This is a genomic window from Dysgonomonas reticulitermitis, from assembly GCF_054601275.1.
The window spans coordinates 230,685-275,144 of the sequence record NZ_BAAHWU010000002.1 but is presented as its reverse complement, the minus strand read 5'-3'; the positions used below and the strand labels follow the sequence as shown (position 1 = coordinate 275,144).

Here is a 44,460-nt window from a genome sequence, read left to right as displayed (position 1 = left end):
TAATCTTTAAAGCACCCGTACCACAAACGGACACACGTAGTCGGGTAGAATATACTAAGGCGCTCGAGCGATTCACAGTTAAGGAATTAGGCAAAATGACCCTGTAACTTCGGGATAAAGGGTGCCGGTTGAAAGGCCGGCCGCAGAGAATAGAAGAAGGCAACTGTTTATCAAAAACACATGGCTATGCAAATTTGGAAGAAGAAGTATATAGCCTGACACCTGCCCGGTGCTGGAAGGTTAAGAGGAGATGTCATCGCAAGAGAAGCATTGAATTGAAGCCCCAGTAAACGGCGGCCGTAACTATAACGGTCCTAAGGTAGCGAAATTCCTTGTCGGGTAAGTTCCGACCTGCACGAATGGTGTAATGATCTTCTTACTGTCTCAACTGTGATCTCGGTGAAATTGTAGTATCGGTGAAGATGCCGATTACCCGCGATGGGACGAAAAGACCCCGTGAACCTTTACTATAGCTTTACATTGACGTTGGGCACTTGATGTGTAGGATAGGCCGGAGGCAATGAAGCGGGTACGCCAGTACTCGTGGAGTCACCCTTGAAATACGGCCCTTTGATTGTTTGACGTCTAACTCGCTGAAGCGAGGACATTGTATGGTGGGTAGTTTGACTGGGGTGGTCGCCTCCAAAAGAGTAACGGAGGCTTCTAAAGGTGTGCTCAGGACGATTGGTAACCGTTCGCAGAGTGTAATGGTATAAGCACGCTTGACTGGGAGACCTACAAGTCGATCAGGTAGGAAACTAGAGCATAGTGATCCGGTGGTTTCAGTATGGAATGGCCATCGCTCAAAGGATAAAAGGTACTCCGGGGATAACAGGCTGATCATTCCCAAGAGCTCATATCGACGGAATGGTTTGGCACCTCGATGTCGGCTCGTCACATCCTGGGGCTGGAGTAGGTCCCAAGGGTTGGGCTGTTCGCCCATTAAAGTGGCACGCGAGCTGGGTTCAGAACGTCGTGAGACAGTTCGGTCTCTATCTATCGTGGGCGCGGGATATTTGCGGAGAACTGACACTAGTACGAGAGGACCGTGTCGGACGGACCCCTGGTCAACCGGTTGTTCCGCCAGGAGCATAGCCGGGTAGCTAAGTCCGGATCGGATAAGTGCTGAAAGCATCTAAGTACGAAGCCGGCTTCAAGATAAGATATCCTCACAAGGGTCGTTGTAGACTACAACGTCGATAGGCTGCAGGTGTAAAGGCGGTAACGTCATAGCCGAGCAGTACTAATTGCCCGAACGCTTTCAGGAGAAGTAGTAAGTAGTAAGTTGAAAGTAAAAAGTTAGCAGTATTTATACTCATAACTTTGGACTTATAACTTATAACTGAAAAAGAAAGAGGTTTGCTAGATTAGGTAAACGTAACCAATAATTGCTCTTTTACATCGTGTCTAACATATAAAGTAGTAAGTAGGCAGGAGTAAGTAGTAAGTAGGTAAATACATACCGACTACCGACTACCAACTACGAAATTAAGAATTAAGAATTAAGAATTAAGAATGAACACTAATCTTCATTATTCATTCTTCATTCAAAAGATATTCAGGTGGTTATAACACCGGGGTTCCACCTCTTCCCATTCCGAACAGAGAAGTTAAGCCCGGTCGTGCCGATGGTACTGCGTATAAGTGGGAGAGTAGGTTACCGCCGTTTTAAAAGGGAAGTCCCCGTACAGATAATGTATGGGGACTTCTTGCGTTGGGGGGTATCTTCCCGGAATTGAATTATTTGAATAGAGAGAAGATTAAGTTGTTCTGTTAAAATACTTTGAAACAAAATGTCATCTAAAAACGTTTCCTATCAAAGAACCAACTATCTTTGTCCTATATTTCGGATAGAAATACATTTGTATGATTGAAAAAATAAAAGCTTTTGTAAACAGAATTATCCGCTTCCTCACTTATGATATTTGGCGGATAAACAAGAAAGACCGCTCTTCCCGGAAGATTGGTTTTTATAATATTGTAAAGGCTTTTATCCTTGCTATACGAAGTATTGATGGGGGGCAGCTTTTTACACGTGCTTCAGCTCTTACATATAGTACCTTATTGTCTATTGTCCCTGGGTTAGCCGTATTGTTCGCTATTGCCAGAGGCTTCGGGTTTCAGAATATTGTGAAGAGTCAGTTGTTCAGCTATTTTGCCGGACAGGAAGAAATATTGAATAAGGCAACGGCTTTTATCGATAAATCTATTGAATATGCGCAGGGTGGAATTTTTCTGGGTATAGGTATTATCTTGTTACTTTATACTGTTATTAATCTATTATCGAATATTGAAGATAATTTCAATAAAATATGGCAGATAAAAGCCGGACGAACATATTTTCGCATGTTTACCGATTATCTGGCTTTGATAATTATCGCACCTGTATTCCTGATATGTAACGCAGGGGTGAATCTTTTACTGAGTACAACCGCCGAACAACAATATTTGCTGGGATTGGTCTTAGGCCCTTTCATGGAAGTTGTGCCTTTCCTGATAACAATTCTTTTATTTACTATCCTCTATGTATACATCCCGAATACAAAAGTACGATTTAGCAGTGCCCTGTTAGGCGGCATTTTTACGGGTGTCTGTTTTCAGGTATTTCAGATGCTATATATTGGTGGACAGATATGGATTTCGAAATATAATGCTATTTACGGTAGCTTCGCCGCCCTCCCGTTATTGCTCTTATGGTTACAGCTGACATGGTTTTTCGTTCTTTTCGGAGTGCAATTGTCGTTTGCCTTCCAGAATGTGAATAAATTTAGCTTCGAACAAGAAACTTCGAATATAAGCCGTCGTTACAAAGATTTTGTAACACTGATGATAATGACACTTATCGTGAAACGGTTCGAAAAAGGATATATTCCTTATACTGCCGATGAACTGTCGGAGCATTATAAGATACCTACCAAGCTGACAAGTGATACCCTCTTTTTCTTAGAAGAGGTTGGTTTATTGGTCGAAACCCCTTCCGAAAATACATTGGTACCTGCATACATACCCTCTCTCGATATTGGTCATATAACAGTAGCCTACATGTTTGAGAAAATAGACCGGCATGGCTCGGAAGATTTTATGATCGATACTGATATTGAATTTAACAGTGAGTGGGATACAATTCTGAAAATCAAAAATTTCAGCGAGCTGGAAAGCGGGAGAAAATTATTAAAAGATTTATAACCCGATGTATCTTAGCCTTCAACAAAAATAATGAAACAAGGTATACATAATCTTACGGAAGGGAATATATTCTCAACCCTTATAAAACTTGCGCTTCCTCTGATGGGAACCAGCTTCCTGCAAATGGCATATACACTGATGGCTATGTCGTGGGTGGGTAGGCTGGGCACAGCATCTCATCCCGAAATAGCAACCAAATCGGAAGCTGCCATCGGAGCTATCGGTATGCTTTTATGGCTGACTTCTTCGGTGGCATATCTGGCCATGATAGGCGCGGAAGTTGCCGTAGGGCAGTCGATCGGTGCAAAGAAGATGAAACGCGCGGCGATCTATGCCTCACATTCCACTACAATATCAATGATCCTGGCTGTGGCGTGGGTCTCCATATTATTTATTTTTGCCAATCAGATACTTTCATTTTTTAAACTTGAAGCCGGTATAACTGCCGATGCTGTTTTATATCTGCGGATACTTACTATCAGCCTGCCTTTTCAGTTCCTGTCTTATAACTTTACCGGAATATATAATGGGGGAGGACGTAGTATGGTTCCTTTCAAAAACAATGCTGCCGGATTGGTGTTGAACATGATTCTCGATCCGATATTGATGTTTACTATGGGATTAGGATTGCATGGAGCGGCGATAGGAACCGTCGTAGCGCAGTTATTTGTATTCCTGCTGTTCTTCTATCAGATCAAATATGGAAGTCGCATATTGGGTAATTTCTCGTTTTTTATAAAGCCAAAGGCTATATATCTCAAACGCATTTTCTTCTTGGGTGCTCCCGTTTCGCTGATGAATTCCTTATATGCCGTCATCAATATGAATCTGGCTCGTGTAGCGTCAATTCATGGCGGGCATCTGGGGCTTATGTCTCAGACTACAGGGGGACAGATAGAGGCTGTTACGTGGAATACTTCGCAAGGATTTTCTACAGCTCTCAGTGCATTTGTAGCGCAGAATTATGCTGCTAATAAGCTGGAAAGAGGGAAGAAGGCATATTTCTATACTATCAGGGTGATGCTTACTTTGGGCGTAATTGTCAGTATCAGTTTTATCCTGTTTGGCGCGCAGATATTCGGTATTATTGTTCCCGAAGAAAACGCGATGAAGGCAGGAGCCCAATATCTTTTTGTGATGGGGCTTGTACAAATATTTATGATGTTCGAGCTGACGACACAGGGTATGTTCAATGGTATAGGGCGAACGATAGAACCGGCTATCATCAGTATTACATTTAATGCCTTGCGTATCCCGTTGGCATACTTCCTTGCTTCACACATGGGCATAGTAGGTGTATGGTGGGCTATCGCTATTTCTACGGTGTGTAAAGGAATTATTTTGCCTCTGTGGTTCTCAGTAGTGTATCGACGGGTAAAAAAGCAAAGGCCGAAAATAGGGTAGGTCGGTAAACAGTAAACAGTGAACAGTTAGCAGTGAACAGTGAACAGTGAACAGTGAACAGTTAGCAGACTATTGGTTTGCCCCATCATATATTCGCATATCTTATAAAGTTTGTTTTTCAAGTAATGATAAAAAGTCTCAGATATGACATTTGCCATATCTGAAACTATATAATTTCTATTTTTTGTCGCCCATCACGCCTTGTATATCTTCCATCGTGAACGTCCCTACAATACGGATTATAGTACATTCGTTAGGATCGTTTATAACCATTATGAGATCCTTAAAACTGTCTCCTTTGTTTCTTTTGGCATAGAAAGTGATATGATCGTCTTTATCCTTTACGGTCATCAGCTCCTCGAACGACTTATCTGCTGAAATCTTCCCTGCTTCGGCTTTCATTAGCGTCGTCGCATTTTTGTTTTCACTGGAGTATATTTCCATTCTTTCCAGTTTGTTAGACAAGCTTTTGATATTGGCTCCGCCCATATTCATATTCCCGGCCATAGAAAGGAGTGCCTTAGAAATAAAGACCGTAGATATATCATTGTTCTTCGAAAACTTATCGAACATCTGATCTTGAGCCTGAACGGTGATTGCACCGATTATAATGGCCATTGCTATTAGTAATGCTTTTATTTTCATGATTCTTTATCTTTTTTCCGATTGAAAGCTTTATTTAGTATTTCATTAGTTTTTTCGATATTGGATGAAACAACAGCCAGTTGATTCACTCCCTTGTTAAATTTACTGGACAGCAGGATAAGAGCTTCCTCTGCTTCCTTTACCGCCTGTTTGTCTGCTTCCGACATATCTGCCTCGTCCGGTTGTTGCCGCGCCGCCACAGGCTCATCGGGAATTACTGTCGCCGGTTTATTGAAAAATATTCCCGCCGATATCAATATGGCCACACCCGCTACAGCACTGGCGACCCATGTCCACATTATTCTGCGATTATCCTGAGGTTTCAGTTTTACTTTCGATGCCTCTTTACTCTCTTCTCCGGCTAGCTCATCTACCAAGTTGTTCAGCTCCGATTCCAAAGATAAAGGCACATCCACCGGCTCTGCCTCATACATGGCCAGAAATATTGTTTGTTCATCCTTCAGCTCTTCTGCTACGTCTTCTCCTTTGAAGTAATCCGTCAAAATACGGTCTTCACCGGCACTGGTCTCCCCGTTGTAGAAGGCTTCGAGTAATATTTTTATATCATTTGTTTTCATCGCTGTCCGATTTTAATATATTGTTCCCGAATAGTTTTCCGGGCTCTTGATAATATAACTCTTATGTTTCCCGCGCTCAGGCCTGTTGCCTGCTCGATCTCCTCGTCCGAATAATCGTCCCAATGTTTCATCATCATCACCTGCCGTTGCTGATCGGGCAGTTTGTTTATCAGATACTTTATTTTTTCGGCTTCGTCCTGCAGTTCTATTTGTTTCGACAAGGAAGCCGTTTCGGGCATATCCGTGTCATAGTCCGTGTAACGGTCGTTCTTTGTTTTCCGCAAATGGTCGAGGCTCGTGTTTCGCAAGATGATAATAGCGAAAGCTTCGGTATTATCTACGTTTTCCATCTCGTCACGCTTGTTCCAAAGTTTAATAAATGTATCTTGCACTATGTCTTCGGCACTGGCAGCATCCTGCACTATCCGGTAAGCAATTCTGTATAATTTCTGATGATATGGGATGAATACTTTTTTAAAAGTTTCCGCATCCATCAGTTATCATTATCTTTTTGCTGCTCCTTAACGATATTTGCTAAATCATCTATCGTAAATTTGCCGCTCAACTTCACAAAAACCACAGCATTGCCGCCGGCTACGCAGATGTAAACATCTTTATTCTCATCTTCGCCCTTACCCGACAAGATGGAAACCCTGTTGTTTTCCTTTTTCACTGTTACCAACGGTTCGTAAATACCGCTCGTTTCAGCTCCGGTTATCCCTTCCTGTATTTTGTCATTTACATCTTGAGGGCAATTTTGTACGATAACGGCTATTACAGAATCTGCTTTGCTCATGAAATCAGGCATCTTATCTTTTTGCGATTCGGGTATTGAGTTACTCAACATAGCCTTATCCATCACTTGCCTTTGTGCACCTTCTATCTTGGCCAAATCGGCCATCAATTTATCTAAATCCTGAGCCATAGCCACTTGCCCAAAGGCTAATACTAGTACTAGAGAGAGAATAATTCTTTTCATAATGTCTGATTGTGATTGTGTTTACTTATAATATTTTAATTAATTGTATTTGTCTACCAGCCCGGAGACATCTTTCTCCTTAATTTCCCCCGAAAGCTTCACGATTGCAGGTTCCTTATCGTCCATACATAATATCACCAAATCGCTGATTACGTCTTTCTTCTTTTTCATCATGATACGCACATTGTCTCCTTTATCTTTAACCATGATCAATGTTTCGTATCCGTCGCCATCTTTCAGGCTGTTTATTTGATTTACAAAATCCTGTTTTACTCTCGCGTCACAGTCCGAAAGATCATAAACCTCCAATGAATGAATACCTCGTGCAACCGGTGTATTACCCACGCCTCCAAACATTTTACCCAGACTCATCATAAAGCGGCCGATTTTCACCTTATCGATATTTTCTGTATTCGAAACATTTTTCAAAAACCTTTCCACACTTTGGGCATAACTCATTTGCCCGATGGCTAATGCTAAAATTAAGCAAAGTAAATATTTTTTCATAGCTGTATTTTTTGTCTTAATTAATAATTTAAAATCGTCCGATGTGCGCTATCATCTTGCGTTCAATTATTAAGACGGAACAGCCTGAATGTTTGTTACAACTTTCTTATATAAATTATGTGAATCAGTAGTTGAACGTTTTCATTCAACAGGAATAGCATTAACTACTGATTGGCATAAATTATATTTCAAGATCGAATAAGGGGGGGAGTTCTTCTTTTTGTGCCTCCGGACGAAGTGTCTTCCGGCGGCCTTCTGCCAAAACCGGATCTTTCGACTGCTTCTTCTCCTGCGTTGGAGGTTCGTATATGTATACGTGCCCGCTCTTATAGGATTTTATATAATCACCGGTATATGTTTTCTTATACGAGATATTCGAATAGTTTTGCCCCATAGCTTTAGTTTTAATATGCTAAAGATATGGAAATTTTGAAGAAATAAGGTAGAGAATAAGAATGTCTTTACAGCAGACTGAAAGTATAACCCTGTCCCAAAAGCCAATCGATACTACGGGGTAAAGCTTCTTTCATATTTGTTTCGGCCTTCAACGAGTCGTGAAAGACTATAACCGAGCCATCTCGTGCATATTTCTTCACGTTGTTGAATACTTCATCCGGATTCATCAACTTACTATAGTCACGGGTCACGACATCCCACATAACTATTTTATAATAACGGCTCAGCACCCAAAACTGAGAAACGCGCATATGTCCGTGAGGCGGACGAAACAGGTCTGAATCGATATATTCCGAAGCAAGTTTGGTGTTTGCCAAATATCTTTTCGAAAAAGTTCGTATTCCCTGTATATGGTTGAAAGTATGATTACCTACACGATGCCCTCTGTCGAGTAGCATTTGGTATATATCGGGATGCTTGCGTACATTATCGCCTACGCAAAAGAAAGTAGCCTTAATGTCATATTTATCCAATAAATCTAACACCCAAGGGGTTATCTCGGGGATAGGGCCATCATCAAATGTCAGATAGATTGTTTTCTTGCCTTTAACAGGTCGCCGCCAAAGGGCTCCGGGAAAGAGCCAGCGGTATAGTTTAGGGGGTCGTTCTATTAGCATAACAACATGAGAAGCAGGCGAATAATAGAGAAATCCGCCTGCCCGTATGTTTTAATTTGGTTGTGAATATCTTCTTAAAAGTTCAGGTGCATATTTTTGCATCAATTCGCCTATACGTTCAGCATTTGCATGCTCTTCTTTTTCAATAACAGAATCTTCTCCGGCCAGATAAAATCCTCTCATCGAAATACGCATCAGGTAATCGAGAGGATGGTTTCTAGGATTGAAGCTAACACCGTTACGTAAGAATGTCTCGGCACGCAATGTCAACGTATTAAGAAGTTCTTTATATTTAGCTCTATCGTAGCGCTGATAGGTATCCAAGACTTGTACTTCCGTATCGAAGTAGCCCCTGATATCTGCACTCGAATTTACCATATCATTCTGTTTCATACTCAAGTACCAATTCAGGGCACCTTCTGTACGGTACATAATTTCATCTATTATCTTCTGTGCTTTCTCAGGGTGTCCCAGCTGATAATATGCATCCGCATATCCGACCGACTCGCCACTACGCGGAATCGTATTTCCGGGAAGCACTTCTATACATCTGTCGAGAGCAATCAATGCCTTATCATTCTTGCCTTCGCGTAAAAGAGCTGTGATAAGATCACCGAATATCACGCGGAAAGTGCGGCACATTTTCAGGTTGTTTTCATCCAGATATACTTTAGGATTCTCTACTCCACCCCACTTGTATTTGTTGACCAGATTATCGAACATAACATCAGTGTTTACACCTGTACTGTCTATTTTACCCGGAGTAATGCGATATATAATACCTTCCTGAGTAGAATGATTATCCAGTTTCAACGGTGGCTCGCCAATGGTCAGAGCGTAATAGATAGGACGTTTCCAGTCATCCTTATTGATATTGTTCAACATTTCCAGAATCATAATCTCCTGTCGGTATATACCGCCCGATTTGTTAGCGCTCAGGTCGAACAATAGTTCAGAAGCCGGACTTGTACCCAATGCTTTCCAATCTACTTTCGATTGATCGATAGGCATTTTCAATACATTTCCCGGAAGAATAACACCTTTCTCTATTCCGAACGGATTGTGAGGCGCATAATTATCTTTTGTTTTCAGTATTTCCAATGCATCGTCCAACATCAATGTATCTTTATACACAGCCGTGTCGTAAAAATCCGAGAAGTTGATCCGATTGAGGAAAGAAGCTCCATCTTTAGAGTTTTGATACTCTCTTTTTACAGCATTTTCTATATCGCTCTTCGACAATACGTATGCCGATTGACCTTTTGATCCCTGATAACGGTCTTCTGTCCACGAAATAGGCAGAGGCGATGAGTCATATGCCTGACGGCGCATCTGATCTACATACCAGTCTGTTTGCAGGTAGCTTAGGTTGCTCACGCGCACATCTGTACGGAAACCCTCTACTTCCTGGGAATACCATAACGGGAATGTATCGTTGTCGCCCATTGTAAACAGAATACTGTTAGGCTCGCAACCCCGCAGGTAATTCTCTCCAAAGTCGCGCATAGTATATCTGTCCGAGCGATCGTGATCGTCCCAGTTCTGGCTAGCCATTTGCACAGGGATTATCAAAGCCAGTCCTGTAGCAAGAGCCGCAGATACAGTGCTTGGCAATTTCTTGCTGAACAGGTTCCACAAGAATGCCACACCGAAGCCTATCCATATACAGAACGCGTAGAACGACCCGGCATAGGCGTAGTCACGCTCGCGCGGCTCGAACGGTTGCTGATTCAGATATATAATAATGGCAAGACCTGTCATAAAGAATAGCATGAAGGTGACAAGGAACTGCTGTTCACCTTTTTTCCCTCTTGTCAACTGGTACACAATGCCGAGAATACCAAGTATCAGCGGTAACATATAATACACATTATGCCCTTTATTTTCAAGAATGTCCGGCGGAAGATTATTCTGAGGACCGCGTCCAAGCAATTCGTCTACAAATCCGATTCCGGTAATCCAGTTGCCGTTGCTAAGGCCTCCGTTCGCCTGTACATCGTTTTGGCGACCCGAAAAGTTCCACATAAAGTAGCGGAAGTACATAAAGTCCAGCTGATAGCTAAAGAAGAATTTCAGGTTCTCAAACATTGTAGGGGGCACTGATGTATCTTTAATATCTGCCCATATCTGATAGCCCAGCAGATGCCTTTGTTCGGTAGAATACATACGGGGAAGCAACATGGTGTTGTTCACTCCGTATGTAGGGATAGTGCTAACCACTACATATTTGTCTTTTTCGTCCGGCGATTTTTTTACCACCTTGTCGTAGCTTAGCTTTTCGCTTTCAGGAGGGGCTAAACGTCCTGTCGAAGGGTCTCTCTTCTCCGTTGAAGCATATGTCCTGCCATAGAATAATGGTCTGTCGCCATACTGTTCACGGTTGAGGTAACTGCCCAGCGTAAATACATTTTCAGGCGAATTCTGATCCATCGGCGTATTGGCTATGGAACGGATAGGAATAAGAGCAAAAGATGAGTACCCTATCAAAATAACCATCAGACACAAAACGATTGTATTCAACAGTCTCGGCGTAATACCTTTATATTTGAATAAAAATACGAAGAGACCTGCAATAAGCAACACCCACAAGAAGGCATTCGAACTAATAATAGCCGCGCCACTTAAAACAAGAGATACAGCAGTCGCTATTTTGGCACGGGTCATATTTCCTTTTTTCGACAAGGTTTCATATAATGCCCATACGATAGATATAACCATTATTAATATATAGGTCAATGCTCCCGAATTGTAAGAGAAGCCTAAGCTATTCACAAAGAACATTTCGAACCAGCCTCCCACTTGTGTAAAGCCCGGAATGATACCGTACATCAATACCACGATCAGGAAAACAGATCCGGCTAAAGCAAGCAATAAGCCTTTCCATGTTACGTCTTTTGCTTTTTTGAAGTAATAGACCAAGACAATTGCCGGTATACAAAGCAAGTTAAGCAAATGGACACCGATAGACAAGCCCATGGCATAAGCTATCAGCACCAACCATTTGTCAGAACCCGGCTGACCGGCGCGGTTTTCCCATTTCAGTATCAACCAGAATACTAAGGCCGTAAACATAGAAGAGTAGGCGTAAACCTCACCTTCGACAGCCGAAAACCAGAACGTATCGGTAAATGTATAAGTAAGGGCTCCTACCAAACCGCTACCCATGATAGCGATAAGTTGTCCCATTGTCATTTCTTTAGAAGAATCGGTATATATCAGCTTCTTTGCCAGATGGGTTATTGTCCAGAAGAGGAACAGGATAGTCAGGGCGCTGAGCAAAGCCGACATACTGTTGACCATCGATGCAACTTGCGTAGGATCGGAGGCAAACAGCGTGAAAAACTTTCCTGTAATCATAAAAAACGGAGCGCCGGGCGGATGTCCTACCTCCAATTTATATGCTGACGAAATGAACTCTCCACAATCCCAGAAACTGGCTGTCGGTTCAATTGTCATAAGGTAAACAACCGCGGCTACTGCAAAACTAAACCAGCCTAGAGTATTGTTTATCAGGTTGTATTTTTTCATAATGAAACAGGTAATTGAATTAATTCTGTTTGAATGACAAGTTATCTCTTTGAAATATTTGGGTGCAAAGATAGTTAAAACACTGAGATATTTGTTTCACGATGCTTTGTTTTTGCCTGTCAAATTCAAAAACTTCTTAAAATTCAAGGAAGTACCTTCCATTTCTTGATTGAGGTGATGCAAGATACCTCCTGCGTCAGGGTGACAAACAACACTTGATAAAGCTTGCAACAATGATAAATTCCATAACCGAAACCGCCAAACTTTTCGTATTTTTGTATAAAATTACTTACAATGATTATTTTCAATACCACCTTTCATGTAGAAGATGATGTGCTCAACGATTACATCAATTTCATGAAAGAGACATATATCGTAAGAGCTGCAAGCAGCGGCTTCCTCCACGAGCCCCGTTTTGCCCGCATACACGCGCGGCATGAAGAAAGCGGCAGCAGTTACTCACTTCAGTTCAGCGTAAAAAATGTGGAAACACTCAACCATTGGTTTTCCTCCGAAGGAGAAATTTTGCAAGGAGAGCTGGCTTCACGATTCGGCGACAAGGCTCTTGGTTTTGTAACCCTGCTCGAAGAAATAGAATTATAGAATGCTGGAAAAAGAAAGGATCATACTTGGCATAGACCCTGGTACACAGGTGATGGGGTACGGCGTATTGCGAGTAGTCAACAATAAACCCGAATTGCTGGCAATGGGTATATTGCAACTAAGCAAATATGACGATCACTATCTGAAACTTCGCCGGATTTTTGAACGCATCATCAGCCTGATCGATGAATATCTTCCCGACGAATTGGCTATCGAAGCGCCCTTTTTCGGAAAGAATGTGCAAAGTATGCTCAAGTTGGGACGTGCGCAAGGGGTAGCTATGGCGGCTGCTTTGTCGCGCGATATTCCCATTTTTGAATACGCTCCGCTGAAAATAAAGATGTCGATTACCGGAAACGGACGCGCGGCTAAAGAGCAGGTCGCCTATATGTTGCAACATTTCCTGAAGATACCGGACGAGAATATGCTTCCCCAGATGGATGCAACCGATGGACTGGCAGCTGCGGTTTGCCATTACTTTCAAACGAACAACCCGTCTGCCGGCAAAAAGTTTACCGGTTGGAAAGATTATATCAATAAAAATCCGGGAAAAGTCAAATGAAAATTCGGAAATTCGGAAATTTGAAAATTTGAAAATAAAAAATGCCAGTAAACCGGTAAGTTCTCATACTGCCAACTACTAACTACTAAAATTATGATATACGAAGATCTGAAAAACATAGAATACGGGCATGCCTGGGAATATCAGCAAAAGCTATTCACCGAAGCTCTGGATATGAAAGATAAAGGGCCGTATGCAAAAAACACGCTATTATTCTGCGAACATCCTCATGTTATCACCATCGGAAAACATGGTAAAGAGGAGAACCTTCTTTTTCAGGAAGCCCTGCTTAAAGAAAAGGGCGTTTCACTTTTCCAGATCGATCGTGGAGGCGATGTCACCTATCACGGTCCCGGGCAACTGGTGGGCTATCCGATCTTCGACCTCGAAACGTTCGGTATCGGGCTCAGGCAGTACATCTATAATTTAGAGGATATTATTATCCGTTTTTTAAAAGGATATACTATTCACGCCGAAAGGCTGGAGGGTGCAGCCGGTGTGTGGCTGGATACAGCCGTACCTTCGCGTACCCGGAAAATTGCGGCAATCGGCGTCCGCAGCAGCCGGTTTGTAACTATGCACGGCTTTGCGCTGAACCTGAATACTGATCTTTCTTATTTTTCCCTCATCAATCCTTGCGGTTTCATCGATAAAGGCGTAACTTCACTGCAACAAGAGTTAGGGCATCCCGTAGATATGGACGAAGCCAAACTGAAAATGAGAGAATTATTTGAAGAAGTTTTTATAGAGAATAAATAAGAAATTATGCAAACAGACATACAAGACAGAATCGTTTTTGTTACAGGTGGAGCCAACGGTATTGGCAGGTCCATTGTAACTACTTTTTGCCAACACGGGGCAGATGTCGTATTTTGCGATACAGACGAAGACGCAGGAGAACAGCTATGCAAAGAGCTACAAGATTACCGGTGTACATTCTATCGTATCGATGTCGCCGACAAAGCGGCTTTGGAAAAAGTTGTCACGGACATTTTCGTTAAGAAAGGAAATATCGATATCATTATCAACAATGTCGGTATCAGCCGGTTTGGAGATATTCTCGACATCTCGGTCGAAGATTTCGAAAATGTATTGGATATAAATCTGCGGTCGGTTTTCATCACCTCCAAGTTGCTGGCAAAGTTCCGTTCCGAAAACGAAGACCTGAACAAATACGGACGCATTATCAATATGGCATCGACCCGCCATCAGATGAGCGAGCCCGACTCGGAAGCATATGCAGCGTCTAAGGGTGGTATCGTTTCGCTAACACATGCTCTGGCTATCTCGCTAAGCAAATATAATATTACGGTAAATTGTATCAGTCCGGGTTGGATAGATACCGGGCACTACGAAATAAGAGAGGAAGATCACAAGCAGCACCCTTCGAACAGGGTTGGTGTGCCAAAAGATATTACACGTGCCTGCTTCTTCCTTTGCGATCCTGAAAACAATTTCATCAACGGACAAAACATCGTAATAGACGGTGGTATGACAAAGAAAATGATTTACGAAGAATAAATTCAGTTTGTATGGAACTAGTTACAGTTAAAACATCGCAAGATTACAATCATCTGGCTATCGCAATGACGTATTTAGAAGCCAATGGTATTTCATGTACCCTCAAAGATGAATATACAAGCCAGGTCTATTCATATACCTATGCCGTAGGAGGCATCAAATTGCAAGTACAGGAAGAAGATGCTCTACGAGCCATAGAGCTCCTGATAGAAGGAGGCTTTGCCACAAAAGAAGATTACGAAATATCCGAGTCTACCAAGCAGGTAGTCAGGGTTGTAGAGAAAATACAGTCATTCTTTGGAAAGAAAAAGTAACAAACCTCTACAGTCAACAGTCAACAGTAAGTTCGCGCCAACCATCGGTAACAGGAGCGCAGCGTATGTAATTGGCACATTTTCAAATTGGCACATTTTCAAATTTTCAAATTCGTATACGCATAATCGCATGATAGATCAGATAACCATAGATAAAATAATGGATGCCGCACAAATAGTGGATGTGGTATCCCAATATGTCACCCTCAAGCGGCGAGGAATAAACTATGTGGGATTGTGCCCTTTTCATAGCGACAAAACACCATCGTTTTACGTCTCTCCCGCCAAAAACATTTGCAAGTGCTTTGCCTGTGGCGAAGGAGGTACGGCTGTACACTTCATTATGAAGCACGAACAGTTGACATACTACGACGCACTAAAATTCCTTGCAAAAAAATACGGCATCGAAGTGCAAGAGCGCGAACTGACAGACGAACAGAAGAAAGCTCATAACGAACGCGAGAGCCTTTTTATTCTCAATGACTATGCCCGCGATTATTTTGTAAATACATTGCATGAACATCTCGAAGGGAAATCGGTCGGTTTGAGTTACTTCAGGGAAAGGGGTTTCAGGGAAGATATTATAAAAAAATTCCAACTCGGTTATAGCCTCGAACAATGGGATGCTTTTTCACAAAATGCATTAAAGGCAGGTTACAAGGAAGAATTTCTGACAAAAACCGGACTGTCTATCAAAAACGAGCACAACAACCAGCTGATCGACCGCTTTCGGGGACGCATCATGTTTCCGGTACATACCCTGTCGGGAAAAGTCATCGCTTTCGGCGGCCGCGTATTGAAGAAAGTAGAAAATACGGGTAAGTATGTAAATTCGCCGGAAAGCGAAATCTATCATAAAGGAAACGAACTATACGGCATATATTTCGCTAAGCAAGCCATAACCAAAGCTGATTGTTGTTATCTGGTAGAAGGTTATACCGATGTTATTTCGATGCATCAGGCCGGGATAGAAAATGTTGTGGCCTCGTCGGGAACGGCTCTTACAAATGGACAAATCAGGCTGATACACCGCTTTACTAACAATGTTACGGTAATCTACGACGGCGATGCCGCAGGTATAAAAGCCGCACTGAGAGGGATAGACTTGTTGCTGGAAGAGGGTATAAACATCAAAGTCATCCTGTTACCCGATGGTGAAGACCCCGATTCGTTCGCCCGTAAACAGAATGCCGAATCGCTGTCGAAATACATCAAAAACAATGAAGTCGATTTCATCCGCTTCAAGACAAAACTATTGCTCGACGAAGCCGGAAATGATCCTATAAAAAGGGCGTCGCTGATATCAGACATCGTAAACAGTATATCTGTTATACCCGACAATATTATACGTGCGGTATACATCAAAGATTGCAGTATCCTGCTCGATGTAGATGAACGCATATTGGTGCAGGAGGTGAACAAAAAACGTCTTGCCTATCTGGAAAAACAGCCCGTTCCGAAAATAGAACCGGAATTGTCGGCAGTAAATAACGATCTGTCGCAACCCACTGTAAGCAATACCAAAGCCGTTGTAAAAAAGACAGCGATCGATAAATTCGAACTTGCGATCCTGTACTACATAGTCCGCTTTGGAAAAGAGCCGCTGCTGGAAGAAGGACAGGAGGTAAGCAGTGATTCGATGACGGTTATAGACTATGTGAAGTTCGATTTGGAACGGGATGGCATGTGGTTCTCACACCCGCTTTATACTCAAATGCTAGAGGATGCAATAGCGCATGCCCATGAAGAGACCTTTATTCCGAGCCGTTTCTTTTTGGCACATCCCGATCAGCAAATAAGTAAAATAGCAGCGGAACTGCTCGGAGACAGGTATCAATTAAGTAAGGTTCATACGAAACAATTCGGTGAAAACGCCAAACAGGACGATACTCCTATGGCAGAAGGAAAACATCTGTTAAAGAATGTTCCCCGTGTACTGACAGAACTGAAAGACGCCCATATAACTAAACGCATAAAAGATATAAAGGAAGAGATGGAGCAAAAGCAAAAGGCCGGCGATTGGGACGCTGCCATCGACCTGATGCGCCGGATAAAAGATTTCGAAGATATAAAAAAGGCGTTGGCAAAAGCACTCGGAGAGCGCATTATCCTGAGATGGTAGATCGGATACTATTTACTTTATAACCCGGTATTTGGTATCGCAATATTTTTATTTTTATATTCCGGATACTTTGACAATTTAAATGATCTATCTACATTTGATGTGAATAAAATTATAAAGCCTATGAAAAAGTCGATAATTTACATTTTAAGTCTATTTTTATTTATGGCGTGTACAACAAACAATAAGAGCGTGTTCCAAAAAGCGACCGCTCCCATAGCTGAGAAAAAAGAGCATCTACGCATTATCCACGGAGATACTGTTGTCGATAACTACTACTGGATGTATGACTATTTTGGTAAAGGTCCCGATAGTACGCAAGTAGTGAACTACCTGAAAGCCGAAAATGCCTATCTTGATACAGTCATGGGTAACACTGTCGAATTCCAGAACAACCTGTTTTCAGAAATGAAAAACAGGATAAAAGAAAAAGATGAAAGCGTGCCTGTGTTCCGGAATGGGTATTTCTATTACTCACGTACCGATGAGGGTAAGGAATATTACAAATATTGCCGGAAAAAGGGTAGCCTCGAAGCTGCCGAAGAAATACTTCTCGATGTAGACAAAATGGCTGAAGGACATTCTTACTATAATATTGGGGGTGTGTCGTTCAGCGACGACAATAAACTGATGGCATATGGTGTAGATGAAGTGAGCCGCAGGCAATATACGATTTATTTTAAAAATCTGGAAACAGGTGAGATTTATAAAGAAACCATTCCAAATACAAGCGGAGGTTCGGTATGGGCTGGCGATAATAAAACTATATTTTATACTTCTAAAAATCCGGTTACGCTACTTGGCGAAAAGATCAAACGTCATGTGTTAGGTACAGATCCTGCATCGGATGTTACGGTGTATGAAGAAAAAGACAAAAGCAACTATATTGGCGTTGGCAAAACAAAGAATAAGAAATATATTTTCGTTCAGTCGCGAGCGACAATGTCTTCCGAAACCTTCTTTATCGAAGCCGATAAACCGGCATCTGCATTTAAGTCTTTCCAACCCCGTATGAAAGATGTATTGTATGATATAACTCCATTGGAAGATAAGTTCCTGATCCTTACAAATAAGGATGCTCAGAATTTCCGGATCATGGAATGTCCGTTGGATAAGACCGGAGTCGAAAACTGGAAAGAATACATTCCGCATCGAGCCGATGTTTTGATAGAAAGCATCGACGAGTTTAAAGACTTCATCGTTATCGAAGAACGTAAGGAAGGGTTGGTGCAATTACGCATTCGTCAGCTGAAAGACGGAAGCGAACATTATATCGATTTCGGTGAACCTACCTATATGGCATATACTTCTTCCAATCCGGAGTACGACACCAATATCGTGCGTTATGGCTATACCTCGATGACTACTCCGTCTTCGACATTCGATTACAACATGGTATCGCATGAAAAGACGTTGAAGAAGGAACAGGAAGTAGTCGGCGGCTACAATAAAGAGGATTATCAGACCGAAAGGCTTTACGCTACGGCAAAAGATGGTACACGGGTACCGATCTCGCTGGTGTATAAAAAAGGAATGAAAAAAGATGACGGCTCGTCTCCATTGCTTCTGTACGGTTATGGAAGTTATGGCGCCAGTATGGATGCAGGTTTCAGCAGCAATCGCCTTAGCTTGTTGAACAGAGGCTTTATTTTTGCGATTGCCCATATACGGGGCGGTCAGGAAATGGGACGTCAGTGGTATGAAGATGGAAAGCTGCAAAAGAAGATCAATACATTCACCGACTTTATCGATTGCGGCGAGTTCCTTGTCAAAGAAAAATATACCGGCAAAGAACACTTGTATGCTCAGGGCGGCAGTGCCGGAGGCTTGCTCGTAGGCGCAATAGTCAATATGCGACCCGATCTGTGGCATGGCGTTATAGCCGGCGTTCCGTTTGTGGATGTGGTAAATACCATGTTGGACGAAAGCATTCCGTTGACAACAAACGAGTTTGACGAATGGGGTAATCCGAAAGACAAGGACGCTTATTTCTATATGAAGAGCTATAGCCCTTACGAAAATGTAGAAAAGAAAGCCTACCCGAATATGTTGGTTTCGACAGGGCTTCACGATAGTCAGGTGCAGTATTTCGAACCTGCCAAATGGGTGGCTAAACTAAGGGATATGAAAACCGATGATAATATCCTTTTATTGAAAACCAATATGGAATTTGGTCACGGAGGAGCCAGCGGACGGTTCGACTATCTGAAGGACATTGCTCTCAACTATGTTTTCCTGCTTGGACTGGAAGGAATAGATAAATGATATATTGGCAAAGGAGGCTTATCCGACATTTGGGATAGCCCCTTTTGTTATTTCAATGACCTTCTCAGCTCCTCCACACCTTCCGATGCACCTTTTTGTATAAAGTGAATACCTTGCCTGTGAGCATTGACCTCTTTCGGATCGATGAGATAGACAGGGGTGTCCGGGTTGGCATAATTCAGGAGTCCTGCTGCCGGATATACATTTAGCGATGTGCCTATAATAACCAGTATGTCGGCAGTGTTTACTGTCTCTATCGCTTTCTCTATCATAGGTACCGCCTCGCCAAACCAGACTATATGCGGTCTGAGCTGTGAACCCTTTTCGCATTTGTCTCCTATATGAATCTCAGGCTTGTCGGGTGTAAGCGTATAGATCGACGACGGATCGGCAGTAGAGCGTACTTTGCTCAGTTCGCCGTGCAGATGCAATACATTGCTGCTGCCGGCCCTTTCGTGAAGATCATCCACATTCTGTGTTATAATAGAAACTTTAAAATCTTTTTCCATTTCAGCCAATCCAATATGTCCCTTGTTTGGTTTTGCCTCGAATGCCGCTTTGCGCCTGGCATTATAAAAATCGAGAACCAACTGGGGGTTACGTCTGAAACCTTCGGGAGTCGCCACATCCTCTATCGGGTATTGCTCCCACATTCCGCCCGAGTCTCTGAAAGTAGCTATGCCGCTTTCCGCACTCATTCCTGCTCCGCTTAGTACAACGAGATGTTTCATAAACTATTAAAAAATGTAAGTATCTTGTACAAATATAGTTTTTTAGACAGTAAAACTTATTGTTGTATCGTGAAAAGAGTTACTTTTGTTGGCAAATTAAATAAACGTATGGTTTTTGTCTATCGATCTGATTCACAAGACTAATAAAAAAACAGAATTGAATATGGATAAAGTAAGTTATGCTCTGGGATTAAGTATTGGTAATAATTTTATGAACTCAGGCATAAAAAACGTGAATTTCGAGTCTTTCCTGAAAGGAATGCAGGACGCAATAAACGGTGCGCCGGCAGAACTGTCTTACGAAGAAGCACAACAATTATTGAATGACTACTTTGGTAAATTACAAGACGAAAAGCTTGACTTGAACCTGAAAGCAGGAGAAGAATTTTTGGCGATCAATAAAAGCAAACCCGGAGTAGTGACTCTGCCTAGCGGTTTGCAATACGAAATATTGAAAAAAGGCGAAGGAGCTATTCCTACTGCTAGCGACCAGGTGAAATGCCACTATCATGGTACACTTATCGATGGAACAGTATTCGATAGCTCGGTAGAGCGCGGACAACCCGCGACATTTGGTGTAAATCAGGTGATTCCGGGATGGGTAGAAGCTTTACAGCTTATGCCTGTAGGGTCGAAATGGAAATTGTTTATCCCTTCAAACCTTGCTTATGGCAAGTCGGGAGCAGGACAGACTATCGAGCCAAATTCGACTTTAGTATTCGAAGTAGAAGTTTTAGATATTGTTTAATATAATTTTTTAGTCAAAACATGAAAAAAATTCAAGTTGTTGCCCTTGGAGCCTTTGTTGCTCTTGGCGCTTTATTTACATCTTGTGGCGGAAATGTTTCTACAAACGTTTCTTTGAAAACAGATATAGATACTATTTCTTATGCTTTTGGAGCCAGCATTTACGAACAAGGTTTGTCTATGCACCTTCAACAAATGGGTTTGGTAAGCGATACTTCAGCCATCAGAGGTTCTTATTTGAGACAAATAGAAGCTGAAAGCGATGCTACTAAAAAGACATCTTTGGAAAAAGAACTGAAACATAAATTAGATTCTGTTTCTAAAGCAAATGAAAGAAATACAAACGAATTCCTGGCAGGTCTTCAAGAAGCCGTTAACGCTCCTGAATCGAAGAAAGCTTATATGGTAGGTCTTTCTGTAGGTGGCTCTATCTCTAGCCAAATGTTCCCGGGTATTGTACAACAAGTATATGGTCCGGATTCGAAAGAAAAAATAAATTCTTCTGCATTTATGGCTGCTATTGCTGCTGCTTTCAAAAAAGATAAATTTGTAATTGAAAACCCGGCCGCTAAATTCCAGGTGAAAATGCAGGAGGCTCAGGTGAAAGCTCAGGCAAGACAAGAGGAAGAATTGAAAAAACAATACGAACCTCAAATCAAAGCCGGTGAAGCATTCCTGACCGAAAACAAAACAAAAGAAGGTGTTGTTACTTTGCCTAGCGGCGTACAGTACAAAATAGTAAAAGAAGCAAATGGCGCAAAACCACTTGCAACTGACATGGTAAAAGTAAACTATAAAGGTACACTTATCGACGGAACAGTATTCGATAGCAGTGAAGGCAAAGATCCGGCTGTATTCAATGTTGGCGGTGTAATTCCCGGATGGACTGAAGTGCTTCAGTTGATGCCTGCAGGTTCTACTTGGACAGTATATATTCCTTACGATAAGGCATATGGCGCTCAGGAAAGAGGCCAGTATATCAAACCGTTCTCAACTCTTATCTTCGACGTAGAATTGCTAGAGGTTAATCCTAAATAAAACTGTCTAAAAAACAGATTTTAGGAGAATATTTGCATTTTGTCGGGTAAACAAGATAGATATTGTGAAAAATGTCTTATATTTGAGATATAATAACATTAAATAGCTCAATTATGCAGAAAATAGACAAACTTGATAAGAAGATTTTGGAGATAATTTCCCAGAATGCCAGAATTCCTTTCAAGGATGTAGCCCTTGAATGTGGAGTGTCCCGTGCCGCTATTCATCAGCGTGTACAGCGTATGGTAGAAATGGATGTAATAGTAGGTTCAGGGTATTTCGTCAACCCTAAGGTATTGGGATACAATACTTGTACATATATAGGAGTGAAACTCGAAAGAGGCTCGATGTACAAGACCGTAATACCTGAGTTGGACAAAATTCCCGAAATAGTGGAGTCCCACTTTACTACTGGTCCTTATACTATTCTTATCAAACTCTATGCAAGAGATAATGAGCATTTGATGGACTTGTTGAACAACAAAATACAGGATATTCCCGGTGTTGTGGCCACAGAAACCATGATCTCGTTGAGTCAGGGAGTAAAACGCCAGATACCGATCTCAAAATCTGAATAACAGATAGATTTTTATATAATATAGAGAAGCTGTTCTTTTGGGGCAGCTTCTTTTGTTTTACCTATAAACTAATCAGTTTAGATTTTTCCTTTTTTGTTATATATCCCTAAATACGCTATAGTAAAACGGAATATATAAGCCAAAAGACGTGAAACAAACATTTTTTTTAATACTTTTGCACTAATATTCGTTCAGTATAACAGTACATGAAGAAACAAAATATTTTATCAAGGTTTTTGGCTAACGTCTATGTGAAGAACCTCCTGTTAATGGCTGCTGTAGCGGTGGCATTAATCATTGTTGTACTGATTGCGCTTAATTTCTACACCAAGCATAATGAATCTATCACAGTGCCGTCGGTAAAGGGATTGCAGGCAGAAGAAGCAATGAACATTCTCCGTTCGTCCAACTTGGGATACGAAATCAGCGATTCTGTCTATCAGGCCGAGGGCGTTCCCGGTTCGGTTATAGAACAGGTACCCATAGGGGAATCGAATGTAAAAAAAGGCCGTACCGTTTTCCTCATCGTCAAAGCAAGAGGCGTACAGATGGTAGCTATTCCCGAACTGAAAGATTTTTCGCGCCGTCAGGCCGAAGCACAATTAAATTCACTTGGATTTACACGAATCACAATAGAAGAAGTTCCGGCTACATACAAAGGATTGGTTATCTCGGTTTCTTATAGCGGAAAGAATATCGTTCCGGGACAAAAAATCCCCAAAGGAGCCTCATTAGTATTGACTGTAGGAGCCGGCGGCGATACCCCGCAAGAAGACAGTATAACAGAAGGTCAGCCTGTAGAAGAATCTTTTTTTGAGTAATGACAGACGATTCATTTGACGAAATAGAAGATTTTTCGGAAGATGATTTTGCGACCGGGCAAAACTCCGAATTATATGAACATTATCGGTTCGTCGCCGATAAAGGACAAGGGCAAATACGTGTGGATAAATACCTCGCCATGCATATTGTAGGTGTATCGCGCAACCGCATACAACAAGCCGCCGAAGCCAATTGCATCCTTGTAAACGATAATCCTGTAAAGTCGAACTATAAAATAAAACCATTGGATGTAATATCTGTGGTAATGGATCGTCCCCGCCGCGACCTGGAAATAATCCCTGAAGATATACCGCTCGACGTAGTCTACGAAGATGCCGACCTGATGGTGATAAACAAAGCGCCCGGCTTGGTAGTGCATCCCGGCTTTGGCAATTATCAGGGAACACTGGTCAACGCCATTGCCTACAGATTGAAAGATACGCCCGAATACGATGCCAAAGACCCTCGTCTGGGTATTGTTCACCGTATAGATAAAGATACCTCGGGACTTCTGCTTGTTGCCAAGACAGCATTTGCCAAGACTCATCTTTCGGCGCAGTTTTTCAATAAAACGACCAAGCGTCAGTACATAGCTTTGGTTTGGGGATTGGTCAATGAAGACGAAGGACGTATAGAGGGGAATATCGGGCGCGATCTCAAAGACCGTATGTTGATGACTGTATTTCCCGATGGTGAGCACGGCAAGCCGGCTGTTACACACTATCAGGTAATAGAACGATTGGGGTATGTCACGCTTGTCCGGTGCCGTTTGGAAACGGGTCGCACACATCAGATCCGTGTACATATGAAGCATATAGGCCATACACTTTTCAACGATGAAAGGTATGGCGGAAATCAGGTTCTCAAAGGAACCAACTTTGCTAAATACAAACAATTTGTTCAAAACTGTTTCACTATCTGCCCGCGTCAGGCATTGCATGCCCGGACATTGGGCTTTGTGCATCCCCGTACGGGTGAAGAGATGATGTTTGAGGCAGCCCTTCCGGAGGATATGAGCCGGCTTTTGGACAGATGGCGTACATATATAGGGAATAGGGAGAGGTAATTTTATAATTTGGAGATTAGCCAATTAGTAAATGAAATGCTAACAACTAATAAGTATAACTCGAAAAAATAATAAGCTATCAGCTAAGGGCTAATAGCTCCAGCTAATAAAAAATGAAACGCAATGTAGCTATAGTATGGGGTGGGTATACCTCAGAAATTGTAATATCAGCTAAAAGTATGGCTGGTATATATTCTTTTCTGGATAAAAATAAATACAACGTTTACAAAGTAAAAGTCGTAAAAGAAGGCTGGACGGTAGATGTGGACGGGAATATTTATACTGTCGATAAAAACGATTTCAGTTTTACAGATACATATACAGGTGAAAAAGTGGTATTCGATTTTGCTTACATAACCATCCACGGCACACCGGGCGAAGACGGACGGATGCAGGGATATCTGGATATGTTAGGCGTCCCTTATTCTACCTGCGGTATGATGGCTTCGTCGCTTACCATGAATAAATTCGTGTGTAATAACTATTTGAAAAACTTTGGAATAAACGTAGCCCAATCTGTTTATCTTAATAAAGAAACAAAATATAACACTAGCGATATTGCAAATAAGCTGGGATTTCCTATGTTTGTAAAACCAAACACCGGAGGTTCTAGTTTTGCTACTACGAAGGTAAAAACCATCGGCCAATTGCAAGAGGCTATTGATACAGCATTCGCAGAGACTCCGGATGTTATTGTCGAAAGTTTTATAAGCGGAAGGGAAGTAACATGTGGTTGCTATAAAGTAAAGGGTAGGGAGGTTGTCTTTCCTTTGACGGAAGTGGTTACAACCAACGAATTTTTTGATTATAAAGCCAAGTATGAAGGGCAAGTCGAAGAAATTACTCCTGCGCGCATATCGGAGGATATGACAATGCGGATACAAAAGCTTACCCGTGTGATATACGACTTAGTGGGGGCTAAAGGTATTATCCGGGCTGATTTTATTATTAGCGAAGATACTCCTTACCTCTTGGAAGTGAATACCACCCCGGGAATGACACAGACCAGTTTTATCCCGCAACAAGTAGCTGCTGCCGGATTGAATATAACTGAAGTTTTGGCGGAAATTATTGAAAACGAGTTTAACGAGAATTAAAATATACTATGAGTGACAAATTTGACGATATAGCGCCTTTGTACGATTATGAGGTGGAACAAGCAATTCAGGATATACTTGTTGATCCCGGATTTCAGCATGCAGTGAAATATATTCTTCCGGAAATAAACTGGGATGAATTTTCCGCTGAAATGTCGAAATATAAGACAAAGAAACAATTTCAGGCTGCAATGATCTACCCTGTGGTAAAAGCCATGGGGATGAGAGTGTCGTCCAGTATAAAAAGCGAGAATTGGGAAAATATAGACCGTTCGGTAGAACATCTGTTTTTGTCGAATCACAGAGATATAGTGCTCGATGCAGGATTATTCAATATCTTGCGCCACGAACAAGGCTTGGAAACAACAGAAATTGCCATCGGCGATAATCTGCTTATCCATCCGTGGATAGACAAGCTGGTAAGGCTCAATAAGAGCTTCCTGGTAAGGCGGGGACTATCTGTAAAAGAGCGCCTTTTGGCATCGAAGCATATGTCGGAATATATTCATTATGCCATCAACGAAAAGAAAGAATCTGTATGGATCGCCCAGCGTGAGGGTAGGGCTAAAAATTCTGACGACAGAACCCAAGATAGTTTATTGAAAATGTTGGCTCTGTACCCTGACAACAAATCATTCCTTGAAAGTTTGAGGGAAATGAACCTGATCCCGCTTTCAATTTCCTACGAATATGATCCGTGCGATTATCTGAAAGCAAAAGAGTTTCAGCAAAAACGCGATAATCCGGAATTCAAGAAAAGCCAGCGTGACGACCTGTTGAATATGGAGATCGGTATTTTGGGCAAAAAAGGAAATGTGATGTTCCGCCTGTGTAAATGTATCAATCCCGAATTGGACAAGATTACCGAACCCGACAAACGTATACAGGCAGAACTGGCTGCAAAGATCATCGATAAGGAGATACATAGCAATTACGAAATATACCCTTGTAACTACATTGCTTATAATCTGTTCTACAAAACAGACAGATTCAATGGCAAATATACGAAAGAGCAATCGGACAACTTCAATGCATACCTGGAGAAACAAATAACCAAAATAGACCTCGATTATATCGACCACGACTTTGTCTTGGAAAAGATGCTCGAAATGTATTCCTATACATTGAAGAATTATCTGGAGGCTACAAATCAATAAAAAATAAGGCGAAAGAAATAAAGAGACGGCGGGGACTGAATCCTCGCCAGGGCAACCGCGTCGAAAAAATGAAGAAAAATAAAAAATGAAGAATGGCGCGAAGCGACAATAACTTGTAACTAATTGTTGACTGATAACTACTCACTACTTACTACTCCTGATTCTCATTATTAATGAAAATTTTTATAAAGAAAATTAAACTTTTTAAATTGGAAACTGTCTAAGAATACAATCACAAACAATTGTGATAATTAAGAAAAATACAAACTAGAAATTTAAAAATTACAGGGATGAAAAAAGTAATTATGATTATCAGCATTGCCTCATTGTTTTTAATGAGCTGTTCTTCAACAAAAAAGACCGTTCAAACGTCCAACACGATTAATACGGTTGCGGTCAATGAGCTTTCAGGCGCTTCCTATTCACATGCCGATAGCGGCTTAAAAGTAGTATTTCTTGCTTCGGATGTTGTAGATATCTATACCGGACCGAATGCCTCTCCGCTGACCTGCTCATACACTTATGATGCTCGGCAAAAGAAAGGCGAAATCACAATGCCGGGCAATACAGGTAAATCGTTCGATTTTACGCTTAATTCCAACGGTGTATTGCTGTCGTTGAAACAGGTAGGGGAAACGACAGCCATTCCTATGAAAAAATTGTAATGAAATAGCGTTTGTTATTTCAAACAATGAGCAAGAAGACTAAAATAGAAAACAAATGAAAAAGATACTCATCCTTTTAGGCGCGATAATGCTACTCGCGGGCGGTTGCAAACAAACGGCGAACCCGCAGGCGGAAAATGAGAATAGCATTCCCGATAGTATTCAGGTGATAAACGAAACCTGCCTGATATTAATCTTCCCGGAAACGCGGCATTTTGAAGATGAAGACTCGGATGAAGCGCAGGAGTATTTTGCTGTTAACGATGATTTTGGCTGGTATGCGGCGGAAATAAGCGGTAATTTCGAAAAATTAGGTATCAGTACTAATCAGGCCGAAAAAAGGTATCTGTCTTTTGTCATCGATAATGGTGAGAATCAGATTATCGACACAAAAGCAAAGGATGTTTTTGGAGCACTTTTATACAAAAAAGGGAAAGCCCCCATATCGATATATCTTGTATTAAGTGACTGGAAAATAGTTGCAGATTATTTACAGATGGAGCAAAGCGAAATCATGAAGCTGATTGAAGCAGACGTAGATACGGATGCTCGTCTACTCAACGACTTGTCGCAGTTTGTGCCGGAAGGTTATGTCATTTTCGACACCATTTCGGGTGATCTAAACCTCGATCAATACGCGGACAGGCTTATGATTCTCAAGAAAAACGGAGGAGAAACAGATGAAGACAGGAGGCCGCTTTTAATCTTGCTGGGTCAGGAAGATAATACTTGTAGACTGGCGGTTCGTAACGATAATGTGGTTCTTGGCGCAAACTACGGAGGCGCGACGAGCGACCCTTATGTGAAAATGACCATCAACAAAGGTTCTTTTTCCGTCGAGTTCAATGGCGGCAGTTCTTCGCGATGGATAAGAATTATTACTTTCAAATATTCGCCGGACGACAATTACTGGTTCTTGCATGAAGACAGCGAAGAGGGTTACTCTACTTTCGATCCTGACAATAGAACCTCAGGTATCAAGACTGCGAAAGATTTTGGAAAAGTACGATTTGATGAATTTGATATATGGCAAACGCATCAAAATTCATTTCTTTTTCTGGATTGATTCACTATTGTTGGCTCCGCCGATTAGCATAGCTAATTACCAATGACAGATTTTTATATACTGTTGATAATGAGTGAAATAAAAATATATTCAACATGTCAAAAATGTAGCGATTTAGCATTCTGTCATATACACATTGTGCCCAAAAAATTGGGTTCCGACTCGCAATGACGTTCACAATAAAGCTCTCTCGTCATTGCGAGGGCTTGTCCCGAAGCAATCCAGCTTAATGTCTTATTTTTTAAGAAAACTGTATATGTCTAATTGATAGTTAATTAGCTCTCTAGTATTATTTTGATGCGTTTGCCCTAAATTTGATACGAAGAGATAAGTGATTTTACACAAAAAAACGGCGGGGACTGAATCCCCGCCGTCTCTGTTTTATTTGATTTTCTCCAGTGTTTTCACCAGATAGTCATAAAATGTCTCTACTGTATCCACCTCTACATACTCGTCGGGAGAGTGAGCGTTGAGGATTGTCGGCCCGAAGGAAACGATATCCAATCCCGGAGTGCTGGATAGGATAATACCACATTCCAGTCCGGCATGAACTACCACCACATGAGCATCTTCCTTATATGTATCCTTATAAAGCTTCGACATCATATTCAATGTTTCCGACTGGGCATTAGGCTGCCATCCCGGATAACCGTTTTCGATGGTTACTTTAGCGCCTGCCAACGAGAATACGCTTTCGAGGCTCGAACCGATCTTATCTTTGCGCGATTCGGACGAACTGCGTGCAAGCATTTGGGCGATAATGCGTCCCGGTTCCGATTTCACACGTGCAAGGTTTGTCGATGTTTCCACAATGCCTACGAAGTCTGTTAACATGCTGATAACACCATTCTGACAACCTATAACTGCATTGATCAGGCCATCCTGTATTTCTTCAGGGATAAGCGTCGCAGGCAAGTCTGTTTTCGCTGCTTTGAACGACAGGTTGTGCTCAACCGCTTTATATTCTTCTTTAAAAATCTTTTCGTATTCCTTTACCAATTTTGCGAAGTCTTTTTCGTCTTCTTCAGGCAGGGTAACTATCGCAAACGATTCGCGAGGGATAGCATTCCGAAGCGATCCTCCGTCGATGGAAGCCAGGCGCACTTCATAATTGCTTATGGCATCTTTCAGGAAGTAGGCCATCAACTTGTTGGCGTTGGCTCTGCCCAGATGTATCTCTGTGCCCGAATGCCCGCCTCTAAGTCCTTTCAGTGTTATTTTGTAAGCTATATCGTCTTTTGGGACTTCTACATCTTTAAATTCCCATTCTGCATTAACGTCTACACCTCCGGCACAACCTACGCAAAGCTCACCTATTTCCTCTGTATCCAGATTCAACAGGATGCTTCCCGATAGGAATCCTTTTTTCAGTCCTGATGCACCCACCATGCCCACTTCTTCGTCCACTGTAAAGAGAGCTTCTATTTTACCGTGTTTCAGCTTTGTATCTTCCAGTACAGCCATCATGGCAGCGGCTCCGATACCGTTGTCGGCACCAAGAGTGGTCGATTTGGCCTTCACCAGATTTCCTTCTATTTTGGTTTCTACCGGATCTTTAGTAAAATCATGTTTCACATCCGAGTTCTTTTGTGGAACCATATCCAAGTGTGATTGCAGGATCACAACCGGAGCTTTCTCCATCCCTTTCGTTGCGGGTTTGATGATAAGCACATTGCCTGTCTTATCTTGTTTTACTTCCAATCCTAACGATTTGCCAAAGTCAATCACATGCTTTGTTACTTCCTTCATCTGTCCTGTCGGACGAGGGATTTGAGTTAAATCGTAGAAATGTTTCCACAACTGTTTTGGTTTTAGATTAAGTATCTCTTTCGACATAATAATTATGTTTTAAAATTACGAATAGTAACAAAGATAGGAAAATATGGGCGGAATAGGGATGGATATATAATCTTTTTCAGGTGAAAATGTCTTAAAACAAAAAAGGCTACCATCTGTGAGGTAACCTTTTCTGTTTTATATAGGAATTGTTATAGTTTTACCCAGTAAGAGAATCTTCCGTTCTTAGTATCCGAATTGAATTTCAAAACTTTTAGATAATTCATCCAGAAAATAAAGTGTGCTTTTCCGGGTGTTTATTTTGTATTCTTGTAGCCCGTCTTCGATGGCAATGGCTTTGTCTGTAATAAAATCTTCGGCGCGCATCACTCTCGGTAATACTATGTTTTTCTTCGAATTTTCGTACAGATAAGATATTTCAGTTATTTCGAGTACGCATTTATCTTTAAACAGAAATCCGTTGATGCGGTATCGCATTATCATTTTTTCGCGTATACCTTTCGCATTAGCCGGTAACACGAGTTCGATCCGTGACTTAGCGATAAACTCTTGACTTGCTCCGTCATGACGCACGCTGGATATAAATGGGTCTCTTCCGTAACTGTCTGTAGCCCATTGTTTCAGTAGGTTGTAATTGTCGCTTGCCGAAATGCCGTCTTTCATCGGTATTTCCTTCATGAATGTTACTTTTTCTTCTATAACGGGTACTTTAGTAAACCGTTCACCAAGTTTCACCACTTGTGCGAAACCTAGGACGGGAAGCAGGCTACATGTGATGTAAAATATAATTTTCTTCATAGCTAGAGCCTTTTGTTTGGTACAAATATAGAAATAATTCTTCAACATGGAGATTCATTGACTATATTCCCTAGGGCAAACCCGAAAATAGTCAAAATGCATAGTATATGACAAAAAATATTACAAAATCTTATATTGCCCTTACAGGGCGCGGTTTCAGGGGATTTCGTTTTCCCACCCAAGGCGTTGCCATTGGGCTATATTATGTAGCCCCTTCAGGGCATCAAGGAAAGAAACAGGCTGAAAGCCTGATATATTCCAGCCCGGGGTAACACCCCGGGTAGATGACAACCGAAGGAACTGCGCCCTGTAAGGGCAATATAATAAGCCTTTTAAATATATATAAAATATTTTTTGACATGTACTATGTCAAAATGTTAGATTGTGTTGATTTTAATATTTAAAATTACCGGATTGCTTTGCTACACTACGTTTCGCTCGCAATAATGAAAATATAGTCAGATGCGACAATGATTACTTTAAATAAAAAAGCCCGTACATGAAGTACAGGCTTTTCAATATTTTAGTGGATACGGTTAGTATCCCCTGATAGCTTTGATTCCCGGAAGAACTTTACCTTCGATGAACTCAAGCAATGCTCCGCCACCGGTAGAAACATAAGATACCTGGTCGGCCAAACCGAATTTGTTAACGGCAGCAACAGAGTCTCCACCGCCTACAAGCGAGAATGCTCCGGCTTTAGTAGCAGCAGCAACAGCTTCGGCAGTAACTTTTGTTCCTTGTGCAAAGTTGTCGAATTCGAATACGCCTACAGGACCATTCCAAAGGATAGTTTTTGAAGCCATAAGTACGTCAGCGATTTCTTTTTCGCCTTTAGGGCCTACGTCTAATCCCATCCATCCGTCAGGAATTGCGTTAGCTTCCGAAATTTGAGTATTAGCGTCGTTGCTGAACGCATCGGCTATCTTAGCATCGCTTGCAATAACAAGGGCTACACCGTTTGCTTTAGCTTTAGCTACGATTTCGTTAGCCAAATCAAGTTTGTCGTCTTCTACTAATGAGTTACCGATCTTACCTCCTGCCGCTTTAAGGAATGTAAATGCCATACCTCCACCTATAACAAGGTTGTTTACCTTGTCCAGCAGGTTTTCGATAATGTCTATTTTCGAAGAAACTTTAGCGCCTCCGATAATAGCTGTAAACGGACGGGCTGTATCTTTCAATACTTTTTCTACTGCGTCTATTTCTTTTTGCATCAGATAACCGAACATTTTGTGTTCAGCATCGAACAGGTCAGCAATAAGAGCTGTAGATGCGTGTGCACGGTGAGCCGTACCGAATGCATCGTTTACATATACATCGGCATAGGAAGCCAATGTTTTTGTAAATTCTTTTTGACTTTCTTTAATTGCTTTTTTTGCTGCAGCTTTAACTTCATCGCTGGCGTCTTCTGCCAATCCGCGAGGTTTGCCTTCTTCTTCGGCATAGAAACGGAGATTTTCCAGCAAAAGAGCTTCTCCCGGTTGAAGGGCAGCAGCCTTTACTCCGGCTTCTTCGCCTACGCAGTCGTTAGCGAATTGTACATCTACGCCAAGAAGCTTAGATACGTGAGCCAGGATATGTTTTAGCGAGTATTTATCTTCTACGCCTTTCGGACGTCCAAGATGCGAAGCTATAATAGGACTACCGCCATCAGCTATGATTTTTTTCAATGTAGGCAATGCTGCACGGATACGTGTATCGTCTGTAATGTTGAATTGCGCATCCAAAGGTACGTTGAAGTCAACTCTGACGAAGACTTTCTTGCCTGAAAAGTTGAATTTGTCGATTGTAATCATAATTCGTTTAAATTAAATGTATTTAATGTTGTTGATTATCAATGTTTTGAAAGCTAAATTGGACTTTCTTAAAAAGAGATACAAATATACGAATTTAAGAGTTAAACAGCCACTAAAAAAGCTAAAATATCGCGAAATGCGCTAGTGTATATGTAATTGTATCTGATTTGTCAGATGGAGTTTGCAAAATCATATTTTTGAGAAAGAGGCTATCTCGATTTTTTATTTTTTGAAGCTGACAATTAAAATATTAAAAAGAGTTTATATTTAATGCCAATCAGTAGTTAATGCTATTCCTGTTGGATGAAAATGTTCGGTTATTTTCATCCTTTTAAGCAATGGCGTAAAATTAAAAATTTGATTCTTTTCTCAATTTGATTTCCTCAAATATATTTTATTTTTGAATTTAATAAAACTTCGAACAAATATTATAACTTTGTTTTGTTAGTCTGTAAATATACCTAAAAACAATAATTTTACCTGAAAGTGAGTTTTACAAAACACATAGAGGGATTAATGAAAGGTTCTCACCAGGATTTTAGAATTCTTTATGAAGAATATTCAGGTAGATTGTATGGCTTTGTATTCAGTCTGACTCGATCGAGATCTATGGCAAACGATATTACGCAGGAAACTTTTATTAAAGTATGGATAAACCGCGAGAATATAGATCCCTCTATGTCATTCAAATCCTATCTATTCAAAATTTCAAAAAATAAAATAATAGATGAATTCCGGAAGCAAATAAATAATCCCGTATTTGAGGATTATATGGCATACTGTGATGAATTGTATGCTGATGGCAATGATAATATCGAACAAACAATAGATTACGATTATTTTCTGCAACAATTGGACAATGCCAAGGCAAAACTAACACCCCGTCAGCGCGAAATATTTGAATTGAGTAAAGAACAAAGGCTTCCTTCATCCGAAATAGCCCAAAAACTTAATATTAGCGAACAAACCATCTATAATATATTATCATCGGCGATGAAAATATTGAGGAAAGAAATGGGGCAGGCAAGCTTGCTGTTCCTACTTTTTTTCGATTAAAGCAAAAAAAATCAAAAATCTCATAGTAGACTTTTTCATATGCTTCGTAATAACTTATAGAGCATGTTAACAAAAGAAGTTTCAAAAATGAGAAGCAAAATCGAAAAGTTAATAAATACCCATATTTGCGGAACGTTGAACACCGAGGAACGAGGATCTCTGAAGCAAAATCTTTCGATGTTGTCCGACTCCGAATTGAATGATATTTTGTCCGGTATATGGGATAACTTCGAAGGTGATGTGATTTCCGAAACCGACTTCGACCAATTAATTGGTAAACTGGCAATCGTACCTCGACAAAAGAAAAGGCAACACTTATTCTATAAAGTGGGAAGAATAGCCGCCGCCATACTAATTCCTTTTATCATAGGACTCAATATTTATTATTACACTGATAATAAGAAACTGACTGATTTTGTCGCCGGCTCAACTTCTGTAAATATAGCCAGTGGCGAAAAAGCTCAAATTACATTGCCCGATGGTACAGCCATTTTCCTTAATGCTGCAACCTCAATATCATATTCTTCAGACTTCGGGCTCAAAAACCGGGAAATTTTTCTGAGCGGAGAAGCATATCTTGATGTTGTTAAAAATGAGAAAATCCCTTTTTATGTGAATACCGACTTGATACGGATAAAAGTACTGGGAACAAAATTTAATGTAAATACATACGACGATTCGCCCATAATCGAAACTTCCCTGATAGAAGGTAGTATAGAACTTACGACTAAAGGGGCTAAGCCGCAAACGATAATACTGTCGCCACAGGAAAAAGCCACATATTATAAAGATCACGACATTTTATCGATATTTAAAACTACCACCCACTTCGAAACGGCATGGCTTCGAGGAGAATTGGTATTCAGGTCGGTCAAATTCTCCGATATTATGGAAAAACTGGAACGGCGCTATGGTGTTGATATAGAAATAACAGGAGCGGATTACAACAAGCACCTCTTTACAGGAAGCTTTAAAGAAGATTATATAGATGGCATATTGAAAATATTGCAGTTACACTATAACTTTGAATATACTAAAACAGGTGATAAAATATCGATCCGGTTCAATTAAAAAAATAACCGGACAAAAAAGCCTGTACTTTAGATCCTATTGTCAACCATAAATAAAAAAGCATGAAAGAAAAGGACTATTTCTAAAAAAGGAACTGTAAAATCCCACATTTTACAGTTCCCCTGACGGGTTAATACCTTCATGTAATTCTTTTAGTATCAACCTTAAAATTAAATTAGTATGGACAATTTACATTATCCAAGAAAAACTTATTGTCACAAATGTAATAAAAAAAATCTGTTTTTATTTGTTCTATTCATTGGCATTTTCTTTTTGCCGGATAGAGTTTTTGCTCAGCAACAAACGACTGTAACATTATCTGTTACGAATGAAAATTTGCAATCGGTTCTCGACAAAGTCGAAAAAAGCACAGTTTACCGTTTCACATACATGGATGTTATTCTGCCAACCGATAAGAACATAACCGTTTCGGCATCCAACATGATTATAGAAGACTTTATGAACAAAATACTGTCTTCAACAACTCTCGCATACAAACGCAACGGAAACACCTTTTCTTTAACACAGAAACCATCTCAGGCCGACAATCAGCCACAAACAAACGTGACCGGGACAGTGGTCGACGAAAATGGCGATCCCCTTATTGGAGTCGTTATTGCAGTAAAGAATACGAACAAGGCTGTGACCTCTGATGTTGACGGAAGATTTAGTCTCGATACCCCTCCCAACTCAGTACTTAAAGTATCCTATGTCGGATATATCTCTCAGGAAATAAAGGTAGACAGGAAAAAGGAAGTTGATATAAGGCTCGTCCAGAATGTACAGGCCTTGGAAGAGGTAGTGGTAATTGGATATGGAGTACAGAGAAAAAGCGACCTCACCGGCTCCATTGCATCTATCAAAGGCGATGAGTTGCCTAAGTTAGCCAATACAACATTGGCTCAGGCGCTCAAAGGCGCTGCGCCCGGCTTGTCGTTTACACAGACAAGTAGCCAGCCGGGAGCGGCCGTTTGGATGCAGATACGTGGCTCTGCAACCGGTTCATCTCCACTTATCGTTATAGACGGAGTGCCTGTAAGTACGATGTGGGAGCCTAGCACCGGTCTTAATTTTGGAAAAGGTGACAAAGAAAGCGTACTCGATAATATCAATCCGGATGATGTTCAGGATATACAAGTTCTAAAGGATGCCAGTGCCACTTCCATATACGGATCGAGGGCTGCCGGTGGCGTTATCCTTATTACTACAAAACGCGGAGCTGAAGGCAGTAAGCGCGTGGATGTTTTATTTAAAGCTTCGTATACGACCCAATGGATTGACCAAAAACCGGATGTAATGAAGCCAAAAGATTATATGCGCGCATCAAATGATTCTCAGCTGGAACGCTGGCTTAAGGATCAAGGCTATTATCCTTGGGGAAACAAGGCTTTACCGGGCAGTGGGGAAGAAATCCGCAGGCTTTATGAAGATGCCGGACAGAAATGGAATTACAAATGGGAATATATAGATCACTTCATTGGCGGTACTGACTGGTACGATGCAATCACACATAATGGAGAGATACAGCAATATGACCTTTCGGTAACAGGAGGAAACGCGAATAATAGCTATCTGATTTCATTGGGACATATGAGTAACGACGGTATTGTAAAAACAAACGATTATGCAAGAACTACCGGACGTATCAATATAGATCAGCGGTTCAGTAAGTATATTAAAGGGGGGATCAGCATAAGCTATTCACGTATCAATTCCAACGATGTGCCCATATCCGGCGCAGGAGGATCTACAACCCTGTTTCAGGCAGCACGCAAGTATGATCCTACAATACCTATCCGCGACGAGAATGGTAACTACGCGCTCGGTACCATTTACGGACTGTCGCAAAATCCGGTATCGTTGCTCGAAGTATCGATGCATACCAAAAAGGACAACTTGCTTTCGTCTGCCTTTGTCGACATTAACCCTATCAAAGAGTTGACATTAAAAACAACAGTAGGCTATGACCGTAAATTTGCTAAAACAGGCGCTTATTTCCCGATGACCACGCAAGAAGGAATTAATTCACAAGGTGTTGCAAGAATAGGTAGTAGCGAGTTAGACAACTATTATTTTAACATTACAGCTACTTATAATAAAACCTTTGCTCAAAATCACAAGTTGAACGCAATGGTGGGTTGGGAATATTACGAGCAACAAAACGAAAGCGTATCGGCCGAAAACAGGGGATTCCCGTACGATGCAGCCAAGTGGCATAATCTGGGGTTGGGTACTTACGAAAGGCCGGAAGTGGGGTCATCAAGATATACAGGTGAAAATGCATCTCTTATATCACGTGTAAACTATTCTTATAAAGACCGTTATCTGCTTACAGCCAATTTCCGTCGCGATGGTTCCTCAAATTTCGCTCCGAACAAACAATGGGGAAACTTTGGTGGGGTAGCGCTTGCCTGGCGTATCGAACAGGAGAAATTCTTGAAAGATATAAACTGGCTCTATAATCTGAAACTCAGAGCAGGATATGGTGTAACAGGAAATGCTGGTAGCCTTACAGGTATCAATACATATTATACAGCTGGGAAAGACTATTATTTCAACAATAAGCATACCAGCGGGGTTGCACTTGCCGCTCTGGGTAATCCAAATCTGTCGTGGGAATCGCAGGAGGATATCAACCTGGGGCTGGATTTCGGATTCTTCGATAACAAATTCGGAGGAAGTATAGACGTTTACGAGCGTACTATTAAAGACAGGATCGGAACAAAGAACCTTATGTCTTTCCATGAAATAAACACCATTAACTATAACACCCAGCGTCAGGATAAGACCCAGGGTATCGACCTTATGTTGTTCGGCACGGTTGCATTGCCTAATTCACTTATATGGCACACTCAGTTTACCCTCACATATTACAAAGACTTTGCTTCGAAACGTGATCCATCGGAAATATTGGATATCAATGACCGTTATCACAAACGCTGGGATGAAATGTGGTATTATGAAACCGGTGGTATCATACAGCCGGGAGAAACAGTAGCCCATATGCCGGGAGCTGTTGCCGGCGCCGTCAAAATAGTAGACCGCGACGGATATCTATATGATGCAAATGGAGAAATAGTAAGGGACGAAAACGGTAGGCCTCAGTATGCGGGCGAACCTGATGGCAAGATAGATAAGGCCGACCTTGTAATGATAGGCCACAACACCCCTATCCCTATCAGTTGGAACAATACGTTCAAATATAAAAACTTCGACCTGAACATTTATATTTACGGAAAACTTAACAACTGGAAAAATAATGACCGTAAAGCCCTTATCGACTATGGCCCTTATCAGGGTATCAATACGATCACTACATTCAATGACCGTTTTACATACAATAATTCCGGTTCGAATATACCCGGATTTACCCAAACTACGGCTTCACAATGGGGATATGGCGATTACTTTATGGAAAAGGCATGGTTTTTCCGTATAGATAATATTTCTCTCGGATACACTCTTCCAAAAAAGATTACCAAAAACTTCGTTCAGTCTATTCGATTTAATGCAACAGTAAAGAATATCGCTACAATATCGCCTTACAAAGGACATGATCCGGAATACGATATCTATATGTATCCCAGCACAAGTGCATTCACGTTTGGTATTGACTTTAAATTCTAAAAAAGTATGAAAACAAAAATATATTTATCTGTTTTTATTGGATTTCTTCTTTCCATAACTTCCTGTACTTTAGAAAGGGAATCGTTCAATGAAATATACCCCGAAAACTTCTTCCGCAACGAAGACGATGTAAACAAAGCTCTCACCGCCCTTTATCATATGCCATTCAGAATGGGATACGGAAGCTTTTATGGAGTCGACCAATATAGTTATCAAGTGGCATCCGACTTTACAGCCGGTACTATGGCTAGCCGTTGGACAGAAGCGACAAGCTACCCTCAGTATCAGGAACATCGCTGGGAAGAGAATGCGACAAGCGGTTACGCTAAAGATTTTACTGAAAGGATGTATTCTCAATATAATAAGCTCACTTCTATCAAAGAAACAATAAAAAGAATAGAAGCGGCGCCGATAACCAGTACTTTAAAAACCAAAGCAACTGCTGAAGCCAAATGCCTTTATGCCTGGATCGGGTTCATCCTTTACGATCTGTTTGGCCCTGTACCCCTTGTTACAGATGAGGCTTTAGCCAATCCCGAAGCGAAAGTACTTATCCCAAGGCTTAGTGATCAAGAGTATTGTAACATCATGATCGGCTATCTGGACGATGCTATTGCAGGAGGCTTGCCTATCAGACAGGATGATGAATGGGGACGTGTATCTAAAGGGATGGCGCTGATGCTTAAACTCAAGTTCCATATGGCAAACCGTAATTTTGTGGAAGCGGAGAAGGTTGCGCGTGAACTTTATGGATACCGTGACAATCCTTACAAACTCATGTCTAATTACAGGGATATCTTTAATATGTATAATGTAAGGAATAAAGAAATTATCCATGCCATACCTTGCGGTTTAGCCGACGGGATGCAAAACCGGGCAATAATCCAGTTCTACCCTGTGCGATGGAAACAAGATCGCCAATGCTGGTTTACATTTGGTATGCACTGGAATTTTTATGATACTTTCGAAGCAGGGGACGATCGTTTGAACAGCATTGTTACCGACTATGTGAGTATCACCGGTGAAGTTAATAACAGAGATAACGGCTTTCTCAAAAGCGCGGCTGCCATAGTGAAAGTAGACGATCACACATATACCGGAGGTGAATATTGTTCGGTAGACCTTATCGTATACCGTTTTGCTGATGTTATGCTTTCTTTAGCCGAATGTATCAACGAAAATAATGGCAGCCCTACCCGGGAAGCAATAGACCTTGTAAATGAAATCCGTTCGCGGGTGAGCCTGCCGGATCTTACAGCAGCGCAAACAGCGAATAAAGAATCTTTTAACAGAGCTGTCCTTGATGAACGTCTGCATGAATTTATGGCTGAAGGCCTTTCTCGTCAGGATAAGATACGTCATGGAACATTTGTTTCGGATTCTAAAGCGCAATTTCCTAACAGTCAGTCGGGTGCCCATAAAGTACGTTTTGCTATCCCGTCAAAGTATATCCTTGAATCGGAAGGGGTTGTAAAACAGAATCCGGGTTACGCGAATAATTAATCCACACTATTCATTTATGTCCGGTTTACAGGTCAAGTATAGCCGGACATAATAAATAAAACAATGAAATCAAAAGCTTATGAAATATATACTTTATTGTTTGCTGCTGTCTTTTTCGATCACATCCATCTATGGATGCAGCAATGACGATTCGGACAGATCTGGCGATCCTGATAATCCGAACCTGCCGGACATAAAATTTTCCGAAGCCACTGTTGCTCCTACGATTCCGGTTGTCGATGACAGTGACTATACAATCTATTACTTAGACAGCCAGGCCGGAGATGACACTAATGACGGACTAAGCGAAAATAAGCCTTTCAAGAGTTTGAGTAAGATAACATATCTGGAAAAAACGCCTGGAATGAAAGTCTTATTAAAAAGTGGGTCTGTATTTAGTGGAAACCTCATTCTGAAAGAACTGAAAGGGACATCCGAAAAACCATTCATCCTCGATATATACGGGGGAACAGAACGCCCGACTATAAATGGCAGTGGCGATCAGGTTATTCTAATCCAGGATGAGAATCTCCGTGTCCGCAATATTCGTTTGACCAATAAATCGGGAACCCGGGGAATCCGTATTCAAGCCCTGACTGCCGGCGCGAAAAAAAATATCGAAATATCGGGATGTTGCATCGAAGAGGTGAATTGGGCGGGAACAACCCCTTTCATCGGAGTAGACCCGGCAAACCTCAATGTGAGGGACATATGCTCCGACGCACGTTTCAACAAAGAGTTCGGGGGAATTATTGTAGAGGCCTTTACCACAAAAGAAGTAGGGCCTGGCTGGTACGAAAACCTCTATATCACTAACAACCGTATACATCAGGTTGCACGTACCGCTATTTTGATAACTAATAAATGGGGGCAACGTGATAAACAGGGTAGCGGCTATAATGAATATGATAACGACGACAACAAATGGTATCCTAACCGTAATGTTGTAATTCAAGGAAACGATATCAGTTATGCAGGTGGTGACGGTGTGATACTGATGGGTTCTACCCATTCGTGGATAGATAACAACAAATGTTTCTATGCTAATTTCCTGGGCAGGTCGGGACATGCCAGTGCGGGATTGTGGCCTTACTCTTGCACCGAAATAGTGATGCAATACAATGAAGCGGCCTATACCCAGATGGCTAATGGCAGTGCCGACGGTGAAGGTCTTGATGTGGATGTTGCATGCGAAAATACCCTTGTACAATACAATTATGTACATCATAATGTAGGTGGTGGTTTGCTGTTGTGCAACAGCATGAACGACAACCATAAAGGAACGGTTGTACGCAACAATATTTTCGCACTCAACACTACTACGTGGAAAGGCAACCTGATGACTATATCGAGCCGTGTAGGCAAAACGGATATCTATAATAACCTGATTGTTATCAACAACAAATATCCGACGGTTATTTATAGTGACGATTCATTTAGTATCGGCGCAGAGGGACGCGGTAAGGATGTTACATTTCGCAATAATATTTTTGTTTCGGAAGATTATACCACTGCAAAATTCAACATATCGAACATCGATAATTGCGTTTTCGAAAACAACGTATATTCCCATGTTGGTAATTTCTCTGTCGCTCATACGGGAGCAATCAGCCTCGACCCACAGATAACGGTTCCGGCTGATATGAACGGATATGACAAAGTGCCGGTCTACTTACCGGGCGAGCCCAAAATATTCAGAAGCGGGATCTTGTTCGACGGCATGCTTGAAAAAGATATAGTCGGCAATTTTGTCAAAGGAATTAATTATACGGGTCCTTTTGCTAAATAAAGAAGTCTAATAAATATTTAAAATCTCATGAAAACTATATTTAACATATCTATATTCGCAGCTATCCTTTGCCTATTCATATCCTGCAAAGATGACGATCCGTCTGATGCTTTCATTGTCAGAGGAGAAAAAGAAGTGTCGATAAGCAAAGACGGGGGAACTATATCTATCCCCATCAGTACAACAGTCGCTTATAGTGTAACCCCGTCTGATCCGTGGTGCACTATCTCGGGCAAAAATGCAATCGGGTTCGACATTATTGTAGAGTTTAACGAATCGATAGAGCCGAGATCTACAAATATTGTAGTTGCCGCGCCCGATTTCGATCCGGTGACTGTTGTCGTTACTCAGGAAAAGGGGATACCTTTCTTCAATATAGAAGAAAATCAGAAAAACAAAGTATTCGATAAGACCGGAGGAACCCTTACTGTAGCCTTTAGTTCCAACCTCGATTATACTGTTACCGCAGTTGACGATTGGTGCGAAATTTCTGATAAAACTAAAAACAGTTTTAAAATAACGGCGGAAGAAAACAGCTCCGTTAAGCGTTCTACTACACTCACTATAAAGGCAAACGGTGTACCGGATATAATTATCAAGGTTGCCCAATCGGGAGATAATATCCTGAAAAACGGGAACTTTGTTGACGGGTTTACTCACTGGACAATGAGTGGTACGCCTAATACATTCGAAATAACCAATTACACGATAAATGGAGCAAGCGCCAAAACCGTGTCGCGCACATGGGCTGTACGGCTTTCCGACTTCGAAGCTCGCCTTGTACAGGAGGTTACAGGAATTCCAGACGGAACTTACACTCTCTCTTGCAAAGCTACGGGTGCGGCTAACGATTTCGACCTGATATTTATAGACAAGGATGGGGTAGAAACTCGTAAATCTGTTGCGTTAGCCGGTATGGGCGACTATTCGATGGATGTGAACGTAGTTGGGGGAAAATGCTCGGTAGGCTTCCGTGTGAAAGGCTACAAAGATGTCGGATTGTGGTGGAATACAACCTATTTTAGATTCGAATAATACTTAATGGTTACGTAAAGGGCAGTCATGATGCTCATATGGCTGTCCTTTAACCTCTATGCAATCTTTTAAAAATAAAATTTATTTCAATAACAATATAATAATGAAAAGTATAAAAAAGAATATTCTTTATTTAATTTCGATTATCATATTCACCTCTGTGTCATGCAATTCACAGAACGGTACGGAAAAAGCGGACATTTGCGTCTATGGGGGCACATCTGCCGGAGTTATAGCCGCCTATACCGCTGCCAAGTCGGGCAAAAAGGTGATACTTGTCGTACCCGGGCAAAACCTTGGAGGAATGAGTTCCGGCGGTCTCGGCTTTACCGATATAGGCAACAAGTATGTAGTACAGGGTTTGGCTCTCGACTTCTATCGCCGCTTGGGAAAACATTACGGGAAACTGGAACAATGGATTTTCGAGCCCGGCGTTGCCGAAGCCCAATTCAACGATTACATCAATGAAGCCAACATTGAGGTGTGGTATGAAACCCGTGTGGTAGATGTAAAAAAAGATGGTATTGTGATTACAGCAATAGAACTGGAGAACTCAAAAAATCCTACGAAAGAAACAAACCGGAAAATAGAGGCAAAAGTATTTATCGACTGCTCTTACGAAGGCGATCTCATGGCGCGTGCAGGAGCATCGTATTTCGTAGGCAGGGAAGCAAACAACATATATGGCGAGACCTATAACGGTGTGCAACTTATGGATCGCCACCAGGTTCCAGATGGCATAGACCCTTATATGATCAAGGGAGATTCTACCAGTGGTATAATATATGGCGTAAATCCTGAGCCCGTGCAGCCGAACGGGACAGGCGACAAGAAGGTACAAGCTTACTGCTTCCGTACTTGCCTGACAGATGATCCTGACAATATGATACCTGTTACAAAGCCCGATAACTACGACCCGGCGAAATATGAATTATTAAAACGCATAAAAGAAAAATATCCGTGGAAATATCATACTGATGCATTTATCTGGACTTCTATGCCAAACCATAAGACCGATATCAACAATATGGGTGGTTTTTCAATGGATATGATCGGTAAGAACTGGGATTATCCCGATGCAAGCTACGAGGAACGGGCACGCATTATCAAAGAGCACGAAGATTTTACGAAAGGCCTGTTCTACTTCGTTGGCAACGATCCCAGTGTTCCTGAGAACATTCGCGAGCAAATGCGCAGGTGGGGTTATCCTAAAGATGAATATGTAAATAACAATCATTGGTCTCCACAACTTTATGTGCGCGAAGCGCGTCGACTGACCGGCGAAACCGTAATGACACAACATCATTGCCAGGGACGAGAAATAGTTACCGATCCTATCGGGTGGGCGGCATATACTATGGACTCTCACAATTGCGACCGCCATGTAGTAAACGGAATGGCTAAAAACGAAGGGAATGTGGAAATCGGCGGATTCGGACCTTATCCAATAGCATACAGGTCGATAACACCGAAACAATCGGAAGTAAGCAATCTGCTGGTTCCTGTATGTCTGTCTGCATCCCACATCGCTTATGGCTCTATCCGTATGGAACCGGTATTCATGGTATTGGGGCAGTCGGCCGCTATTGCCGCAAGCCTGGCTATAGATAAATGTAACAGTGTAGTACAACAGGTAAATGCAGATGAGATAATGAACGAATTTCGCGGCAATCCGTTAGCTGACGGAAGGCAGCCCGAAGTGTTGTTGGACAACAGCGATAAAGAAAAAGT

The 44,460-nt window shown here is 41.5% G+C and carries 38 protein-coding genes and 2 rRNA genes (1 of these 40 cut by a window edge); 28 read left to right on the top strand and 12 right to left on the bottom strand.

From position 1 onward, the window contains the following. The 4 genes from ACYPZI_RS02210 to ACYPZI_RS02195 all read left to right on the top strand — a co-directional run. Window positions 1-1,268, top strand: a 23S ribosomal RNA gene (locus tag ACYPZI_RS02210); the annotation flags it as partial. A 290-nt stretch (window positions 1,269-1,558) separates the two neighbouring features. Further along, window positions 1,559-1,669 (top strand): 5S ribosomal RNA (gene rrf / locus ACYPZI_RS02205). A 197-nt stretch (window positions 1,670-1,866) separates the two neighbouring features. Beyond that, window positions 1,867-3,186 (top strand): YihY/virulence factor BrkB family protein, encoded by a 1,320-nt coding sequence (locus ACYPZI_RS02200; RefSeq protein ID WP_459598150.1) that lies wholly within the window; start codon window positions 1,867-1,869, stop codon window positions 3,184-3,186. Window positions 3,187-3,216: 30 nt separating this feature from the next. Beyond that, on the top strand, window positions 3,217-4,590 hold the full coding sequence (locus tag ACYPZI_RS02195; protein ID WP_459598148.1) for an MATE family efflux transporter: 1,374 nt from the start codon (window positions 3,217-3,219) through the stop codon (window positions 4,588-4,590). A gap of 177 nt (window positions 4,591-4,767) precedes the next feature. Here the strand turns inward: ACYPZI_RS02195 and ACYPZI_RS02190 are convergent, their stop codons facing one another. From ACYPZI_RS02190 to ACYPZI_RS02155, 8 genes are all read right to left on the bottom strand, one after another. Beyond that, window positions 4,768-5,235 (bottom strand): DUF4252 domain-containing protein, encoded by a 468-nt coding sequence (locus ACYPZI_RS02190; protein ID WP_459598147.1) that lies wholly within the window; start codon window positions 5,233-5,235, stop codon window positions 4,768-4,770. Then, window positions 5,232-5,813: a hypothetical protein gene (locus ACYPZI_RS02185; RefSeq protein WP_459598145.1), complete on the bottom strand. Its 582-nt coding sequence runs from the start codon at window positions 5,811-5,813 to the stop codon at window positions 5,232-5,234. Before ACYPZI_RS02185 ends, ACYPZI_RS02190 begins: the two co-directional genes overlap by 4 nt. After that, window positions 5,810-6,307, bottom strand: coding sequence for an RNA polymerase sigma factor (locus ACYPZI_RS02180; protein ID WP_459598143.1), 498 nt, complete (start codon window positions 6,305-6,307; stop codon window positions 5,810-5,812). The genes ACYPZI_RS02185 and ACYPZI_RS02180 overlap by 4 nt, the downstream gene beginning before the upstream one ends. Continuing rightward, window positions 6,307-6,792, bottom strand: coding sequence for a DUF4252 domain-containing protein (locus ACYPZI_RS02175; RefSeq protein WP_459598141.1), 486 nt, complete (start codon window positions 6,790-6,792; stop codon window positions 6,307-6,309). Before ACYPZI_RS02175 ends, ACYPZI_RS02180 begins: the two co-directional genes overlap by 1 nt. A gap of 39 nt (window positions 6,793-6,831) precedes the next feature. Next, window positions 6,832-7,299, bottom strand: coding sequence for a DUF4252 domain-containing protein (locus ACYPZI_RS02170; protein WP_459598140.1), 468 nt, complete (start codon window positions 7,297-7,299; stop codon window positions 6,832-6,834). A 181-nt stretch (window positions 7,300-7,480) separates the two neighbouring features. Continuing rightward, window positions 7,481-7,693, bottom strand: coding sequence for a hypothetical protein (locus ACYPZI_RS02165; RefSeq protein WP_459598138.1), 213 nt, complete (start codon window positions 7,691-7,693; stop codon window positions 7,481-7,483). 67 nt (window positions 7,694-7,760) lie between these two features. Continuing rightward, window positions 7,761-8,372: a polysaccharide deacetylase family protein gene (locus tag ACYPZI_RS02160; protein WP_459598136.1), complete on the bottom strand. Its 612-nt coding sequence runs from the start codon at window positions 8,370-8,372 to the stop codon at window positions 7,761-7,763. A 51-nt stretch (window positions 8,373-8,423) separates the two neighbouring features. Continuing rightward, window positions 8,424-11,900 (bottom strand): protein O-mannosyl-transferase family, encoded by a 3,477-nt coding sequence (locus ACYPZI_RS02155; protein ID WP_459598134.1) that lies wholly within the window; start codon window positions 11,898-11,900, stop codon window positions 8,424-8,426. Window positions 11,901-12,194: 294 nt separating this feature from the next. Here ACYPZI_RS02155 and ACYPZI_RS02150 point away from each other — a divergent pair, with 294 nt between their 5' ends. The 7 genes from ACYPZI_RS02150 to ACYPZI_RS02120 all read left to right on the top strand — a co-directional run bounded on the left by ACYPZI_RS02150 (window position 12,195) and on the right by ACYPZI_RS02120 (window position 19,287). After that, on the top strand, window positions 12,195-12,503 hold the full coding sequence (locus ACYPZI_RS02150) for a DUF4286 family protein (RefSeq protein ID WP_459598132.1): 309 nt from the start codon (window positions 12,195-12,197) through the stop codon (window positions 12,501-12,503). Window positions 12,504-12,507: 4 nt separating this feature from the next. Further along, window positions 12,508-13,065, top strand: coding sequence for a crossover junction endodeoxyribonuclease RuvC (gene ruvC, locus ACYPZI_RS02145; protein WP_459598167.1), 558 nt, complete (start codon window positions 12,508-12,510; stop codon window positions 13,063-13,065). 93 nt (window positions 13,066-13,158) lie between these two features. Continuing rightward, a complete protein-coding gene (lipB, locus tag ACYPZI_RS02140; RefSeq protein ID WP_459598130.1) occupies window positions 13,159-13,824 on the top strand; it encodes a lipoyl(octanoyl) transferase LipB in 666 nt (221 codons plus the stop codon). A gap of 6 nt (window positions 13,825-13,830) precedes the next feature. Next, the gene (locus ACYPZI_RS02135; protein ID WP_459598129.1) at window positions 13,831-14,586 is read left to right on the top strand and encodes an SDR family NAD(P)-dependent oxidoreductase; all 756 of its coding nucleotides are present in this window, start codon (window positions 13,831-13,833) and stop codon (window positions 14,584-14,586) included. 11 nt (window positions 14,587-14,597) lie between these two features. Beyond that, window positions 14,598-14,900, top strand: coding sequence for a putative signal transducing protein (locus tag ACYPZI_RS02130; RefSeq protein WP_459598127.1), 303 nt, complete (start codon window positions 14,598-14,600; stop codon window positions 14,898-14,900). 130 nt (window positions 14,901-15,030) lie between these two features. Beyond that, window positions 15,031-17,022, top strand: a complete 1,992-nt coding sequence (gene dnaG, locus ACYPZI_RS02125; RefSeq protein WP_459598165.1) for a DNA primase — start codon at window positions 15,031-15,033, stop codon at window positions 17,020-17,022. Between the two features lie 165 nt (window positions 17,023-17,187). Beyond that, entirely contained in the window at window positions 17,188-19,287 is a 2,100-nt protein-coding gene (locus tag ACYPZI_RS02120) for a S9 family peptidase (RefSeq protein ID WP_459598125.1), read from the top strand. Window positions 19,288-19,334: 47 nt separating this feature from the next. On the opposite strand, the gene ACYPZI_RS02115 is transcribed toward ACYPZI_RS02120, so the two are convergent. After that, window positions 19,335-20,018: an SIR2 family NAD-dependent protein deacylase gene (locus ACYPZI_RS02115; protein ID WP_459598123.1), complete on the bottom strand. Its 684-nt coding sequence runs from the start codon at window positions 20,016-20,018 to the stop codon at window positions 19,335-19,337. 163 nt (window positions 20,019-20,181) lie between these two features. On the opposite strand from ACYPZI_RS02115, the gene ACYPZI_RS02110 reads away from it, so the two are divergent. The 9 genes from ACYPZI_RS02110 (at window position 20,182) to ACYPZI_RS02070 (ending at window position 28,254) form a co-directional block, all read left to right on the top strand. Beyond that, window positions 20,182-20,766, top strand: coding sequence for an FKBP-type peptidyl-prolyl cis-trans isomerase (locus ACYPZI_RS02110; protein ID WP_459598121.1), 585 nt, complete (start codon window positions 20,182-20,184; stop codon window positions 20,764-20,766). Window positions 20,767-20,786: 20 nt separating this feature from the next. Continuing rightward, window positions 20,787-21,803 (top strand): FKBP-type peptidyl-prolyl cis-trans isomerase, encoded by a 1,017-nt coding sequence (locus tag ACYPZI_RS02105; protein ID WP_459598119.1) that lies wholly within the window; start codon window positions 20,787-20,789, stop codon window positions 21,801-21,803. 113 nt (window positions 21,804-21,916) lie between these two features. Beyond that, complete coding sequence (locus tag ACYPZI_RS02100; RefSeq protein WP_280645131.1) at window positions 21,917-22,381, top strand: Lrp/AsnC family transcriptional regulator; 465 nt, start codon at window positions 21,917-21,919, stop codon at window positions 22,379-22,381. 206 nt (window positions 22,382-22,587) lie between these two features. After that, on the top strand, window positions 22,588-23,202 hold the full coding sequence (locus ACYPZI_RS02095) for a PASTA domain-containing protein (RefSeq protein WP_459598117.1): 615 nt from the start codon (window positions 22,588-22,590) through the stop codon (window positions 23,200-23,202). Next, the gene (locus tag ACYPZI_RS02090; protein WP_459598115.1) at window positions 23,202-24,269 is read left to right on the top strand and encodes an RluA family pseudouridine synthase; all 1,068 of its coding nucleotides are present in this window, start codon (window positions 23,202-23,204) and stop codon (window positions 24,267-24,269) included. Before ACYPZI_RS02095 ends, ACYPZI_RS02090 begins: the two co-directional genes overlap by 1 nt. A 113-nt stretch (window positions 24,270-24,382) precedes the next feature. Further along, a complete protein-coding gene (locus ACYPZI_RS02085) occupies window positions 24,383-25,366 on the top strand; it encodes a D-alanine--D-alanine ligase (RefSeq protein ID WP_459598113.1) in 984 nt (327 codons plus the stop codon). Between the two features lie 8 nt (window positions 25,367-25,374). Continuing rightward, window positions 25,375-26,523, top strand: a complete 1,149-nt coding sequence (locus tag ACYPZI_RS02080; protein ID WP_459598111.1) for a 1-acyl-sn-glycerol-3-phosphate acyltransferase — start codon at window positions 25,375-25,377, stop codon at window positions 26,521-26,523. 290 nt (window positions 26,524-26,813) lie between these two features. After that, complete coding sequence (locus ACYPZI_RS02075; RefSeq protein ID WP_459598109.1) at window positions 26,814-27,188, top strand: hypothetical protein; 375 nt, start codon at window positions 26,814-26,816, stop codon at window positions 27,186-27,188. Between the two features lie 55 nt (window positions 27,189-27,243). Then, complete coding sequence (locus ACYPZI_RS02070) at window positions 27,244-28,254, top strand: hypothetical protein (RefSeq protein WP_459598108.1); 1,011 nt, start codon at window positions 27,244-27,246, stop codon at window positions 28,252-28,254. A gap of 381 nt (window positions 28,255-28,635) precedes the next feature. Here ACYPZI_RS02070 and ACYPZI_RS02065 read toward each other — a convergent pair whose 3' ends face one another. Together ACYPZI_RS02065 and ACYPZI_RS02060 are read right to left on the bottom strand one after the other, a co-directional pair. Continuing rightward, the gene (locus ACYPZI_RS02065; RefSeq protein WP_459598106.1) at window positions 28,636-30,090 is read right to left on the bottom strand and encodes an aminoacyl-histidine dipeptidase; all 1,455 of its coding nucleotides are present in this window, start codon (window positions 30,088-30,090) and stop codon (window positions 28,636-28,638) included. Window positions 30,091-30,276: 186 nt separating this feature from the next. After that, window positions 30,277-30,849 (bottom strand): hypothetical protein, encoded by a 573-nt coding sequence (locus ACYPZI_RS02060; protein ID WP_459598104.1) that lies wholly within the window; start codon window positions 30,847-30,849, stop codon window positions 30,277-30,279. A gap of 107 nt (window positions 30,850-30,956) precedes the next feature. Here ACYPZI_RS02060 and ACYPZI_RS02055 point away from each other — a divergent pair, with 107 nt between their 5' ends. After that, the gene (locus tag ACYPZI_RS02055) at window positions 30,957-31,121 is read left to right on the top strand and encodes a hypothetical protein (protein WP_459598102.1); all 165 of its coding nucleotides are present in this window, start codon (window positions 30,957-30,959) and stop codon (window positions 31,119-31,121) included. A 264-nt stretch (window positions 31,122-31,385) separates the two neighbouring features. Here the strand turns inward: ACYPZI_RS02055 and ACYPZI_RS02050 are convergent, their stop codons facing one another. Further along, window positions 31,386-32,648 (bottom strand): phosphoglycerate kinase, encoded by a 1,263-nt coding sequence (locus tag ACYPZI_RS02050; RefSeq protein ID WP_459598100.1) that lies wholly within the window; start codon window positions 32,646-32,648, stop codon window positions 31,386-31,388. A 516-nt stretch (window positions 32,649-33,164) separates the two neighbouring features. Between ACYPZI_RS02050 and ACYPZI_RS02045 the strand changes: the two genes are divergently transcribed. The 7 genes from ACYPZI_RS02045 to ACYPZI_RS02015 all read left to right on the top strand — a co-directional run. Beyond that, window positions 33,165-33,704, top strand: a complete 540-nt coding sequence (locus ACYPZI_RS02045) for an RNA polymerase sigma factor (protein ID WP_459598163.1) — start codon at window positions 33,165-33,167, stop codon at window positions 33,702-33,704. 87 nt (window positions 33,705-33,791) lie between these two features. After that, window positions 33,792-34,775, top strand: coding sequence for a FecR family protein (locus ACYPZI_RS02040; protein ID WP_459598098.1), 984 nt, complete (start codon window positions 33,792-33,794; stop codon window positions 34,773-34,775). Window positions 34,776-34,955: 180 nt separating this feature from the next. Next, window positions 34,956-38,402 carry a SusC/RagA family TonB-linked outer membrane protein gene (locus tag ACYPZI_RS02035; RefSeq protein ID WP_459598096.1) on the top strand — a complete coding sequence of 1,149 codons (3,447 nt, stop codon included), beginning with the start codon at window positions 34,956-34,958 and terminating at the stop codon, window positions 38,400-38,402. Window positions 38,403-38,408: 6 nt separating this feature from the next. Beyond that, on the top strand, window positions 38,409-39,905 hold the full coding sequence (locus ACYPZI_RS02030) for a RagB/SusD family nutrient uptake outer membrane protein (protein WP_459598094.1): 1,497 nt from the start codon (window positions 38,409-38,411) through the stop codon (window positions 39,903-39,905). A gap of 79 nt (window positions 39,906-39,984) precedes the next feature. Continuing rightward, the gene (locus ACYPZI_RS02025; RefSeq protein WP_459598092.1) at window positions 39,985-41,694 is read left to right on the top strand and encodes a right-handed parallel beta-helix repeat-containing protein; all 1,710 of its coding nucleotides are present in this window, start codon (window positions 39,985-39,987) and stop codon (window positions 41,692-41,694) included. Window positions 41,695-41,721: 27 nt separating this feature from the next. Continuing rightward, a complete protein-coding gene (locus ACYPZI_RS02020) occupies window positions 41,722-42,729 on the top strand; it encodes a BACON domain-containing protein (RefSeq protein ID WP_459598090.1) in 1,008 nt (335 codons plus the stop codon). 103 nt (window positions 42,730-42,832) lie between these two features. Next, on the top strand, window positions 42,833-44,460 hold the 5' portion of the coding sequence (locus ACYPZI_RS02015) for an FAD-dependent oxidoreductase (RefSeq protein ID WP_459598088.1). Its footprint extends 388 nt past the window's final position; only the first 1,628 of its 2,016 coding nucleotides appear in the window; its start codon is at window positions 42,833-42,835; its stop codon lies beyond the right edge, outside the window.

What these genes read in the sequence shown, in the direction of transcription:
- ACYPZI_RS02065 (WP_459598106.1), bottom strand. Translation starts at nt 30,090, where the DNA reads ATGTCGAAAGAGATACTTAATCTAAAACCAAAACAGTTGTGGAAACAT.
- ACYPZI_RS02040 (WP_459598098.1), top strand. Translation starts at nt 33,792, where the DNA reads ATGAGAAGCAAAATCGAAAAGTTAATAAATACCCATATTTGCGGAACG.
- ACYPZI_RS02050 (WP_459598100.1), bottom strand. Translation starts at nt 32,648, where the DNA reads ATGATTACAATCGACAAATTCAACTTTTCAGGCAAGAAAGTCTTCGTC.
- ACYPZI_RS02135 (WP_459598129.1), top strand. Translation starts at nt 13,831, where the DNA reads ATGCAAACAGACATACAAGACAGAATCGTTTTTGTTACAGGTGGAGCC.
- ACYPZI_RS02190 (WP_459598147.1), bottom strand. Translation starts at nt 5,235, where the DNA reads ATGAAAATAAAAGCATTACTAATAGCAATGGCCATTATAATCGGTGCA.
- ACYPZI_RS02200 (WP_459598150.1), top strand. Translation starts at nt 1,867, where the DNA reads ATGATTGAAAAAATAAAAGCTTTTGTAAACAGAATTATCCGCTTCCTC.
- ACYPZI_RS02180 (WP_459598143.1), bottom strand. Translation starts at nt 6,307, where the DNA reads ATGGATGCGGAAACTTTTAAAAAAGTATTCATCCCATATCATCAGAAA.
- ACYPZI_RS02160 (WP_459598136.1), bottom strand. Translation starts at nt 8,372, where the DNA reads ATGCTAATAGAACGACCCCCTAAACTATACCGCTGGCTCTTTCCCGGA.
- ACYPZI_RS02165 (WP_459598138.1), bottom strand. Translation starts at nt 7,693, where the DNA reads ATGGGGCAAAACTATTCGAATATCTCGTATAAGAAAACATATACCGGT.
- ACYPZI_RS02020 (WP_459598090.1), top strand. Translation starts at nt 41,722, where the DNA reads ATGAAAACTATATTTAACATATCTATATTCGCAGCTATCCTTTGCCTA.
- ACYPZI_RS02155 (WP_459598134.1), bottom strand. Translation starts at nt 11,900, where the DNA reads ATGAAAAAATACAACCTGATAAACAATACTCTAGGCTGGTTTAGTTTT.
- ACYPZI_RS02095 (WP_459598117.1), top strand. Translation starts at nt 22,588, where the DNA reads ATGAAGAAACAAAATATTTTATCAAGGTTTTTGGCTAACGTCTATGTG.
- dnaG (WP_459598165.1), top strand. Translation starts at nt 15,031, where the DNA reads ATGATAGATCAGATAACCATAGATAAAATAATGGATGCCGCACAAATA.
- ACYPZI_RS02150 (WP_459598132.1), top strand. Translation starts at nt 12,195, where the DNA reads ATGATTATTTTCAATACCACCTTTCATGTAGAAGATGATGTGCTCAAC.
- ACYPZI_RS02080 (WP_459598111.1), top strand. Translation starts at nt 25,375, where the DNA reads ATGAGTGACAAATTTGACGATATAGCGCCTTTGTACGATTATGAGGTG.
- ACYPZI_RS02185 (WP_459598145.1), bottom strand. Translation starts at nt 5,813, where the DNA reads ATGAAAACAAATGATATAAAAATATTACTCGAAGCCTTCTACAACGGG.
- ACYPZI_RS02055 (WP_459598102.1), top strand. Translation starts at nt 30,957, where the DNA reads ATGACAAAAAATATTACAAAATCTTATATTGCCCTTACAGGGCGCGGT.
- ACYPZI_RS02045 (WP_459598163.1), top strand. Translation starts at nt 33,165, where the DNA reads ATGAAAGGTTCTCACCAGGATTTTAGAATTCTTTATGAAGAATATTCA.
- lipB (WP_459598130.1), top strand. Translation starts at nt 13,159, where the DNA reads ATGATATACGAAGATCTGAAAAACATAGAATACGGGCATGCCTGGGAA.
- ACYPZI_RS02070 (WP_459598108.1), top strand. Translation starts at nt 27,244, where the DNA reads ATGAAAAAGATACTCATCCTTTTAGGCGCGATAATGCTACTCGCGGGC.
- ACYPZI_RS02195 (WP_459598148.1), top strand. Translation starts at nt 3,217, where the DNA reads ATGAAACAAGGTATACATAATCTTACGGAAGGGAATATATTCTCAACC.
- ACYPZI_RS02115 (WP_459598123.1), bottom strand. Translation starts at nt 20,018, where the DNA reads ATGAAACATCTCGTTGTACTAAGCGGAGCAGGAATGAGTGCGGAAAGC.
- ACYPZI_RS02170 (WP_459598140.1), bottom strand. Translation starts at nt 7,299, where the DNA reads ATGAAAAAATATTTACTTTGCTTAATTTTAGCATTAGCCATCGGGCAA.
- ACYPZI_RS02120 (WP_459598125.1), top strand. Translation starts at nt 17,188, where the DNA reads ATGGCGTGTACAACAAACAATAAGAGCGTGTTCCAAAAAGCGACCGCT.
- ACYPZI_RS02075 (WP_459598109.1), top strand. Translation starts at nt 26,814, where the DNA reads ATGAAAAAAGTAATTATGATTATCAGCATTGCCTCATTGTTTTTAATG.
- ACYPZI_RS02130 (WP_459598127.1), top strand. Translation starts at nt 14,598, where the DNA reads ATGGAACTAGTTACAGTTAAAACATCGCAAGATTACAATCATCTGGCT.
- ACYPZI_RS02100 (WP_280645131.1), top strand. Translation starts at nt 21,917, where the DNA reads ATGCAGAAAATAGACAAACTTGATAAGAAGATTTTGGAGATAATTTCC.
- ACYPZI_RS02105 (WP_459598119.1), top strand. Translation starts at nt 20,787, where the DNA reads ATGAAAAAAATTCAAGTTGTTGCCCTTGGAGCCTTTGTTGCTCTTGGC.
- ACYPZI_RS02035 (WP_459598096.1), top strand. Translation starts at nt 34,956, where the DNA reads ATGGACAATTTACATTATCCAAGAAAAACTTATTGTCACAAATGTAAT.
- ACYPZI_RS02110 (WP_459598121.1), top strand. Translation starts at nt 20,182, where the DNA reads ATGGATAAAGTAAGTTATGCTCTGGGATTAAGTATTGGTAATAATTTT.
- ACYPZI_RS02030 (WP_459598094.1), top strand. Translation starts at nt 38,409, where the DNA reads ATGAAAACAAAAATATATTTATCTGTTTTTATTGGATTTCTTCTTTCC.
- ACYPZI_RS02025 (WP_459598092.1), top strand. Translation starts at nt 39,985, where the DNA reads ATGAAATATATACTTTATTGTTTGCTGCTGTCTTTTTCGATCACATCC.
- ACYPZI_RS02060 (WP_459598104.1), bottom strand. Translation starts at nt 30,849, where the DNA reads ATGAAGAAAATTATATTTTACATCACATGTAGCCTGCTTCCCGTCCTA.
- ACYPZI_RS02085 (WP_459598113.1), top strand. Translation starts at nt 24,383, where the DNA reads ATGAAACGCAATGTAGCTATAGTATGGGGTGGGTATACCTCAGAAATT.
- ACYPZI_RS02175 (WP_459598141.1), bottom strand. Translation starts at nt 6,792, where the DNA reads ATGAAAAGAATTATTCTCTCTCTAGTACTAGTATTAGCCTTTGGGCAA.
- ACYPZI_RS02090 (WP_459598115.1), top strand. Translation starts at nt 23,202, where the DNA reads ATGACAGACGATTCATTTGACGAAATAGAAGATTTTTCGGAAGATGAT.